Here is a 57,671-nt window from a genome sequence, read left to right on the forward strand (position 1 = left end):
CTGACTTCCAGACGGCGGGTGTCGATGAGGACGACCGCGCCGAGCGCTCCCTCGAACAGGCCGTTCCACAGGAACCAGAAGCGCTCCTGGCCCGGTGTGCCGAACAGATAGAGCACCAGCTGGTCCGTGATGGAGATCCGGCCGAAGTCCATGGCCACGGTGGTGGCCGTCTTCGTCTCGGACCCGTAGTTGTCGTCGACTCCGATGCCGGCCTGCGTCATGGTCTCCTCGGTCGTCAGCGGCTTGATCTCGCTGACGGAGCCCACCATGGTCGTCTTGCCGACTCCGAAGCCGCCCACGATCACGATCTTCACCGCCGCCTGTGCCGTGTGCGGCAGATGGTCCTCGGCGCGAGGGCCCGTGATGGTGTCAGAGCTTTTGAAGTCCATGCATCACCGCTTCGAGGAGGGAACGGTCGGGGAGCGCCTGACGGACGATCGGGGCGCGCGCCTGTACCAGTTCTGCCGCCAGCAGCTCGGTGAGCAGGACGGTCACCACGCTGTACGGCAGATTGAGATAGGCCGAGATCTCGGCCACGGAAAGGGGTGCCTTGCACAGCCGCAGCAGCGCCGACTGCTCCGGCTGGGCGGCGGGCGGCGGGGCGGCGCGGGCGACGACCAGCGTGACCAGGTCGAGCTCGGCCCGGTCGCCGCCCTCACCGCCACCCGTGAGCACGTACAGCCGCTCGGGGTTCTTCGGTTTGTCTTGCCCCTCCTCCCCCTCGGGGCCATCCGGGCCCGCGAGGGGGGAACCCGCTGCGGGGGGTTCGGGGGGCCGCTCCTTGGGTTGGCGCCGCCGGCGTTGCGGAGGAGTCATACGGTCTGCCCGTTGCGCCTCGGCGGACTTGTCAGATGGGCGCCGATCCGTACGACGAGGTCACGCATGCGGTTGCTCATCAGCCCGGGTTCCGCGGTCTGGTTGGCGAGCACCGCGAGGTAGGCGTTGGCTCCCGCCGACATCAGGTAGAAGTAGCCGCCGTTGATCTCGATGATGACCATGCGCATCCGGCCGTCGCTCTTGGGGATCTCGCCCGCGACGGCTCCGGCCAGGCTCTGCAGGCCCGCGCAGGCGGCGGCGACCCGGTCGGCGGCGTCCGGATCGCCGCCGTAGCGGGCGATGCGCAGTCCGTCGGCGGAGAGCACCACGATCTGCTGGATGCCCGGCACTCCGTCGGCGAGATCCTTGAGCATCCAGTCGAAGTTGGCTCGCTGCTGGATCACTTGAGGTCCCCCTCGTCGTCGGCCTCGGCAGGGGCCGGTTGGTTGTCCGTGCTGAGTGCGGTCGGGTCCGGGTCACCCTTGAGTCCGTTCATGAACGCCTCGACCCACAGCCCGGGTTCGGGTTCCTTCTCCTCGGACGTGGGTTCGGGCGTCCACGAGGACGAGAGGCCCGCGGCCTCGGCGGCCTCCTGCTCGGCCCTTGCCTCGGCGTACCGCTGGCTGAGCGGGACCGTGACGCGGCTGCGGCGCTGGGGCAGACCGCCCGGCGTCCACTCCGTGACCACCGGGACGTCGTCCTCGCGGGGGTCGCCGCTCGACGAGGGGATGCGGGGGCCCGTGGTCGGCCGGCGCTTCTTGGGCTTGCGCGCCGGGCCCTCGACCCCGCCGTTGTCGATGCCGGCGACGGAGTTGGCTCCGATGCCGTGCGCGAGACCGGGGGCGAAGTCGGTGGTGAGCATGGCGCGCGGGGCGACGAGGACGGCGCGGACACCGCCGTACGCCGACTGCCGCAGCGAGATCTGCATGCTGTACATCTGCGCGAGTCGTCCGACGACGGCCATGCCGAGCCGGGGTGCCTGGCCCATGACGTTCGGGTCGACGCCCGCCGCGGCCAGCCGGAGCAGTTCCTCGATCTTGCCGCGGGCCTCGTCGCTGAGGCTGACGCCGCCGTCCTCGATCTCGATGGCGACGCCGGTCTGCACCTCGATGGCGGTGACGTGCACCTTGGTGTGCGGAGGCGAGTACCGCGTGGCGTTGTCCAGGAGTTCGGCCAGGGCGTGGATGAGCGGTTCGACGGACACGCCGGTGACGGCGACGTCGACGATGTTGTGCAGCTCGATGCGCCGGTACTCCAGGATGCGGGACATCGCCCCGCGCAGCACGCTGAACAGCGGTACGGGCTCGGGCCATTGGCGTCCGGGGCGGCCGCCGCCGAGCACGGCGATGGAGTCGGCGAGCCGGCCGATCAGCGCGGTGCCGTGGTCGATGCGCAGCAGGTCGTCGAAGACCTCGGGGTTGCGCCCGTGGTCCTCCTCCATCTCGCGGAGTTCGTTGTTCTGCTGGTGGACGATGGCCTGGACGCGCCGGGCGATGTTGACGAAGGAGCGCTGCGCGGCGTCGCGCATCGACTCCTCGGTGTCGACGATCTTGAGCAGCTTCTTCAGCAGCTCCTGCTGCGACTTGGGAATTTCGCGGAGGTCCGGGTTGCCGCGGCCCAGGGTGCGCACCACCTCCGAGGGCGAATCTCCGTCGTGCAGTCGGTCGATCGCGTGCGGCAGGATCTCCCGGGTGAAATGCACGATCTCCTGATCGTGCGCGGCGATGCGCTGTTCCAGGGAGGCGGTGCGGCGCGCGAAGTCGGCCCGCAGCTCACGGGCGACGCGGCCGCGGCGGACTGCCTCACCACCGATGGCGATGACCAGCAGCGTGGCGAAGCCGCCGCACAGGGCGACCGCGGCCCGGGCCGGCTCCGTCACGGCGGCGACGGCCGTGCCGGTCGCCACGGCCATCAGTACGGCCGGCAGCAACAGCACGCGCGCGTAGGGAAGTTCACGGCCACCGGGAGGCGATTGAACACTCACCATGTATGCCCTCTGAGACAAGTCGGCTGGGGGGTGGAGGATGTTTGTGGGGGGAAACGGCATGGATCGGCACGGATCAAACGTGATCTTCGGAACTTTTGGGAACAAGCGCACGATTACATCCCAACTCGGTGCGCTGCGGGCGAGCTTAGTCCGACCGGATCATCGCTGTGTCATATTCAGCAAGCACCTGAAATCGCCCGAGTGACTGGAGTACCCTCGGCCCCATTTGCACGCTGAGCCTCCATTCGTACACGGTGCGTGACGGCGTGCGGGCATACGAAATCGACGCCCCCGCAGGGTGAAGCGGCGGTGAAGCCTCAGATCCCGGCGATGCGCAGCGCCGCGTCCGCCGTGGCCTCGGCGAAGGCCGACACCGGGCGCTGCGGATCGGAGCGGTGCACGAGGATGACTCCCTCGATCAGCCCGAACAGCAGATCCGTACGCAGATCCAGCTCGCTCTTGGCGAGTGCGCCGCCGGCCGGCGTGGCGGCGAGCAACTGACGGTAGGTGTCCTTGAGTTCGGCGCGTACGGCATGGAAGCCGGCGAAGCGTTCGGTGCGCACCTCGGGCAGCAGATAGAGGCCGCCGAGGTTGTGCGGGCCCCCGCAGAGCACCTCCACGTCGGCCCGGCACAGCTGCCACAGCCGGTCCCCCGCCGGCGCCGTGTCGTCGGCGAGGAGCTCGCGGGCGAACGCCAGCGAGGGCGTGACCGTGGACTCCAGGAGCTCGGCGAGCAGCTCCTCCTTGCCGGACACATAGTGGTACATGGACGCCTGGCGCATGCCCGCCCGCTCGGCGACGGCGCGCGTGGTGGTGGCGGCGTATCCCCGCGTCGTGAACAACTCGGCGGCTGCGTCGAGCAGTTCGGCGCGCGGCGTCAGCCCGCTCTCCGGCCGCTGCGCGGCCCGCGGCCTGCCGACCCGTCGCCCGCCACCCGTTCCCATGCGTTCGATCCTCGCACACACCCGCCACGCCGACGGGGTGCCGCGATCCGCGCGGCGGACACCGGGCGGCGGCGCGCGGACCCCGGCCGTCCCTGGCGGCGCACCGTCCGTGAGGGAGGGGTAACCGCGCGGCAACACACGGGACACGGCCGCGACCCACCCCGCCCCTAATTTCTGTCGGGCGACAGAAATAACCCAGGAGCCGGAGGACCCGCGATGGCGACAGCGACCACCTACGGAGCACGCGACCACGCCCGCGCACAGCAGGGAACCCGCGCCGAGGCCATGCCCGTGGTCCCCGCGGGCGACTGGCCCGCACCGCCCTGCGAGGCGGGCCATCTCGTGTGGGCGGAGACCGTGGCGGGCGGCAACTACACGCACAAGGTGCTGGCCCGGGGCACCGAGCTGCGCCTGAGCGACCTCACCGGCGACGCCTGCGCGCACGTCCTGCTGTACGTCGCGGACCGTCCGTGGGAGCGCCTGAACGTAGCCGACACGGTCAAGGTCCAGTGGAACGCCTACCTGGGCCAGGGGCAGTTGCTCCTCTCCGACCAGGGCCGGGTACTGGCCTCGGTGGTCGCCGACTCCGCCGGACGGCACGACGCCCTGTGCGGCACCTCCACGCTCGTACGCAACACGGAGCGGTACGGGGACGGCACTGCGCAGTCCGCGTCCCCGGCCGGACGCGAGCTGTTCAAACTGGCCGCCGCCAAGAACGGGCTCACGCCCCGCGATCTGCCGCCCTCGCTCTCCTTCTTCCAGGGAGCGGAGATACGCGAGGACGGCTCGGTGGACTTCACCGGCTCGGCCGGCGCGGGTGGCAGCGTCACCCTCCGCGCCGAGCAGGACGTCACCGTGCTGATCGCGAACGTGCCGCACCCGGCCGATCCGCGCCCGGACTACACGAGCACCCCCCTGGAGGTGCTGGCCTGGCGCGCGCGGGCCACCGCGGCGGGCGACCCGCTGTGGGAGGCCACGCCCGAGGGCCGCCGCGCCTTCCTCAACACCGCCGAATTCCTTGCCACGAGGGGGCTCGCATGACCCACGTCACCGTCCCGGCCAGGGCCGCCTGGTCAGCCGTCGTCCGCGCCGGCGAGACGCTCACCGTCACCGATCTGCACGGCAACCAGGCCGTCGACTTCCTGGTGTACGACGCCGGGGACACCGCCGTCCGCTACAGCGCGCCCGACACGATCCAGGCGCAGGGGAACATCTTCCTGACGACGGGCAGTGTGCTGATGTCGAACGAGCACACCCCGCTGATGACCGTCGTCGAGGACGAGGTCGGCCGGCACGACACGGTCGGCGGCGCCTGCTCCAAGGAGTCGAACACCCTGCGCTACGGGCACCACACCTGGTCCCAGCACGCCTGCGTGGACAACTTCCTCGCGGAGGGCGCCCGTTACGGCCTCGGCAAGCGCGACCTCGTCTCGAACATCAACTGGTACATGAACGTGCCGGTCGAGCGGGACGGCACCCTGGGCATCGTCGACGGCATCTCCGCGCCGGGGCTCCGGCTGACCCTGCGCGCCGAGCGCGATGTGATCGTGCTGGTCTCCAACTGCCCCCAGATCAACAACCCGTGCAACGGCTTCGAACCGACGGCGGTCGCCATGACGATCGGCGCGTCCGCATGACGTTCGACACCCTGCTGATCGCCAACCGCGGCGAGATCGCCGTCCGGATCATCCGGACCGCCCGCGAACTGGGCCTGCGCACAGTCGCCGTGTACTCCGACGCCGACCGTGCCGCGCCCCACGTCCGGCTCGCCGACGAGGCCGTCCGCCTCGGCCCGGCACCCGCGAAGGAGTCCTATCTCGACGCCGACCTGGTCCTGAAGGCGGCCAAGGACACCGGGGCCGGAGCCATCCACCCCGGCTACGGATTCCTGTCCGAGGACGCGGCGTTCGCACGGCGCTGCGAGGACGCCGGGATCGCTTTCGTCGGGCCGACGCCCGAGCAGCTGGAGCTGTTCGGCGCCAAGCACACGGCTCGGGCGGCGGCCGAGGCCGCGGGGGTGCCACTGGCGCCGGGCACGGGACTGCTCTCCGGCCTTCCCGAGGCGCTGGACGCGGCCGGCCGCATCGGCTACCCCGTCATGCTCAAGGCCACCGGCGGTGGCGGCGGCATCGGCATGTCGGCATGTCGATCCGCCGATGAACTGACCGAGGCCTGGGAGCGGGTGCAGCGCGTCGCGTCGGCCTCCTTCTCCTCGGCCGGGGTCTTCCTGGAACGCCTGGTCGAACACGCCCGCCATGTCGAGGTACAGGTCTTCGGCGACGGCCACGGCCGTGTCGTCACCTTCGGCGACCGCGACTGCTCGCTCCAGCGCCGCAACCAGAAGGTCCTGGAGGAGGCGCCCGCGCCGGACCTCCCCTCCCCCGTGCGCGACCGACTCGCCCTGGCCGCCCGCGAGTTGTGTGCCTCGGTCGGCTACCGCTCGGCCGGGACCGTCGAGTTCGTCTACGACGCCGCCCGCGAGGAGGCGTACTTCCTGGAGGTCAACACCCGCCTCCAGGTGGAACATCCGGTCACCGAGGAGATCTACGGCGTCGACCTGGTCGCCTGGATGCTGCGCCTGGCCAGGGGCGAGTCCGAGGTCGTACAGGACCCGGGAGCGCCCCGCGGTCACGCCGTCGAGGCCCGGGTGTACGCCGAGGACCCCTCGCGCGAACACCGGCCGAGCGCGGGCCTGTTGACGCGGGTGGACTTCCCCGGCGGCGTCCGCGTGGACGGCTGGGTCGAGACGGGCACCGAGGTCACCACGTCGTACGACCCGATGCTCGCGAAGATCATCGCGTACGGGCCGGACCGGGCGCACGCCCTGGAGCGGCTCGACGAGGCGCTGGCCAGGACCCGGGTGGACGGGATCGAGACCAACCTCGGTCTGGTGCGGGCCGCCCTCGCCGAACCGTCCTTCCGGCGGGCGCAGCACTCGACGGCCACCCTGGCGGGCGTCACCGATCCCACCCCGCGCGTCGAGGTCGTGTCCGGCGGCACGCTCACCACCGTGCAGGACTGGCCCGGCCGCACCGGCTACTGGCAGGTCGGGGTACCGCCGTGCGGCCCGATGGACGACCTCTCGTTCCGGCTCGGCAACCGGGCGCTCGGCAACCCCGAGGGCGCGCCGGGCCTCGAATGCACCCTGCAGGGACCGGCGTTGAGGTTCACGCACGCCACCACGGTGTGTGTCACCGGAGCTCCCGCGCCGGTCACCGTGGACGGGGCGGCCATCGCCCAGTGGGAGCCGGTGACCGTGCCGGCCGGGGCGGTGCTGGAGGTCGGCGCGCCCGCCGGGCACGGCCTGCGTAGCTACGTCCTGTTCGCGGGCGGCGGCCTGGACGTCCCCGCGTTCCTCGGCAGCGCCTCCACCTTCACGCTCGGCCGGTTCGGCGGCCACGGGGGCCGGACCCTGCGGACCGGAGACGTACTGCACGGCGGAGCGGTCACGGCACTCGGGGCTCCCGTGCCACCCGGCGACCGTCCCGGCTTCACGGCCGAGTGGCGGGTCGGCGCCCTCGAAGGACCGCACGCCGCACCGGAGTTCTTCACCGAGGACGACATCCACGACTTCTACGCCGCCGACTGGAAGGTCCACTTCAACTCGGCCCGCACCGGCGTACGGCTCATCGGCCCGAAGCCGCGCTGGGCCCGCACGGACGGCGGCGAGGCCGGACTGCACCCGTCCAACATCCACGACACGCCCTACTCGGTCGGCGCCGTCGACTACACCGGCGACATGCCCGTCCTGCTCGGCCCGGACGGCCCCTCGCTCGGCGGCTTCGTCTGCCCGGCGACCGTCGTCAGCACCGAGCGCTGGAAGCTCGGCCAGCTCCGCCCCGGCGACACGGTCCGCTTCGCGCCGCTCGCCGACGACGGTTCGGCGCGGCCCGCGATCGTCGACGGCGGGGTGCTCGCACGGGACGGCGATGTGACGTACCGCCGCAGCGGCGACGACAACCTGCTGGTCGAGTTCGGGCCCATGCAACTGGACCTGGCCCTGCGCATGCGCGTCCACGCGCTCATGGAGGCCGTGACCACGGCGGATCTGGACGGCGTCACGGATCTGACGCCGGGCATCCGCTCCCTCCAGATCCAGGCGGACCCCCGCCGTCTGCCCCAGCGCGAACTCCTGGAGGCCGTGCGGCGGACGGTTCGCGCCCTGCCCCCGAGCGACCAGCTCGTCGTCCCCTCCCGGACCGTCCACCTCCCCCTGTCCTGGGACGACCCGGCGACCCGCGAGGGGATCGCCCGCTACATGGCGGGCGTCCGCGACGACGCGCCCTGGTGCCCGTGGAACATCGAGTTCATCCGCCGGGTGAACGGCCTGGACTCGGTGGCGGACGTGTACCGCACGGTCTTCGACGCGGAGTACCTCGTCCTCGGCCTGGGCGACGTGTACCTGGGCGCCCCGGTCGCCACCCCGCTCGACCCCCGCCATCGACTGGTCACCACCAAGTACAACCCGGCCCGCACCTGGACCGCCGAGAACTCGGTCGGCATCGGAGGCGCCTACCTCTGCGTCTACGGCATGGAGGGCCCGGGCGGCTACCAGTTCGTCGGCCGTACGACCCAGGTGTGGTCGGGCTGGCAGCAGCGCGGCGCGTTCGAGCCGGGTTCGCCCTGGCTGCTGCGCTTCTTCGACCGCATCAAGTGGTACCCGGTGGAGGCGGACGAACTCCTGGAGCTGCGAGCCGACATCATCTCCGGCCGCTTCGTGCCGCGCGTCGAGGAGGGCACCTTCTCGCTCGCCGCGTACGAGGACTTCCTCGCCGAGAACGCCGAGTCCATCGCGGAGTTCCGGTCCCGGCAGGGCGGCGCGTTCTCCGCCGAGCGCGACGCCTGGGAGGCGGCGGGCGAGTTCACGCGCGCGCAGACGGCGGGCGCCCCGCCGGTTACGGCCGCCGAGGTGAGCGTCCCGGCGGGCGGCCGTCTGATCGAGGCCGAGTTCGCCGCGTCGGTGTGGCAGCTGAACGTGGAGCCGGGTGAGACGGTGACGGCGGGTCAACCGTTGCTCGCCCTGGAGGCGATGAAGATGGAGTCGCGCGTCCCCGCCCCGATCGACGGCGTGGTCCGGCAGATCCTCGCCAAACCCGGCGACCAGGTGGAGGCGGGCACGGCATTGCTGGTGCTGGCGCCCCTGGAACCGTCGACACCCTGATTCCCGTCCGGGATTCCCACCCGGGATTCCCCTCCGGCCACCCGCACTGTCCACACCCTCGCCCCGCACCCGACCGCACCGACCCCGCCGCCACCCGCACCGGTCCGCGCCCGTCCGCCCCGTGCCCGGCCGGTCCTCCGCCGGGTTCCCGTCCCGTCGGGTTCCGTTCCCCCGAATTCCCGTCCCGCTGGGTCCCCGTCCCACCGGAACAGGGGAACCCCCCTGGGGGGCGGACCGCGGCGCGGCGCGTCCGCCCGCCCTCAGTCGAGAGAAGCACCCCAGCTCAAGGAGTTCCGATGTCCGCCCTCACCCGAGTCCGCATGGCGTACGCCCGCATCGAGGCCGCAGACCGCCCGGAGATCTGGATCGACCTGCGCCCCCGGCCGGAGGCCGAGGCGGAGGCGCGGGCCGTGGACGCCCGCGTCGCCGCCGGCGAGCACCTCCCGCTCGCCGGAAAGGTCTTCGCCGCGAAGGGCAACATCGACGTGGCGGGCCTGCCGACCACCGCCGGCTGCCCGGCCTACGCCTACACCCCGGGGGCCGACGCCCCCGCGGTCGCCCGCCTCCGCGCGGCCGGAGCCGTCGTCCTCGGCACCACGAACCTCGACCAGTTCGCCACCGGCCTGGTCGGCACCCGCTCCCCCCACGGCGCCGTCCGGGGCGCCCTGGACCCGGAAAGGATCAGCGGCGGCTCCAGCTCGGGATCGGCCGTGGCGGTGGCCCTCGGCATCGTCGACCTCGCCCTCGGCACGGACACCGCCGGCTCCGGCCGCGTCCCCGCCGCGTTCAACGGCATCGTCGGCCTGAAGCCCACCCGCGGCCTGGTGCCGACCACCGGTGTCGTCCCTGCCTGCGCCTCCCTGGACTGTGTCACCGTGTTCGCCCGCACACTCCCGGAGGCCGAACAGGCCCTCGCGTACCTGGCGTCCCCCTCCGGGCGCGAACTCCCCGCACTCCCCCAGCGCACCCCCGGCCCCTGGCGCGTCGCCGTCCCGCCGACGGCACAGCTCGGCGAACTGGACGAGGGCTGGGCCGAGGCGTACGAGGCGGCCGTGCACCGGCTCGTCGCGGCCGGCGCCGAGGTACGCACCCTCGACCTCACCCCGTTCACCGAGGCCGCTGCGATGCTCTACGAGGGCGCGTTCGTCGCCGAGCGCTACACGGCGGTCGGGAGCTTTGTCGACAAACTGATCTCCGAGGGGGGTACCGGTCTCGACCCGACCGTCGCGGGGATCATCACCCGCGCCCGGGACATCCCGGCCCACCGGCTCTACGCCGACCAGGAACGACTGGCCTCTCTGCGCACCCGGGCGCTCTCCGAACTGGCCGACGCGGACGCGCTGCTCCTGCCCACCGCGCCCGGCCATCCCACGCTCGCCGAGGTCGCCGCCGATCCACTCGGCTCCAACGCCCGGCTGGGCCGCTTCACCAACTCCACGAACCTCTTCGACCTCGCCGCCGTCGCCGTCCCCGCCGGGCGGACACCCGCCGGACTCCCGTTCGGCGTGATGCTGATCGGACGTGCGTTCACCGACGAGCGTCTCGCACGGATCGCCCGCACGCTGGAGCACGAGACGCGCCTCGCCGTGGTGGGAGCGCATCTGTCCGGGCAGCCGCTCAACACGCAGCTGCTGTCCCTGGGCGCCCGCCTCGACCGCACGACCACGACGGCCGCCGTCTACCGCCTGCACGCCCTGGCCACCAGCCCGCCGAAGCCGGGCCTCGTCCATGTCGGCGCGGGCGGCGCCGCCGTCGAGGCCGAGGTGTGGAACCTCCCGGCGGAGGGCCTCGGACGCCTGCTGGCGGCCGTCCCCCGCCCGATGACGCTGGGCAGCGTCGAACTGGCCGACGGCAGCCACGTGCCCGGATTCCTGTGCGAACCCGGCGTGCTGGAGGGCGCGCCCGACATCACGGAGTACGGCGGCTGGCGCGCGTACGTGAGCCGCCACCCGAACCCCTGAGCCACGCGAACCCCTGAGCCGCCCGAGCCGCTGATCCGCCCGAGCCGCTGATCCGCCCGTGCCGCCGACGTCACCCGGCCGACACGGAAGCGGGGCCGCGCGACGCACCCGCCACGACGGAAGCGGGGCCACAGGACGCACCAAGCCGACACGGGAACGGAGCCCCGCGACGCACCCCGCCACGACGGAAGCGGAGCCGCCGGCTGCACCCCGCCACGACGGGAACGGAGCCGCCGGCCGCGAACCCGCCGAGAACGGCGCGGAGCCGCCGGCCGCGCCCCGCCGAAACAGGCGCGGCCGGTGGGCGCCGCCTCCCGGACAGGGAGGACGGCACGCCACCGGCCGCGTCGGCTCGGCTCACCGACGGCCGGGCCGCCGGTCGTCAGCCCACCGACGAGTAGGCCACCACTCCGCGCAGCAGGGCGTCGACCGCCTTGCGCGCGTTCTTCGCGACCGTCGACCTCTCGCCGCCCGAGACGGGCGCGGCGGCCGCGATCTGGCCGAGGACGTCGATGACCTGCTTGCACCAGCGCACAAAGTCACCGGCGGGCATCTCGGCCTCGCGCAGCACCTCGTCGAGGCCCTTGCCGGACGCCCACTCGTGGGCGGCCCAGGCGAAGCCGAGGTCCGGCTCGCGCTGGCCGACCCCCTCGGTCTGGCTGATCCCGAAGTCCTCCTCCAGCGCGTCGAGTCGGCCCCAGATGCGCACCATCTCACCGAGCGCGGCCTTGGCCTTGCCGGACGGCACCTTCGGCGCCATCGCGTCGTCGGCGGCCCGGGACTCGTACACCAACGCCGAGACGCAGGCGGCCAGTTCCGCGGGGGCGAGCCCGTCCCAGACGCCGGCGCGCAGGCATTCGCTGGCCAGCAGGTCGAGTTCGCCGTACAGCCGGGCGAGCCGCTTGCCGTGCTCGGTGACCTCGTCGCCGCGCAGATAGTCCAGGTCGGTGAGGAGGGCGACGATCCGGTCGAAGGTGCGGGCGATGGTGTTCGTCCGTCCTTCTATACGGCGCTCCAGCTGCGAGGTGTCACGCTGCAGGCGGTGGTAGCGCTCGGCCCAACGGGCATGGTCCTCGCGGTCGTTGCACCCGTGGCAGGGGTGCGCGCGGATCGCCGTGCGCAGCCGGGCGATCTCGCGGTCGTCGGCGGCGTCGGAGCGCTTCTTGCGGTGCCGGTCCGGGACGATGTGCCCGGCCTTGGTGCGCAGGGCGGACGCCAGGTCGCGCCGGGACTGCGGCGAGCGCGGGTTGAAGGACTTGGGGATCCTCATCCGGTCGAGCGCCTCGACCGGTACCGGGAAGTCCATCGAGGCCAGCCGCTTCACCTGGCGCTCGGCGGTGAGCACCAGCGGGCGCGGGCCGTCGTGCTGCTCGAAGCCCCGGTGGCCGTTCGACCGGCCCGCGGGCAGCCCGGGGTCCAGCACCAGCGCGAGCCCGGCGTACTTGCCGGTCGGTACATGGATCACATCGCCCGGCTTCAGCTTCTCCAGGGCGACGGCCGCTTCGGCACGGCGCTCCGACATGCCCCGCCGGGCCAGCTCGGTCTCGCGGTCCTTGAGTTCGCGGCGCAGCTCCATGTACGTGTCGAAGTCGCCGAGGTGGCAGGTCATGGACTCCTTGTAGCCCTCGAGACCCTCCTCGTTGCGCTGCACCTGCCGGGAGATCCCGACGACCGACTTGTCGGCCTGGAACTGCGCGAAGGACGTCTCCAGAAGCTCGCGTGAGCGGTGCCGCCCGAACTGCTCGACCAGGTTCACCGCCATGTTGTACGACGGCTTGAAGCTGGAGCGCAGCGGATAGGTGCGCGTGCCCGCGAGCCCCGCCAGGTGCTCGGGGCTGAAGCCGCGCTGCCACAGCACGACCGCGTGGCCCTCGATGTCGATGCCACGGCGGCCGGCGCGTCCGGTCAACTGGGTGTACTCGCCGGGGGTGATGTCGGCGTGCTGCTCGCCGTTCCACTTGACGAGCTTCTCCAACACCACCGAGCGGGCGGGCATGTTGATGCCCAGCGCGAGGGTCTCCGTCGCGAAGACGGCCTTGACGAGGCCGCGGACGAACAGCTCCTCGACAACCTCCTTGAAGGTGGGCAGCATGCCCGCGTGGTGGGCCGCGATACCGCGCTCCAGACCCTCCAGCCATTCGAAGTAGCCGAGGACGTGCAGGTCCTCGTCCGGGATGGAGGCGGTGCGCTCCTCGACGAGTTCACGCACTCGGGCGCGTGCCGCGTCGTCGTTCAGTCTCAGGCCGGCGTACAGGCACTGCTGCACGGCGGCCTCGCAGGCCGCACGGCTGAAGATGAACGTGATGGCGGGCAGCAGTCCTTCGTTGTCGAGCCGCTCGATGACCTCGGGACGGCCGGGCGTCCAGATGCGCGAGCGCTGTCTGCGCTCACGCTCCCGGTCGGCCTCGCGCATCGCGCGGCCCCGTTTGCGGTCCTGGTACGACGGGCGGCTGGCCTCCATGCGCGCCATGCGCGTGAGGTCGGGGTTGACGGCCTTCCGCTGGCCCTCGCCCTCCTCGAAGAGGTCGTACATCCGCCGCCCGGCCAGCACGTGCTGGAACAGCGGGACGGGCCGGTGTTCGGAGACGATCACCTGGGTGTCGCCGCGCACGGTGTCCAGCCAGTCGCCGAACTCCTCCGCGTTCGACACGGTCGCCGACAGCGACACCAGGGTCACCGACTCGGGGAGGTGGATGATCACTTCCTCCCAGACGGCGCCGCGGAAGCGGTCGGAGAGGTAGTGCACCTCGTCCATCACCACGTAGCCGAGTCCGAGGAGGGTCTGCGAGCCCGCGTACAGCATGTTGCGCAGGACCTCGGTGGTCATGACGACCACCGGGGCCTCGGAGTTGACGCTGTTGTCGCCGGTGAGCAGGCCGACCTTGTCCGCGCCGTAACGGCGGCACAGGTCGGCGTACTTCTGGTTGGAGAGCGCCTTGATCGGTGTCGTGTAGAAGCACTTCTTGCCCTGCTCGAGGGCGAGGTGGACGGCGAACTCGCCGACGATCGTCTTGCCCGAGCCGGTGGGCGCGGCCACCAGCACACCCTTGCCCGCTTCGAGCGCCTGGCAGGCCTCGATCTGGAAGGGGTCGAGGCCGAAGTCGTACATCTCGCGGAAGGAGGCGAGCGCGGTGGCCTGCTCGACAGCGCGCCTGCGTGCTGCCGCGTACCGCTCGGCCGGTGAGAGGTCCTCTGTCATCGTGCTTTCGAGCCTACCGGGACGCACTGACAACAGGACGATCATTATCCGGATCCGCGGCGGTGAGGCCCCGATCCCCGCAGCTCAGGGAAGTGCGACCCGCACGGCCGCCGGTATGCAGTCCGCTCTGAGCGGCAGCGGTCCGAGCGGCTCCCCGTCGGCGTACCCGGTGATGCCCTCGGCGACGATCTCGACGCGGGCCGCCCGGTGCACGGTCACCACGGGATGATCGACGTGGGTGCCCCGGTAGACCTTCGGGAACACCTTGAGCAGCGTCGTGCGGCTGCAGTCCCCGACGACCGTGATGTCGAACAGCCCGTCACCGAGGTCCGCGCCGGGGCAGATCCTCATGCCGCCGCCGTACGACGATCCGTTGCCGACGGCCACGAGCGTCGCCTCGATCTCCCGGGTCTCGCCGCCGTCCAGTGTGATCCGGTACGCGAAGGGCCGGAAGGCGGCCAGTTCGGCGAGCATGGCGACGTCGTACTTGAAGCGGCCGAGGGGCAACCGCATCCGGTTGCCGCGGTCGTTGACCCGGGAGTCGAACCCCGAGGCGAGGACGGTGCCGAACCACGTGCCGTTCACCCGGCCCAGGTCGACATCCCGCGTCCGGTCGTCCTTGAGTGCCTCGGCGATCAGGCGCCCCGAGGCCGCCGGGTCGCCCACGGGCAGGCCGAGGGCGCGCGCGAAGTCGTTGCCGGTGCCGACGGCGACCAGGCCGAGCGGGGTACGGGTACCGGCGACGGCCTGCAGGGCGAGGTTCGCCATGCCGTCGCCGCCAACCGCGACGAGGGCGCCGGTGCCGCCCGCGACCGCCTCTCGCGCCCGCGTGAGGCCGTCCGCCGCGTCCTCGCCGAGGACCGTCCGGACGGAGAATCCCGCGGCACGCAAAGCGGAAGCGGCCGGCTGCGCCGCGCGGGCGCCCCGGCCGCGGCCCGCGGTGGGGTTGACGAAGAGGGTGATCTCGCTGGTCACAGCCCTGACCCTACGAGGTCCCGGGCTTCGTCAGGTCACGTCGTCATAACCGTTGACCCGGTCCGTGGTGGCCTGCTCCGGGAGGGCCCCACGGGCCGTCACGGGCTCGGTCTCGCCGATGTCCTCGGGGGTGAGATCGAGGTCGGAGGCCTCGTCGTCGGCCGGTCCGGCCTCATCGCGCCGACGCTTGCGCCGGTCGTTGAGCAGCGAGAAGACGACCGCGCCGAAGTACAGGATCCAGATCGGCCCGGCGAGCGCCAGCATGGTCAGCGGGTCGGTGCTCGGGGTGGCGAGGGCGGCGAAGACCGTGATGCCCATGATCATCGCGCGCCACCAGCCCAGCATGCGCCGGCCGGTGAGGATGCCCGTGAGGTTGAGCATCACCAGGAGCAGCGGCAGCTCGAAGGAGAGTCCGAAGACGACCACCATGCGCGTGACCAGGTCGAGCAGGTCGTCCAACGGCAGCAGGTTGTCGACGCCGTTCGGCGTGAACTCGATCAGTACCTTCGCCGTGGTGGGCAGCACCTTGTAGGCGAAGAAGGCGCCGCCGAAGAACAGCGGCACACCCGAGGCGACGAACCCGTACGCGTACTTCTTCTCGCTCCGGTGCAGACCCGGGGCGACGAACGCCCAGAGCTGGTAGAGCCAGACCGGCGAGGCGAGCACGACGCCCGCCATCAGGGAGACCTTCAGTGCCAGGGTGAACGGGGCGAGCAGACCGTTGATGGTGATCTGTGCGCACCGGTGGTTCTTGGGTTGCTTCGCCAGCTCCGCGAAGGTCTCCGGACACCCGACGGAGTCCAGGACCGGCTTCGTGAAGAAGTCGATGATGTCGTTGTAGTAGAAGGCCGCGACGATCGTCACCAGGACGATGGCCAGCACCGCCTTCGCGAGCCGGTTGCGGAGCTCGCGAAGATGGTCCGCGAGGGGCATGCGCCCCTCGGGGTCCCTCTCCGTGTTGCGGGCAGACTTGAGCAACCCACATCCTCATCTCATGCGGGGGGCCGGAGATCACCGGCCCTGCGTCAGCGCTGGGTCGTGTCCGTCGGCTCGTTGACCGGGCGCGAGCTGGTCACGTCGCCGGGAGAGGCCTGGATGGTGCGCTGAGCCGGGGGCTGCTCGTCGGTGCTGGGCGGGCCGGCCGGGGCGGGGTTGCTGCCCTCGTCCTTCATCGCCTTGGCCTCGCTCTTGAGGATCCGGGCGGACTTGCCGAGGGAGCGCGCCATGTCCGGAAGCTTCTTCGCGCCGAACAGCAGGATGATGACGACGAGGATGAGAATGATCTCGGGAGCTCCGAGCCTTCCGAACATAAGTCTTTACCTTCTCACCGAGGCTGCATGGTCGGGGTGCTGTCCGATCGGTCGGACATGTGTCCGATCGTCGTGGTGACAGCGATCGTAACGCTCAGGGGTGAACGCGGGGCAATCCCTGTGCGTACTCCCAGTTCGCGGTCCGCGCCTCGTTATCCGGGCCGCGACCTTGAGCGTACCTGGCCCCGGCACGAAGTTGACAGGCTGCAGTGACTCATTGCTCATCCATGGAACGACTCATACCGCGTCCATAGCGCGAGCGGCCCCGACGGCGGCCCGTTCCAGGTCATCGGCGGCCTTGTTGATACGGCGCGCGGAGTCGGCCACCTGTCTGCCCAGACGCTCCGCTTCCAGGAAGACACGGACAGCGAGCACTCCGAGAACCGCGATTCCCAGGAACCCCACAGCGATCGCAAACATCGGCCAGAACATGACGACGACCCTAGAGGGTGGAGTGCAGTCGCAGCGTGCGGACCCCGCCGCCGGTGAGCAACTCGACGATGCGCTCTCCCGCGGGCTTGCGGACGGCGGAACCGCACTCGGGGCAGGTGAACGAGTAGAACGTGGTGCGGCTGCTGGCGCCGATGGCCAGCCGCAGAGCACCCGGCGTGAGCTCGAAACCGGCCCGGCAGTCGGGACAGGCGGCCTTGAACATCACCTCGACCGCCCTTCTCATCCCGGCGAAGGCCGTCACGACCGACATCTCCGGAGCACCCGAAGACACCCCGGTCCGGCCCGGCGTCCCCGTCCGCCGCGCGGCACCCGACTTCTCCGAGGTGCCCGGCCTCCCCGGCGCACCAGACATCGACGACGTGCTCAAAGCCCTTGCTCCCGCCTCTCGTACGGCCCGTCCTCCACCCCTTCGAGCCCGTCCGGCCCGTCATACGCGGCCAGCGCCTCGCGGGCCGCGCTCCGGGCACTGTCCGCCAGGTCCTGCGGCGAGACGATCCGGCCGTCACCGCCGAGACGCAGCGCCAGCCGCCGCAGCGACGTGGGATCGGGGGTCCGCAAGGTGATACGCAGCCCGCCGCCCGGCAGCTCATCCGCGCTGTCGTGCGGGTAGTACTCGGCGACCCAGCGCCCGCCCGGACCGACCTCGACCACCACCTCGGGGTCCTCGGCCGCGGGCTGGACCAGCCCCTCGGAGAGGTCCCGCAGCTCGACCTCGGGCGGCGCGGACGGCTCGTCCATGATGCGGATCTCGGCGACCCGGTCGAGCCGGAAGGTGCGGCGCGCCTCGGAGCGGCGGCACCAGGCCTCCACATAGGTGTGGCCGACGCTGACCAGGCGGATCGGGTCGATCTCGCGTTCGCTCAGCTCGTCCCGGGAGGGCGAGTAGTAGCGGATCCAGAGCCGGCGCCGCTCGGAGATCGCCCGGTCCACCTCGGCGAAGACGCCGCCCTCGGACTCGAAGGTCACCGACAGCCGGGAGCTGGCACCCGCCGCCTCCCCTGAGGCGGCCTCCACCTTGGCGGTGGCCCGCAGCAGCGCCTGCCGGTCGCCCTCGCGCAGCCCGGGCAGGGTGGACACCGCGCGGGCGGCCACCAGCAGCGCGGTCGCCTCGTCGGCGGCGATCCGCAGCGGCGCGGCGACGTCGTCGGGGTTGTGCCACCAGATCCGGTCACCGTCGGTGTCGATGTCGAGCAGATCGCCGCCGCGGAAACTGGTCCCGCACAGCGGCAGCACGTCGAGGTCGGAGATCAGCTCGTCCTCGGTGATCCCGAACGCCCGGGCGACATCGCCGACGCGGGCGCCGGGGCGCTCGCGCAGGTACGTCACCAGCGAGAGCATCCGCCGAGTCTGGTCGATCGCGTTCGTGGGCCTGGCCGGTTTTCCTGCCACTTTCCTACGTTTCCCCTCAGCCCTTGGCCACGGCGCGCAGCCGGTCGACCACATCGGCCCGCAGTTCGGCGGGCTCCACGACCACGACGTCCGGCCCGAACTCGACGAGCCAGGCGTCCAGGCCGTGCCCGTACGGAATCTCCAACTCGTCCCAGCCGTCTTCCAGTTCCCGTACGGAGACGGCCTTGGCCCGCAGCGGGTAGCCCGAGCCGGAACGCAGCCGGATCAGCGCGGAACGGTCGGCGATCTCCCCCGCCCAGCCGGCGACCGTCTCGCGCACGGTGACGACATCGGGCACCTCGGCCGTGTAGCGACCCGCACGCGCGCGGACCTTGCCGGTGATCCGGGAGAGCCGGAAGACCCGCTCGGCGCCCCGGTCGCGGTCCCAGCCCGCGAGGTACCAGTGGCCGCGCCAGCACTCCAGAGCCCACGGCTCGACATGCCGGGTCTCGGGGCGCGCGGCGGTGGCCTTGCGGTAGTCGAAGACGACCGGGCGGCGGTCGCGGCAGGCCAGCATCAGGGGTTCGAAGGCGGCCTCGTGGACGGGGATGTGCGGCTCCAGAGCGCCGTGGGACTCGTACGGGTCCACATCCTCGGGCAGACCCGCGGCGCGCAGCTTCTGGAGCGCGCCGCTCGCGGCACCGGCCAGCCGGGCCTGCTGCCAGACCTTGGCGGCCAGACCGAGGGCGGCGGCCTCCTCGGCGTCAAGCGTGATGGGCGGCAGGCGGTTGCTGTCGCGGCGGGCGAGATAGCCGACCTCGCCGTCGAGGTTCTCCACCGTCTCGATGACCAGGCCGAGTTCGCGCAGATCGTCCTTGTCGCGCTCGAACATCCGGTTGAAGCTGTCGTCCGACCCGGCTTCCAGATAGGCCTCGATGGACTCGCGGAGTTCGCGCTTGCTGAGCGGCCGCCGCGTCCCGAGCAGACACAGTGCGAGGTTCATCAGCCGCTCGGCCTTGGCAATGGCCATCGACGCCCTTCCTATGGTGCTTCCGACCGATGACCGTACCGCTCCGGAGTGTCGCGGCAAAAGCCGAGGGCCCATGCCCGGGCAGGCATGGGCCCCAGATGATCGGATCCGGTCAGACCGCGATCACACGGCATACGAAGATCGGACCGGCTTCCTTCTCCGTGATCCGCTCTCCATGATCCGTTCTCCACGACGATCGGACCGCATTACGGTCCGACGCCGGTCTCAGACCGCGACCAGGTCGCAGACGAAGATCAGCGTCTCGCCGGGAGCGATGGCACCGCCCGCGCCGCGGTCGCCGTACGCGAGGTGCGCCGGGATGACCAGCTGGCGGCGACCGCCGACCTTCATGCCCTGCACGCCCTTGTCCCAGCCACTGATGACCTGGCCGACGCCGAGCTTGAACTCCAGCGGGGTACCGCGGTTCCAGGAGGCGTCGAACTCCTCGCCGGTGGAGAAGGCCACACCCACGTAGTGGACCTTGACGCGGTCGCCCGCCTTGGCGACGGCGCCGTCGCCCTCCCAGATGTCCTTGATCTCGAGGTCCGCCGGGGGCTCGCCGCCCGGGAAGTCGATCTCGGGCTTCTCGATGCTCACGTCTTTGCTCCTGCTTGTGTACGTAAAGGCAACACGGACAGTCTTACATCCCCGAGGGGGTTACATCTTCGCCAGGATGTCGACCGAGAAGACGAGGGTGGAGTCCTTCTTGATGCCGCTGCCCTCCGGCGGGTTGTCGCCGTAGCCCAGCTTCGGCGGGATCACGATGAGGACCCGGCTGCCCACCTTCTTGCCGGTCAGACCCTGCGCCCAGCCCTTGACGACCTGCTGGAGCGAGAACGACGTCAGCTGACCCCGCTTGTAGGTGGAGTCGAACTCCTTGCCGGTGTCCCAGAGCACTCCCTGGTACTGCACGAGGACACTGCTGTCGGCCTTGACCTCCTCGCCGTCGCCCTCGATCACATAGGTCGCCACGAGCTTCGTGGGAGCGTCCGACTTCGGCACCGTGATCTTGGGGGCGTCGCCGTTCGTATTGGTGCCGACCTTCGGCAGGGCCGCGTCGCTCTGCGGGACGTCCTTGCCCTTGGCCGAGCTCTTGGAGTTGAACGTGTTCTCGATGTCGACGACGAACACGAGCGTGTCGGTGCCCTTGATGCCCGCCTGTGCGTTGCCTTGCGTGCCGTAGCCCCAGGTCGGGGGGACCGACATCTCGACACGGCTGCCGGCCTTCTTGCCGACCAGGCCGTAGCGCCAGCCGTCGATGATGCCGCCCTGCGCGAGCTGGATGACCAGCGGCGTCTTGCGGTCGTAGGAGTTGTCGAAGACCTTCGCCGTGGCCCAGATCTGGCCCAGGTAGTTGGCCTGGATGTAGTCGTTCTCCGCGACCGTCTGGCCATTGCCCGCGATGACCGTCCTGACCGCGAGATCCTTCGACGGCTCCCCGGTGCCCTTGGCGACCGTCGGCTTCTCCCCGAACTTCGTCCCCGCGGTGATCGCCGGCAGCGGGCCGTCGACGATCTTCGGCGGGGGCGGCGCGGAGGCCGCCGCGGACGCCGAGGGCGAGGGACTGTTGCTGGACTTCGCCGTGTCTGACTTGCCGTCGTCACCACATCCGGCGAGTGTGACCAGTCCAGCGGGTACGGCGAGAAGGAGTGAGCGTCGGCGCACGGTGAGGGCCTCGTATCGGTCGATCTTGGTTGATGGCGTGCGCGCAACTCTACGACGTGAGAAGGGCGCCGTACGGATAACGTACGGCGCCCCGCGTTGCGTTCCGCTTCACCCGCGGAACTCCCGGCTCACATTCCCGCGATGAGCTTCTCCACCCGGTCGTCCACCGAACGGAACGGGTCCTTGCACAACACCGTGCGCTGTGCCTGGTCGTTGAGCTTCAGGTGCACCCAGTCGACCGTGAAGTCGCGGCGCTGCTCCTGAGCCCGCCGGATGAAGTCGCCGCGCAGCCTCGCCCGAGTGGTCTGCGGCGGCACCGACTTGCCCTCGAAGATCTTCAAGTCGTTGCAGATCCGAGCGGCTTGTCCCTTCCTCTCCAGCAAGTAGTAGAGGCCACGACGGCGGTGGATGTCGTGGTAGGCGAGGTCTATCTGCGCGACCCGCGGGTGCGACATGGTCATGTTGTGCTTGGCCCGGTACCGCTCGATGAGCTGGTACTTCATTACCCAGTCGATCTCGGTGCCGATCCGGTCGAGGTCCTCGGCCTCGATCGAGTCGAGCACACGACCCCACAGTTCGAGGACCTGTTCGACGGTTCCGGTCCGGATGCCGCGGCGCTCGCAGAAGTCCACGGCCTTCTCGTAGTACTCGCGCTGCACCTCGAGCGCGGAGGCCTCACGGCCACTGGCGAGGCGCACCTTGCGCCGGCCCGTGATGTCGTGGCTGACCTCACGGATCGCCCGGATGGGGTTCTCCAGCGTGAGGTCGCGCATCACGGTGCCCGCCTCGATCATGCGCAGCACGAGGTCGGTGGCACCGACCTTGAGGAGCATGGTCGTCTCGGACATGTTCGAGTCGCCGACGATGACGTGCAGCCGACGGTAGCGCTCGGCGTCCGCGTGCGGCTCGTCACGCGTGTTGATGATGGGCCGGGAGCGGGTCGTCGCGGAACTGACACCCTCCCAGATGTGCTCGGCTCGCTGGCTGACGCAGTACACGGCACCGCGCGGGGTCTGCAGCACCTTGCCGGCACCGCACAGCAGCTGCCTCGTGACGAGGAACGGAATGAGGATGTCCGCGAGTCGGGAGAACTCCCCGTGCCGGGCCACCAGATAGTTCTCATGGCACCCGTACGAGTTGCCCGCCGAGTCGGTGTTGTTCTTGAACAGGTAGACGTCGCCCGCGATTCCTTCCTCGTGCAGGCGTCGTTCGGCGTCCACCAGGAGTCCTTCGAGAATGCGCTCGCCGGCCTTGTCGTGGGTGACGAGTTCCGTCACGTTGTCACATTCGGGTGTCGCGTATTCCGGATGTGATCCCACGTCGAGATAAAGGCGGGCACCGTTCCGCAGAAAGACATTGCTGCTGCGGCCCCATGACACGACACGGCGGAAGAGGTACCGCGCCACCTCGTCGGGAGACAGGCGGCGCTGTCCCCTGAACGTACACGTGACGCCGTACTCGTTCTCCAGCCCGAAAATGCGGCGGTCCATGACTGAACATTACGCCCGATCCCCTGAGCTGAAACGGGGTTCGACGGCACGGTTTGGATCATTTTCCGATGAGACCGCAACGACCGCACCCCTGCCGGTAGCTGCGAGGACCCGCCCCGTGGCCAGCAGAACCACCAGCGCGGCGGCACCCGCGACCCCCGGCACGGCGAAGCCCCGCCCCGCCCCGCCCCACTCGACGACGGGCCCGGCGAGGCCCGTCCCGACCGACGCGCCCACGGTGAACGTCGTCACAAGCCACGAGAACGCCTCGGTGACCGTACCGGTCGGAGCGTGCCGGTCCACGAGGACGAACGCGCAGGCGATACAGGGCGCCAGGAACACTCCGGCGAGCGTCGTCAGGGCGGTCATGGCGACCGGACCGGGCACCAGCACCAACGGGACGTAACACACCGCCAGAAGGGCTACGAGCACCCGCAGTCGCCGCTCCGGAGCCCCGCCCCACCGGCGCGCCCCGTAGACCGCGCCGCCCAGCAGCGCACCGAGGCCGATGCCCGCCATCAGCCAGCCGTACACCACGTCCCCACCGTGCGCGTCGGCGTACGACACCGCGGCGACCGTGATCGAGCCGAGCGCGATCCCGACGAACAGGAAGGCCCCGAGCAGGGCCAGCAGTCCCGGTGAGCGCAGGGCGCCGAGCCAGTGCGCCTCGCGCGGAGCCGAACGCCACGCGCGCGAGGGCGGCGAGAGGACCACCGAGAGGGCGCCCAGGACGCCGATGACACTCAGGATCAGCAGCGCGGCCTGCGCGGACCAGAGCGAGACGCACAGCGTCACGAGCAACGGCCCGACCGTGAACATGACTTCCTGCGCCACGGCGTCCATCGCGTACGCGGTGTGCACCTGCTCCTCCTTGCGCAGGACGGAGGGCCACAGCGCCCGCAGGCCCCCCTCCAGGGGAGGCGTGAAGAGCCCGGCCACGGCCATCGCGGCACACGCGAGCACCGGCCGGCCGGTCCCGACGAAGGCGAAGACGCCCATTCCGAGGGCCGAGACGAGCGCCGCGGGCAGCTGCACCCGCGGTTGCCCGTAGAGGTCCACGAGCCGTCCGAGCAAGGGCTGTCCCACCGCGTTGGCCACGCCGTACACGGCGGCGAGCGCGCCCGCCAGGCTGTACGTGCCGCCCTCGGCCCGGACGAACAGCACGACGGCGATGGCCGCGGTGGCGTTCGGCAGCCGCCCCACGAGCGTGCCGACGAGCAGCCGGGTGGCGTGCCTCGCCCGGAGGATCTCCAGGTATCCCGCGGCCATGGCATGCCCTTCTCGTAGCGTGCGACGATCAAGTGTTACGTATAACGTCGTCCTCCATACGTACCATGTGCGCTGTCCGGGAGTCCAGGCGAAGGAGCAAGCCGACGGTGGCAAGAGGTAGCACGCGCCCCACGAGCCGGGACGTCGCCCAGGCCGCCGGGGTCTCCCAGGCAGCGGTCTCCCTGGTACTGGGCGACAAATGGCGCGGCCGGGTCTCCGAGGCGACGGCCGAGCGCGTCCGGGACGCGGCCCAGGAGCTCGGCTACCGCCCGAACCTGGCCGCCCGCAACCTCCGCCTCGGCCGCACCCGCACCGTCCTCCTGGTGGTCCCCGCCCTCACCACGGAGTTCTTCGCGGGCGTCTACACCGGCGCGGCCCGCGTGGCCGCCGAACACGGCTTCGGCGTGGTCCTCTACCCCTCCCCCGAGGGCATCGGCCCCGCCCGCGACCCCTTCGGCTCCGCCCCGGCCGCCCTCGACGGCGTGATCGCCTCCTCCATGGCCGCCGACGCCCTCACAGCGATCCGCGGCGACCAGCTCCCCCTGGTGATGCTCGACAGCGACCCCCTGGGCAGCCAGGGCGCGGCGACCGTCAACCTCGACATCAGGGACGGCGTACGCCAGGTCACCGGCCACCTCCTGGAACTGGGCCACCGCCGCTTCCTGCACCTCGCGGCCGACATCCCGTCCTGGACCTTCGAGGTCCGCGCCCAGGAACTGGCCGCCCGTCTCTCCGAGGTCCCCGGGACCGACCTGCGGACCGCCAGGGCACCCATCTCCTTCGAGGACGCCCTGGCGGCGGCCCAGACGGCCCTCTCCGCCCCCGGCCCGCGCCCCACGGCCGTGATCTGCGACGACGACAAACTCGCCGCGGGCGCCTACAAGGCGGCCCGCCGCCTCGGCCTGCGCATCCCCGACGACATCTCCATCACCGGCCTGGACGACCTCGCCCTGGCACGGGCCCTCGACCCGGAACTCACGACGGTCCGCCTGGACGCGGAACGGTTCGGCGAACAGGGCATGAAGGCCCTCCTGGCCGTCCTGGACGGCCGCACACCCCCTCAGGGGGACATCCCGGTCGAACTGGTCGTACGCGGCTCCACGGCCCCGCCGGGCGCCTAGACACCACCCTGCTCACCCGGGGGCCCACCGGACGTCGGCCCGCATACGGAAGGGGCCGCGCCGGTGTGCACCGGGGCGGCCCCTTCCGTATGAGCACCCGACGGACGGGCGCCAGGTCGAACCGAGACCTCACTCGTCGTCGGCGTCCTCGGCCTCCGTCGCGGTCTCCGCTCCTCCGGCCTCCAGCAGCCGGCCGAGCTGACGGCCGACGATCCGCTTGAACTTCCGCTTCTGCGGCCGCGTCCGGTCCAGCACGGCGACCTCCAGCCGCTCCGCCGGAATCTCCCGCTCGCCGCCGTTGGGCTCCCGGGACAGCGACTGGACGGCCAGCTTCAGAGCCTCCGCCAGCGACATCCCGTCCCGGTGCTGGGTGTCCAGATAGGTACTGATCTGCTCGGCATTGCCGCCGACCGCGACAGAACCGTGCTCGTCCACGATCGAACCGTCGTGCGGCAGCCGGTAGATCTGGTCGCCGTCGGGCGTCTCGCCGACCTCGGCGACCACCAGCTCCACCTCGTACGGCTTCTCCGCCGCCGACGAGAAGATCGTGCCCAGCGTCTGGGCGTACACGTTGGCGAGACCACGGGCGGTCACGTCGTCACGGTCGTACGTGTAGCCCCGCAGGTCGGCGTAGCGCACGCCGCCGATCCGCAGGTTCTCGTACTCGTTGTACTTGCCGGCGGCCGCGAAGCCGATCCGGTCATAGATCTCGCTGAACTTGTGCAGCGCGCGGGACGGGTTCTCGCCGACGAACACGATGCCGTCGGCGTACTGCAGCACGACCAGGCTGCGGCCACGGGCGATGCCCTTGCGGGCGTACTCCGCCCGGTCGGCCATGGCCTGCTGGGGTGAGACATAGAACGGCGTCGACACCGGTTATCCGTCCCTTTCTGTCGAAGTCACTGGATCACCTGGAAAAGCGGCCGGTCTCAGAGCAGCGCGGCGCGCGGGCCGTCGGGCTGCTCGAGTCGCCGCTCGAGGATCGCGCGGGCGATCTCGGAGGACTCCTCGTCGGTGAGCCGGCGGAAGCCGCTCTCGGTGATCACGGTGACGATCGGGTAGATCCGGCGCGCGACATCGGGACCACCGGTCGCCGAGTCGTCGTCTGCCGCGTCGTACAGGGCCTGGATGACCAGCGTGGCGGTCTGGTCCTCGGTCAGGTCCTTGGCGTAGAGCTTCTTCATGGCGCCGCGCGCGAAGATCGAGCCGGAGCCCGTGGCCGCGTAGCCGTGCTCCTCGGAGCGGCCGCCGGTGACGTCGTAGGAGAAGATACGGCCCTTGCCGCGGTCCACGTCGAAGCCCGCGAAGAGGGGGACCACGGCGAGGCCCTGCATGGCCATGCCGAGGTTGGAACGGATCATCGTGGACAGGCGGTTCGCCTTGCCCTCCAGGGAGAGCTGGGCGCCCTCCACCTTCTCGAAGTGCTCCAGCTCCAGCTGGAACAGCTTCACCATCTCGACCGCCAGACCCGCCGTACCGGCGATGCCCACCGCCGAGTACTCGTCGGCCGGGAACACCTTCTCGATGTCGCGCTGGGCGATCATGTTGCCCATGGTGGCCCGCCGGTCACCGGCGAGGACCACCCCGCCGGGGAACGTGGCCGCGACGATGGTCGTGCCGTGCGGGGCCTCGATCACACCCTGGACGGGCGGCAGTTGCCGCTTGCCGGGCAGCATCTCCGGCTGGTGCTCGGACAGGAAGTCCATGAACGACGCCGACCCGGGCGTCAGGAAGGCAGCCGGTAGACGCCCGGTGCTACGAGTGTTGGCTTCCACGCGTTTCCCTCCAGGTAGGCGGCAGCCCGACGAACAGCGTCGGGATCGTCTCCCAACTTGCCGATGGCCGAATTGCAGTTGAAGCACAGTACGCCACGGACACTACCCGTCTTGTGGCAGTGATCCACATGAATGGCAGGAGCTTTCAGGCAGATCACGCAGAGCCCCTTTTGAGAGGCGACCATCGCGTCACGGTCGGCTTCGGTGAGGCCGTAGTTGCGTTTCAGATGATCCTCGCGCGCCCTGACGGCCCTGCACGCCTTGCACCGGGTGTTCAGACCGTCCGACGCCGACGCGTTTCGATGCCAATCACTGTGCGGCTTCACAATCCCGCAGGTTCGGCACAGCTTGTGTCCCGCAGGGACGTCCGCCTTCTCGCGCACCATCTTGCCAAGGGCTTCCCGGCGCCGCCGGTAGTGCGCCGCTGAGTATTCAGCCACGCACTCCCGGCAGTGCGCCTGGAGACCGTCAGGCGTCGACTTGTTGTTCGCGAACGCCGCTCTCGGCAAGCCTCGCTTGCACCGAGAGCAGCGCCGCAACTCCAGCTCTTCATTCACTCAGGGAGCCCCCGATCCCGCCTTCAAATCGAAGGCGAAATCACTCTCCACCCTTCTGAACGAAGCTACGGACAAAGTCCTCGGCGTTCTCCTCGAGTACATCGTCAATTTCGTCAAGAACCGAGTCGACATCGTCGCTCAGCTTCTCCTGGCGTTCCTTGAGGTCGTCGGTCGCCTGTGCGTCCTGCGCCTGCTCCTCGGCCTCCTCGGTGGAACGCGTCGCCTTCTGCTGTCCGCCGCCGGTGTCCTTGGTCGCCATAACCCTCACCCCGCTCGGTTCGACGTTCTTGATCAGACCCTACAAGCAGGGTCCGACATCGGCCCCGCAGTTGCCACAACGTACGGGGACCACCTCGATGATTCCCTCACGCCGCGTATTCCACCCTGTCCGGCCGGTGCCGTCCGGGCGGAAGCTCAGTTGCCCGACAGGACCCTGACCAGGTCCTCGGCCGTACGGCAGCGGTCCAGGAGCTCCTTGACGTGATTACGCGTTCCGCGAAGCGGCTCCAGGGTTGGAACGCGCTGGAGCGAGTCCCGGCCCGGCAGATCGAAGATCACCGAGTCCCAGGAGGCCGCCGCCACGTCGTCCGCGTACTGCTCCAGGCAGCGTCCGCGGAAGTACGCGCGGGTGTCCTCCGGCGGCTTGGTGCGGGCCCGCTCGACCTCGCTCTCGTCCAGCAGGCGCTTGATCTTGCCCCGGGCCGCGAGACGGTTGTAGAGCCCCTTCTCGGCGCGTACGTCCGCGTACTGGAGGTCGACCAGGTGCAGCCGGGCGGCATCCCAGTCGAGGCCGTCGCGGCGCCGGTAGCCCTCCATGAGTTCCCGCTTGGCGACCCAGTCGAGCTCTCCGGAGAGGCTCATCGGGTCGTTCTCCAGGCGGTTGAGGGTGTCCTCCCAGCGCAGCAGGACGTCCTTGGTCTGCTCGTCGGCGTCCGCCCCGAACCGCTCCTCGACGTACTTGCGTGACAGCTCGAAGTACTCCATCTGCAGTTGCACCGCGGTGAGTGTGCGTCCGCTGCGGAGCGTGACCAGTCGCTTGAGGGTCGGGTCGTGGGAGACCTGGTGGAGGGTGCGTACGGGCTGGTCGACGGCCAGGTCGACGGCGATGAAGCCGTCCTCGATCATGGAGAGGACCAGCGCCGTCGTGCCGAGCTTCAGATAGGTCGAGATCTCGGAGAGGTTCGCGTCCCCGATGATCACGTGCAGCCGGCGGTACTTCTCCGCGTCCGCGTGCGGTTCGTCGCGGGTGTTGATGATGGGGCGCTTGAGCGTGGTCTCGAGGCCCACCTCGACCTCGAAGTAGTCGGCGCGCTGGCTGAGCTGAAAGCCGTGCTCGTGCCCGTCCTGGCCGACCCCGACGCGGCCCGCTCCGGTGACGACCTGGCGTGAGACGAAGAACGGTGTCAGGTGCCGCACGATGTCCGAGAAGGGGGTCTCCCGCTTCATCAGGTAGTTCTCGTGCGTGCCGTACGAGGCGCCCTTGTTGTCGGTGTTGTTCTTGTACAGGTGGATCGGCTGGGCGCCCGGGAGCTGGGCCGCTCGCTCCGCGGCCTCCGCCATGATGCGCTCGCCGGCCTTGTCCCACAGGACGGCGTCCCGCGGATTGGTGACTTCGGGGGAGCTGTACTCCGGGTGTGCGTGGTCGACGTACAGCCGTGCCCCGTTGGTGAGGATGACATTGGCCAGGCCGATGTCCTCGTCGGTGAGCTGGCTGGAGTCGGCGGCCTCCCGGGCGAGGTCGAAGCCTCGCGCGTCCCGCAGCGGGTTCTCCTCCTCGAAGTCCCAGCGGGCGCGGCGCGCCCGGTGCATCGCCGCCGCGTAGGCGTTGACGATCTGGGACGAGGTGAGCATGGCATTGGCGTTGGGGTGACCGGGGACGGAGATCCCGTACTCCGTCTCGATGCCCATTACTCGCCGTACGGTCATGCGGCCCTCCTTGCCCGGCGGCGCCCTCGGTCGGGGGCGCTGCTCAAGTACCGCTGGCGCTCCGGTGCGTGTGCGGTGCCCGTCCCCGCACTGGCGCACTCGGCGGTACGAAGAGCCTAGAACGCCTTTGCGCTGGTGGGGAGATCATTTGCGTCATTGCTGTAGTCCGGCCGTGGCCTGAAAAACAGTCGGCTGCGGATACCCGCGAAGGGCACCCGCAGCCGCCCTGTCTTTTACAGGTACTGACCGGTGTTGGCCACCGTGTCGATGGAGCGTCCGGTGTCTGCGCCCTGCTTTCCGGTGATGAGCGTACGGATGTACACGATCCGTTCGCCCTTCTTTCCGGAGATCCGGGCCCAGTCGTCCGGGTTGGTGGTGTTGGGCAGGTCCTCGTTCTCCTTGAACTCGTCCACGCAGGCCTGGAGGAGGTGGGAGACCCGGAGGCCCTTCTGGCTGTGCTCCAAGAAGTCCTTGATGGCCATCTTCTTGGCGCGGCCCACGATGTTCTCGATCATGGCGCCGGAATTGAAGTCCTTGAAGTAGAGGACTTCCTTGTCACCGTTGGCGTAGGTGACCTCCAGGAAGCGGTTCTCCTCCGATTCGGCGTACATCTGCTCCACGGCTGTCTGGATCATGCCGTGGACGGTGGCCGCCCTGTCGCCGCTGTGCTCTCCCACGTCCTCGGGGTGCAGCGGGAGACGCTCGGTGAGGTACTTCTGGAAGATGTCCTTCGCCGCCTCGGCGTCCGGGCGCTCGATCTTGATCTTCACGTCGAGCCGGCCGGGGCGCAGGATGGCGGGGTCGATCATGTCCTCGCGGTTCGAGGCGCCGATGACCACGACGTTCTGCAGGCCCTCCACGCCGTCGATCTCGGCGAGCAGCTGCGGGACGATGGTGTTCTCCACGTCCGAGCTGACGCCCGACCCACGGGTGCGGAAGAGGGACTCCATCTCGTCGAAGAAGACGATGACAGGGGTGCCCTCGCTGGCCTTCTCCCGTGCGCGCTGGAAGATGAGCCGGATCTGCCGCTCGGTCTCACCGACGTACTTGTTCAGGAGCTCGGGGCCCTTGATGTTGAGGAAGAAGCTCTTGCCGGTGGCCTGTCCGGTCACCTCGGCGACCTTCTTGGCCAGTGAGTTGGCCACGGCCTTGGCGATGAGCGTCTTTCCGCATCCGGGGGGCCCGTACAGCAGGACGCCCTTGGGCGGCCGCAGTTCGTGCTCCTTGAAGAGGTCGGGGTAGAGGTAGGGGAGCTCGACGGCGTCGCGGATCATCTCGATCTGGCCGCCCAGACCGCCGATCTGCTCGTAGCCGATGTCCGGGACCTCTTCGAGGACGAGTTCCTCGACCTCGCTCTTGGGAACGATCTCGTAGACGTAGCCGGAACGAGGTTCGAGGAGCAGGGCGTCTCCGGGACGGATGTTGACGTCCAGGAGTGGCTCGGCGAGCCGGACCACCCGTTCCTCGTCGGTGTGCCCCTGCACGAGGGCGCGCTCGCCGTCCTCCAGGATCTCCTTGAGGGTGACGATCTCGCCGACGCTCTCGTACTCCATGGCCTCGACCACGTTGAGAGCTTCGTTGAGCATCACTTCCTGGCCGCGCCTGAGCTCGTCGAGCTCCACGCTGGGGCTGACGTTCACCCGGAGCTTGCGGCCCCCGGTGAAGATGTCCGCCGTGCCGTCCTCGTTCGCCGTGAGGAAGACACCGAAGCCGGCCGGCGGCTGTGCGAGCCGGTCGACTTCTTCCTTGAGGGCCACGATCTGGTCGCGGGCCTCACGGAGCGTGTTCGCGAGCCGCTCGTTCTGTGCGGACACGCCGGCCAGGTTGGTCTGCAACTCGACGATCCGCTCTTCGAGAATCCTCGTGTGCCGCGGAGAGTCGGCGAGCTTGCGTCGCAGGACGGCGATCTCCTGCTCAAGGTAGGCAATCTGTCCGGCGGGGTCATCGGACCCTCGTCCCGGGCGGATGCCGCGGTTCATGTCGTCGTCGTGGGCTGCCACGGTCCTCACCTCCTCCAAGGGGAGCTGGACGCTTCCAGACCCTACCTGGGTGGGTGTCGATTGAAACCCCTAGATCACAAAGACTCTAGGGGTGTGTCCGATCTTCACCCTTGCGCTCTCCCTCACGCCAGGGGAATACCCACCGAACATGATTGGGAAGCGGGCGGAGGTAGGGTCGAAGTGTTCAACACCCGTCAGAGCTGGCCCGATTCCCCAGTCTCAGGTTCGCTCGACGCAGAAAACGGCAGGAGAAATGACCGTGCAGCAGGAGGCCGCAGTCGACGGCGAGGCGCTCGAGGTCTGGATCGACCAGGATCTCTGTACCGGCGACGGGATCTGCGTCCAGTACGCGCCCGAGGTCTTTGAGCTGGACATCGACGGTCTGGCCTACGTGAAGAGCCCCGACGACGAGCTGCTGCAGGCCGTGGGCGCCACAACGCCCGTACCGCTGCCGCTTCTGCGTGATGTGACCGACTCGGCCAAGGAGTGCCCGGGCGACTGCATCCACGTGCGTCGGGTTTCGGACAAGGTCGAGGTCTTCGGTCCCGACGCGGAGTGACCGTTGGGCCACTCCGTGTCACCTGGTGTCTCGTTTCTCACACCCTCCGCCGGGCGGAGGGTGTTCTGTTTTGTTCGGTCTTCGCCCGAGGGGGCGCTCACTGACTCCGTGCTTCGGGCGGCGTCGAGCGGAGGAACGCGCCGTTCTTCCACTGCCACTTGGCGCTGTCCTTGATGTCCGGGCAGCAACTCGGCACGTCGGGCGAGGAGTAGCCGAGGAGCGTGGCTGTGACGGCTCCGTCGCGCACGGCGAAGTCCATGACGCTCAGACGGTCCTTGGGGTCGACCAGGGTCGCGACGACCCGGGGCTTCTTCGTTCCCTCGGCCTGGGTGAGGACGTAGACGCCGCTGGGCGGGGTGCCCGAGCCGGCGTCGCAGCGGACGACGGCCACGGTCTCCGGGCGGCCGTCGCCGTCCAGGTCTCCGGATGCCTTCTTCGCGACGAGTACGGCGGCGGGCCCGCAGGTGATCGGGAAGTCCACGCCGGTCGGGTCCGGGGCGGCCGCCGGGGCTGCTGCCGCCGGTTTGGTACCGGCGCCTGGCTGGGCCGCCGTCGCCGGGTCGGGCTGGAGGACGGACGACAGTGCCACGACTCCGGCGATGGCGGTGGCCGTGGCGACCCACTGGATGGGGCTGGCCTGTGTGTGTGCCAGTTCCGGGACAACGGATTGCTGCACTAGGGGTGTCTCCCGCGAGGGCTGTGCCGGTGGGGGTGGGGGTGTCCCGCATGGTGCCACACGTCACAGCCTGGCGGAACGGCGGGGTCCGGACTTCTGAAGAGTTCCGGCGGAGTTTCCGGCACGGTTCCGGCGAAGCCCGGGCGCAGCGCCGGCGGGCGCGGGGAGGGAGTCCTGAGGGAGGTGCGGCCCGGCTCCTCGGTCGTCGAGCGGGCCGTCTTCCGTGCGGTCTGCGGGTGGGCTCGGCGGTGCGTTCTGCCGGGCTTCGGGCGGCCCCGTCGGCCGGCCGCTCGGGTCACCTGCCGACGCGCGCCGCGGGCCCGTGGGTCCGGCTCTCGCTGGGCCCGTCGGCGGCCTTCCGCGCCGTCTGCTCGGACGGGTGGAAGGCTCGTGCCTGCCTTGCGGACGGCCTGTCGGGCACGGGGCCGAGCCGTTCGCCAGGGTTCTGGCGTTCCGTCAGCAGCCTTGTGTGCGGCGGCTCGTCGGCGGGCTCGGGGGCCTGTCGCGGGGTTCCCACTGATTCCGTGGACCGGTTTTCTGATGGTTCGTCAACGGTAAAGCGCTGTGGCCGAGTTCCCGGAAACCTCCGGTAACTCGGCCACAGTCGTGGTGCGTTGGGTACGTCAGCGGGCGGCTCCGCCGTCGGCGTTCGGACCGGTGTAGTCGTCGCCGTACGCGCCCTTGGCGGGGCGGCGGCGGCGCATGGGCGGCTCGACGCCGTCCGCGAGGCGGCGGGCGGTGAGCAGGAAGCCGGTGTGGCCGATCATCCGGTGGTCCGGGCGGACGGCCAGGCCCTCGACGTGCCAGTTGCGGATCATCGACTCCCACGCGGTCGGCTCGTTGAAGGAACCGATCTCGCGGATGGACTCGACGGTCCGCGCGAGCTGGGTGGTGGTCGCCACGTAGCAGCAGAGGATGCCGCCGGGGACGAGCGCCTTGGAGACGGCTTCCAGGCACTCCCAGGGGGCGAGCATGTCGAGGATGACGCGGTCGACGTCGGTGTCGCTCAGGTTGTCCTGGAGGTCGCCGACGGTGAGCTGCCAGGCGGGGTGCGGGCCGCCGAAGTAGCGCTCCACGTTCTGCTGGGCGATCTCGGCGAAGTCCTCGCGGCGCTCGTAGGAGTGCAGCATGCCCTGGTCGCCGATGGCGCGGAGCAGGAAGCTGCTGAGCGAGCCGGAGCCGACCCCCGCTTCCACGACGCGGGCGCCGGGGAAGATGTCGGCGAAGGCCAGGATCTGCCCCGCGTCCTTGGGGTAGACCACGGCGGCGCCGCGGGGCATGGACAGGACGTAGTCGGGGAGCAGGGGGCGCAGCGCGAGATAGGCGACGTTCCCCGTGGTGCGGACAACGCTGCCCTCGGGAGCGCCGATCAGCTCGTCGTGGGGGAAGGAACCCTTGTGGGTGTGGAAATTCTTCCCGGCCTCGAGCGTGAACGTGTAGTGGCGGCCCTTGGGGTCGGTCAGCTGAACCTGGTCCCCGACCTTGAAGGGCCCGCGCCTGCGGGCGGCACCGGTCGGTTCGGACATGTGAACAGCCTACCGGTCCCGGACGGGGCCGCCGACCATCGTCAGGAGGGCCTGGCCATGGCCTTGACGAAGGCGCGCTCGACGTCCGCGGCGGACAGGACGCCGTAGATCTCGCCGGAGTCCTCCACGACCAGGTACTCGGTGGCGGGGCTGGCGCGCAGGGCGTCGAGGAGGTCCTCGCCGGCGAGCTCGGCGGAGACCCGCATGCCGTCGGTGAGGTCCTGGGCGAGGCCGCTGACCGCGACCCAGGGGCGACGGTGCTCGGGTACGCCGACGATGGCGGCCTCGCGGACCAGGGAGAGTGGTTCGCCGTCGGCGTCGACGACGACCAGGGCGCGGGCGCCGACGTCGTTGGCGCGGCGCAGTGCCTCGGAGAGCGGGGTGCCGGTCTCGACGGGGACCGCGCGCCGGGTGAGTGAGCGGGCGCGCAGTTCCGGCAGGTGTTCGCGCAGCCGGGCCATGCGGAGGCTGTTGCCCGCGCCGGTCCAGATGATCGCCGCGAGGATGGCGGCGAGCAGGGCGTCGGTGACGGTGTCCATGCCGCCGAGGTCCTCGGGGGCGGCGCCGAGTGCCTCGGACTGGGTGAGCAGGGGCAGTCCGATCAGTACGGAGACGGCGAGGGCGCGGCCGACCCAGGCGGCGGCGACGGTGCCGCTCATGGGCCTGCCGGTGATCTTCCAGACGACGGCCCTGAGCATGCGGCCGCCGTCGAGGGGCAGGCCGGGCAGCAGGTTGAAGGCGGCCACGATGAGGTTGGAGATCATCAGGCCGCCCAGCAGGACGCCGGGGACCGTGCCGGGCTCGACGGGCAGCATGGCCAGGTAGAAGACGCCGGACAGGACGAGGGAGAGCAGCGGGCCGACGAAGGCCAGCACGAACTCGCGGCCCGGGGTCTCGGCCTCTTTCTCGATCTCCGAGACGCCGCCGAAGAACTGGAGCTGGATCCGGCGCACCGGCAGTTTGAAGCGCAGGGCGGCGATGGTGTGGGCGAGTTCGTGGACGAGTACGGAGGCGTAGAAGGCGACCGCGAAGAAGAGGGACACGAGGTAGCGGGCGGCGCCGAGTTCGGGCAGGACGCGGTCGAGTTGGCCGCCGAACACCCAGGTGATCAGGGCGGCGACGAGGAACCAGCTGGGTGCTACGTACACGGGCACGCCGAACGGCCGGCCCATCAGCAGCCCGCCGCCGGGTTCCTTTCCGCGGCGCGGTGCGCGCCCTTTGCCGTTGCCCGAGCGGGCGAGGGTCCGGTGGGCGTCGGCGAGCTCGTCGCGGGCCGGGACGGGCACTGGCTCGCTCTGGGGCTCGGCGCGGTCGTCGGACGGCCGGTGGGGGGCGCCGTGCGCTCCGGTCTCCTCGGTGTGCTCCGTGGAGGCGGGGACCTTCACCAGGGGTTCGCGGGGCGGTCCGGTGGGGGACTCGGGCTCCGGAACGGGCGCGGGGTGCGGCTCGGAGTCGGTCCGGGCCGGGGCGGGGGTGGCGTCGTCGGTCCCGGCGTCGGCGTCGGGGTGCGGATCGGTCTCGGCCAGGGCGGGGGTGTGGGTCTCGGCCGGGGCGGTCGGTTCCCCGTCGGTGTCCGCCTCGGTCCGGGAGTCGTGATCGGAGGCCGTTGGCGCCGGCCCGGTGGGGGTCTCGGGCCTGGCCGGTCCGGGGCGTGCGGCGTCGGCGGCCGGACCGGCGGAGGCCCGGGGCCTCTCGTGGTGCTCGGTCGCCTCGCCGGTACCGGACCGCGGCTGCCCGCTCCCGCCGCTCTCGTCCACGATGTCCCCTCGTTCGAAGCGTCTCCCGCCCCCGGTCGTGCGGAGCAGGAGGGTCTGTGGTCGATGGTATGCGGCCGTCGCGGCGCGTTCCGCCCCGGCACCCCCTCTGTTTTCCGCGTCGTCGACCCTGCCGGGGGTGGGTCACTGTCAGTGGTGGGCCGTAAGGTCTGTCGTCATGGAAACCAGCACCGAGGGCGCCGTCCCCGAAGACGCGGCAACGGCCACCGACGCCGGCGCGCCCGCTGTCGACGGACCGGCCCCGGCGGTCGCGCGCGCGCCCGCCTCGCTGTCGCCCTCGCGTGCCAGTGACTTCATGCAGTGTCCGCTGCTCTACCGCTTCCGGGTGATCGACAAGCTGCCCGAGAAGCCGAGCGAGGCGGCGACCCGGGGGACCCTGGTGCACGCGGTCCTGGAGCGGCTCTTCGATTCCCCGGCCGCGGACCGGACCGCGCCGCGCGCCAAGTCGCTGATCCCGGGCCAGTGGGACCGGCTGCGGGAGTCCCGGCCGGAGGTCGTGGAGCTGTTCGCGGACGACCCGGAGGGCGAGCGGCTCGCGCGCTGGCTCACCGAGGCCGAGCAGTTGGTGGAGCGCTGGTTCACGCTGGAGGATCCGACGCGGCTGGAACCGGCCGAGCGGGAGCTGTTCGTCGAGGCGCGGCTCGATTCGGGGCTCACGCTGCGCGGCATCATCGACCGGGTCGATGTGGCCCCGTCGGGCGAGGTCCGGATCGTCGACTACAAGACGGGGAAGGCGCCGCGGCCCGAGTACGCCGAGGGTGCCCTGTTCCAGATGAAGTTCTACGCGCTGGTGGTGTGGCGGCTGAAGCAGGTGGTGCCGCGGCGGCTTCAGCTCGTGTATCTGGGCAGCGGTGACGTGCTGACGTACGACCCGGTGATCGCGGACCTGGAGCGTGTCGAGCGCAAGCTGCTGGCTCTGTGGGACGCGATCCGGCTGGCGACGGAGACGGGTGAGTGGCGGCCGCGTCCCACCAAGCTCTGCGGCTGGTGCGATCACCAGGCGGTATGCCCGGAATTCGGTGGTACTCCCCCGGCGTATCCGCTCCCGGTCAGGGCGCCCGAGTCGGGGACCTTGGAGCAGGGCAGAATGGGGCCGGACTAGCGAAGGAGACTTACGTGGCCATCCGCGTCCTACTGGTCGACGACCAGCCGCTGCTGCGCACCGGCTTCCGGATGATTCTGGAAGCGGAGCAGGACCTTGCGGTCGTCGGCGAGGCCGGCGACGGTCTCCAGGCGCTCGATCAGGTTCGTGCGCTGCAACCCGATGTGGTTCTGATGGACATCCGTATGCCGCGGATGGACGGTGTCGAGGCGACCCGGCAGATCACCGGTCCCGGCCGGGACGGTCCGGCGAAGGTGCTCGTCCTCACGACGTTCGACCTCGACGAGTACGTGGTGGAGGCGCTGCGCGCGGGCGCCAGCGGCTTCCTCCTCAAGGACGCGCCCGCCAATGAGCTGGTGCAGGCGATCCGGGTGGTCGCGGCGGGCGAGGCGATGCTCGCACCGAGCATCACGCGTCGGCTGCTCGACAAGTACGCGAGCCATCTGCCCTCGGGCGACGAGCCGGTTCCGGACACGTTGCACACGCTGACCGACCGCGAGGTCGAGGTGTTGAAGCTGGTGGCTCGCGGGCTGTCGAACGCGGAGATCGCGGCCGACCTGTTCGTCAGCGAGACCACGGTCAAGACGCATGTGGGGCACGTCCTGACGAAGCTGGGCCTGCGTGACCGGGTGCAGGCCGCGGTGTACGCGTACGAGAGCGGGCTGGTGCGTCCCGGGGCGCAGTAGAGCCGGTTCGCCGGGCCGGTTCCGGTCCGCCGGAGGCAGCGCGTAGGGCGCCCGTTCCAGTCCGGAACGGGCGCCCTTCGCGTACGTCGGCCGGGGCGCGGCTCGGGATCAGTCCTTGTTGATCTCCCAGAAACGGAACACGGTCGAGGCGTCGAGGCAGTTCTCGACGCCGTAGACGTTGTCGCGCACGACGGCGTACTGCTTGGCCTGCCAGATCGGGATGACCGGTACGTCCTCGGCGACCAGGGTCTGGAGCTTGCCGTATTCGGCCTCGGTCGAGGCGCGGTCGCTCTCGGCGGCCGTCTTCGGGATGAGGCTGCCGGTGATCGTGTTGTTGGTGTAGTTGTTGTTCAGCACGTTGCCCTTGCCGAAGAACGGGGCCGTGAAGTTGTCCGGGTCCGGGTAGTCGGGCACCCAGCCCTTCACGTACACGCCGTATTTGCCGGCGGCGACGTCCTTCTCGTACTGGCTGTAGGCGACGGACTTCACGGTCGCGTCGAACAGTCCGCTGGCGTTGAGCTGCTTGGCGATCGCCTTGAACTCCTGGTCCGTGGAGGGACCGTAGCGCGAGGGGGTCGACCAGAGGGTGAGCTTCACCTTGCCGGTGACGCCCTCGGTGCGCAGCGCGGCCTCGGCCTTGGAGCGCGAGGGGTGGGCGCCGTAGGTGTCGAAGAAGGACGTGCTGTGGCCGTTGATGCCGGCCGGGACGATCGAGTACAGCGGCGTCGCCGTGTTCTGGTAGACGTCGTCGACGAGGGCGTCGCGGTCCAGGAGGTAGGCGATGGCCTTGCGGACGCCGGGCTTGCCCGCGACCGGGTCGGCCATGTTGAAGACCAGGTGCTGGACTTCGGCGCTGGTTCCCTCGACGACGTTGATACCGCTGCTGGTCGCGGTCTGGTTCTCGATCTCCGCGATGTCGTCGGCGGCGAGGCCTCGGTAGGCGACGTCGACCTGGTTGTCCAGGAGGGCCTTCTTCAGGCCGGTCTGGTCGCCGTGGAAGAACTTCAGCGTGACGCCCTTGTTCTTGACCTCGGCGGTGCCCTTGTAGTTCGGGTTGACCGAGAAGACGGCGTGGTCGTCGCTGAGGGAGTCGAGCTTGTACGGGCCCGAGCCGACGGCCTCGTTGTCCTTGCGGAGCGCGTTGGTGGCGTACTCCTGGTGGTCCACGATCGAGCCGGCGCCGGAGGCGATCTTGCTCGGGAAGGTGGCGTCGGCGTACTTGAGGTGGAAGACGACGGTCTTGGCGTCCGGCGTCGTGACCTTGTCGAGCATGGGGAACATGATCGCCGGACCGGAACCGTCGTTGATCTTCAGCATGCGGTCGAAGGAGTACTTCACGTCCGCCGAGGTGAGCGCGTCACCGTTGCTGAACTTCAGCCCGTCCTGCAGCGTGCACGTGTACACCTTGGTGCCCGTGTCCGTGAACGCGCACTCCTTGGCCGCTTCCGGCTCGGGCTCGGTTCCGCCCTTGGGGAAGCTCAACAGCGACTGGAAGACGTTGTTGAACAGAAGCCACGATCCTGGGTCGTAGCCGGAGGCGGGGTCGGTGGCGAGGACGTCGTCGGACATCCCCATCACCACGGAGGAGCCACTGCTCCCGGTGTCGCCCGTCTCCGAGCCGCAACCGGTCAACAGGCCGGAGGCCAGCCCCGCCACGATCGGCAGGACTGGCCACTGGTTACGCATATTCACTTGCACGTGCCTTGTCGTTGGATCTACTGAACCCGGGGCCGATCGGGCCCCGGGTCGGACCCGGGGCCGTGGGGCCCCGGGTCAGAGGTCACTCACTCACACCGCGGCCGAGCTCCCACAGCTGGAGCGTGGAGGAGGAGTTGAGCGCCCACTCCGAGCCGGTGATGTCGTCGCGCGCCGCGATGTACTGCTTGCCCTGCCACAGCGGGATCAGCGGGACCTCGTTCGCGACGATGTCCTGGATCTGCGTGAGGCTCTTGGACGCGGTGAGGCGGTCCGCCTCGCGCCGCGACTCGGGGATCAGGTTGTTGATGATGGTGCCGTTCGCGTACGGCGACTTGAGGAAGTTGTTCTTGTCGAGGAACGGCGCCAGGAAGTTGTCGGCGTCCGGGAAGTCGGGGAACCAGCCCATGCCCCAGACGTCGTACTTGCCGGCCCGCTCGGCCGGGACGAACTTGTCCCAGCTCGTGCCCTGGACGGTGACGTCGAAGAGGCCGCTCTTGTTGAGCTGCTTCTTCAGGATCTCGAACTCCTGCGCGGTGGCCGTGCCGTAGTGGTCGGTCGTGTAGTGCAGGGTCATCTTGACCGGGGTGGTGATGGCGGCCTTGGTCAGCAGGGACCGGGCCTTGCTGACGCTCGGGTCCCCGTATTCGTTGAAGAACGCGTTGGAGTGACCCGTGATGGTCGCCGGGACCAGCGAGTAGAGCGGCTGGGCCTGCGTTCCGTACACCTTGGCGATGAGCTCACCGCGGTCGATGACCTGCGCCATGGCCTGGCGGACGGCCTGCGTCTTCACCGACGGGGAGTTGGTGTTGAAGGCCAGGTAGCGGATTTCCAGGCCGGGCATCTCGTTCAGGTCGACGTTGCCGCCCGAAGCGTTGTCCAGCTTGGTGATCTGCGCCGGCGTCATCGAGCGGGTCATCAGGTCGATGTCGCCCTTTTCGAGGGCCGAGCCCATGGCCGCGGCGTCCTCGAAGGAGCGCATCTCGACCTTGGAGTTGTTCACCTTCAACTGGCCCTTGTAATGGGAGTTCTTGGTGAACACGGCCTTGACGACGGCGTCGTCCTTGACCTCGGTCTCCAGGGTGTACGGGCCGGAGCCGTCGACGGAGAAGCCGTCGCGCAGCTTGCCCTTCTCGTAGTCCTTCGGGTTCACGATGCCGGCGACCGGGGTCGACAGCTTGTACGGGAAGGTCGCGTCGGCGCTGTTGAGGTGGAAGATCACCTCGCGGTCGCCCTGCGTCTCGACGGTGTCGATGGTGGACAGCAGGGCGTACACCTCACTGTCCGCCTTGATGCCCCGCGCGCGGTCGATCGAGAACTTGACGTCCTCCGCGGTGATCGCGTCACCGTTGGAGAACTCCAGGCCCTTGCGCAGCGTGCACGAGTAGCGCTCGTTGCCGCTGTCGCTGAACCCGCACTTCTCGGCGGCGTCGGGCTGCGGGTCACCGTCACCGCGCGGCTGCACCATCAGCGTCTGCACGGTCTGGCGAAGGACGTTCCAGGTGCCGACGTCGTACGCGTACGCCGGGTCGAGCGGAGCCGGGGCTTCCTTCGACGCGGTGAACCGGTCCGTGGTGCCGACAACGATGGCATCGCCGCTGTTGCTCCCGCTGTCGGACCCACCACACGCGGCGAGCACCGGGGCGAGCAGGCCAACCACGGCCGACAGCACCAAAGTCTTGCGGTTCATGCTCGAGTTTCTCCAGAGCTGTAGTTTCCGCGAACCGGCATGCAGGGGTGGCGCGGCGGGTCACGGGGTCACGGCGATGTTCTGGCGCTGACATTAGTCCGCACCAGGGCGAAGGCTCACAGGTACCGGAACCGTCCCCCGCTCACGCTGCGATACCGGGCGTGGACGCACCGATAACCCGACACGGGAAGGAATGAGTGCAGCCTTCCATCAATCGGGACACAAGGGCGCGTCAGGCCTTCACGAATGGGGGGTGGGGGCACAAGTCGGTCCCACTGTCGACCCCCCTTCAAGTGGCGAACATCACACCTTCAACTCGATTGGCGAGTACCGGAATTCAGCCATCCGCCCCGATATCAATTCCCACGGAGCCTCGCCCGCGGTTACCACAAGGAAGTGGCCGGACCTTTCCCCGTATTCAGCACCGCACGCTGAGTGATTCGGCGGCGCACACTCGGTGAACTACTAGCGCAATTCCGTCATCAGACGGTGCAGAAAGGGCAGGTCGACCTCTTCCAGGGAGGTCACCACGGTGCGGCGGGCGGCGGGGGCGATGGGCGCGACCGAGGGGACGACGACGACCTGGCAGCCGGCGGCCTCGGCGGCGGCGACACCGGTCGTGGTGTCCTCGATGACGGCGCATCTCGCCGGTTCGGCACCGAGCCCCGAGGCCGCGAGCAGATACGGGTCGGGGAACGGCTTGGTCCGCTCCACCTCGTCGCCTGCGACGGTCAGCGCGAAGAAGTGGGAGCCGATCGTGCCGAGGACACGGTCGATGATCCGGCGGTGCGAGGCGGAGACCAGCGCGGTGGGGATCTCGTGCGCCGCGAGTTCGGCGAGGAGCCTGGCCGCGCCCGGCATCAGCGGCAGGGAGTGGCCGATTCGCTCCTCGAACCCGTCGTTGAGCAGCACGGCCAGCTCGGGGAGGGTGATGTCGGCCCCGGTGGCCTCGATGAGGAAGCCGGCGCTGCGGGTCATCGGACCGCCGACGACCACATGGCGCCAGGAGTCGTCCAGCGTGTGCCCGAGGGCGCTGAAGACCTCGACCTCCACGTCCCACCAGAACCCCTCGGTGTCCACCAGGGTTCCGTCCATGTCGAGGAGCACGGCCTGCAGGGCTGAGCCTTCGGCCGTACGAGTTCCGAGCGCGGGGACCGTACTGGTCATCCTGGCGCACCTCCTTGAGGGACGATCAGGCCGGTTGCCCCTTTTTCGCCAAGGGGCAACCGGCCTGCGGTGGACCGACCAGTGTACGACTTATCCGATCAATGTGCGCGGTCGTACGCGCCCCAGCGCGTCGGGGCACTCACCGGGCGTTGAAGTACGTCGCCTCCGGGTGGTGGATCACGATCGCGTCGGTCGACTGCTCCGGGTGGAGCTGGAACTCCTCGGAGAGGTGGACGCCGATGCGCTCGGGCTCGAGGAGCCGCGCGATCTTGGCGCGGTCCTCCAGGTTGGGGCAGGCGCCGTAGCCGAGCGAGAAGCGGGCGCCGCGGTACTTCAGGGCGAACATGTCCTCGATCTGGGACGGGTCCTCCCCCGCGAATCCCAGCTCCGAGCGCACTCGGGCGTGCCAGTACTCGGCGAGTGCCTCGGCCAGCTGCACGGACAGGCCGTGCAGTTCGAGGTAGTCGCGGTAGGCGTTGGACTCGAAGAGCTTGGCGGTCTCCTCGCCGATCCGGGAGCCGACGGTGACGACCTGGAGGCCGACGACGTCGGTCTCCCCCGACTCCTCCGGGCGGAAGAAGTCGGCCAGACACAGCCGGCGGCCCCGGCGCTGGCGGGGGAACGTGAAGCGGGTCCGCTCGTTGCCCTGCTCGTCCAGGATGATCAGGTCGTCGTCCTTGGAGACGCACGGGAAGTAGCCGTAGACCACGGCCGCTTCCAGCAGGTTGTCGGTCTGGACCTTGTCCAGGAGCCCGCGCAGCCGGGGCCGGCCCTCGGTCTCGACCAGTTCCTCGTACGTCGGACCGTCGCCGGCGCGGGCCTGCTTGAGACCCCACTGGCCCTTGAACAGGGCGCCTTCGTCCAGCCAGGAGGCGTACTCCTTGAGCTGGATGCCCTTGATCACGCGGGTGCCCGAGAAGGGCGGCTTCGGAACGGGGTTGTCGACGGAGACGTCGGAGCGGACATGGCCCTCTTCCGGGCGGTCCTCGACGACCGTGTCCGCGGCGGCCCGCACCCGGCGCTGCTTGAGTTCGGGCAGCACCGCGCCCGGCACTCCGCGCTTGACGCCGATCAGCGCGTCCATCAGGCGCAGGCCCTCGAAGGCGTCGCGGGCGTAGCGGACCTCGCCCTGGTAGATCTCGTACAGGTCCTGTTCGACATAGGCCCGGGTCAGGGCCGCGCCGCCGAGGATGACGGGGTAGTCGGCCGACAGCCCGCGCTGGTTCAGCTCCTCCAGGTTCTCCTTCATGATCACCGTGGACTTGACCAGGAGCCCGGACATGCCGATGACGTCGGCCCGGTGCTCCGCGGCGGCGTCCAGGATCGCGGAGACCGGCTGCTTGATGCCGAGGTTGACGACGTTGTAGCCGTTGTTGGACAGGATGATGTCGACGAGGTTCTTGCCGATGTCGTGGACGTCGCCGCGCACGGTGGCCAGCACGATGGTGCCCTTGCCCTCCGCGTCCGACTTCTCCATGTGCGGTTCGAGGTAGGCGACGGCCTTCTTCATGACCTCGGCGGACTGGAGCACGAACGGCAGCTGCATCTGGCCGGAACCGAACAGTTCGCCGACCACCTTCATGCCGTCCAGGAGCGTCTCGTTGACGATGTCGAGGGCGGGGCGGTCCTGGAGGGCCTCGGCGAGGTCGGTCTCCAGGCCGTTCTTCTCGCCGTCGATGATCCGCCGCTTGAGGCGCTCGTCCAGCGGCAGCGCGGCCAGTTCCTCGGCCTTGCCCGCCTTCAGCGACTTGGTGGTGGCGCCCTCGAACAGCGCCATCAGCTTCTGCAGCGGGTCGTAGCCCTCGGCGCGGCGGTCGTGGATGAGGTCGAGGGCGGTGGTGACCTCCTCCTCGCTGAACCGGGCGATCGGAAGGATCTTGGACGCGTGCACGATCGCCGAGTCCAGACCCGCCTTGACGCACTCGTCGAGGAAGACCGAGTTGAGCAGGATGCGGGCGGCCGGGTTGAGGCCGAAGGAGATGTTGGACAGGCCGAGCGTGGTCTGGACGTCCGGACGGCGGCGCTTGAGCTCGCGGATCGCCTCGATCGTCGCGATGCCGTCCTTGCGGGACTCCTCCTGACCGGTGCAGATCGTGAAGGTCAGGGTGTCGATGAGGATGTCGGACTCGTGGATGCCCCAGTTGCCCGTCAGGTCCTCGATGAGCCGTTCGGCAATGGCGACCTTGGTCTCGACGGTTCGGGCCTGGCCCTCCTCGTCGATGGTCAGCGCGATCAGCGCGGCACCGTGCTCCTGCGCCAGCCGGGTGACCTTCGCGAACCGGGACTCGGGCCCGTCGCCGTCCTCGTAGTTGACGGAGTTGATGACCGCGCGGCCGCCGAGGCGCTCCAGGCCCGCGCGGATCACCGGGACCTCGGTGGAGTCCAGCACGATCGGCAGGGTGGAGGCGGTGGCGAAGCGGCCGGCCAGCTCGTCCATGTCGGCGACCCCGTCCCGGCCGACATAGTCGACGCACAGGTCGAGCATGTGCGCGCCCTCGCGGATCTGGTCGCGGGCCATCTCCACGCAGTCGTCCCAGCGGGCCTCCAGCATGGCCTCGCGGAACTTCTTCGAGCCGTTGGCGTTCGTGCGCTCGCCGATCGCCATGTACGCGGTGTCCTGGCGGAACGAGACGGTCTGGTAGAGGGAGGCGGCACCGGGCTCGGGCCGCGGGCTGCGCTCGGTGGGCTCGACCCCGCGCACCCGTTCCACCAACTGGCGCAGGTGCTCCGGCGTTGTACCGCAGCAGCCCCCGACCAGGGAGAGGCCGTAGTCCCGTACGAAGTTCTCCTGGGCGTCGGCCAGTCCCTCGGCGTCGAGCGGGAAGTGGGCGCCGTCCTTGGTCAGGACCGGCAGGCCGGCGTTCGGCATGCACAGCAGGGGGATGCGGGAGTGCCGGGTGAGATAGCGCAGGTGCTCGCTCATCTCGGCGGGGCCGGTCGAGCAGTTCAGACCGATCATGTCGATGCCGAGCGGCTCCAGCGCGGTCAGCGCGGCGCCGATCTCGGAGCCCAGCAGCATGGTGCCGGTCGTCTCGAAGGCCATCGAGACCAGCAGGGGCACCCGGACGCCGGTCGCCTCCATCGCGCGGTGCGCGCCGAGCACGGAGGACTTCGTCTGCAGCAGGTCCTGGGTGGTCTCGACGATCAGGGCGTCGGCGCCGCCGGCGAGCAGGCCCTCGGCGTTGGCCTGGAAGCCGTCACGCAGTGTGCCGTACGTGACGTGGCCGAGGGTCGGCAGCTTCGTGCCGGGGCCGATGGAGCCGAGAACCCAGCGCTGACGGCCGTCGCGGGCACCGAACCCGTCGGCGACCTCGCGGGCGAGCCGGGCGCCGGCCTCGGAGAGCTCATGGACGCGGTCCGCGATGTCGTACTCGGCCATCGCCGAGTGGTTCGCCCCGAAGGTGTTCGTCTCGACGCAGTCGACTCCGACCTCGAAGTACGCCTCGTGGACTGCGCGGACGATGTCGGGGCGGGTGATGTTCAGGATCTCGTTGCAGCCTTCGAGGTTCTCGAAGTCCTCCAGCGTGGGGTCCTGCGCCTGAAGCATCGTGCCCATCGCGCCGTCGGCCACCACGACACGGGTGGCGAGTGCTTCTCGGAGTGCGTCGATTCGTTTCCGGCCCTCGGAGAGACCGGACGAAAGGGACGGGTTCGGCAACGAGGCCATGAAGGTGCTCCCTGGAGTGCGACGGCTGTCGGCTTTGCGCTTCCCATGGAAGGCGCACGCCGTCAGGGTAGCCCGGAGCACCGCCGATCAGTCGTGGGCGTCCACGAACCGGACGGGCGTGGCGCGGGTGACGGCGTTGCGGAGAGAGACGAAACGTGGGGCGACCACCCATTGGCGGGAGCTCGGCAACCAACGGTAGTGTTCGACATTGCCGAACGGCAGCGGGAAGCCGCGCGCCGGCGGTCGAGGGGACGGAGGCAGCACGGCGATGGCACGGAACATCCAGTCGCTCGAACGGGCGGCGGCGATGCTGCGGCTGCTCGCGGGCGGCGAGCGGCAGCTCGGCCTGTCGGACATCGCCTCCTCGCTGGGCCTGGCCAAGGGTACGGCCCATGGCATCCTGCGCACCCTCCAGCACGAGGGGTTCGTCGAGCAGGACACGGCTTCCGGGCGCTATCAGCTGGGCGCCGAGCTGCTGCGCCTGGGCACCACCTATCTCGACGTGCACGAACTACGGGCGCGCGCGCTGGTGTGGACCGACGACCTGGCCCGCTCCAGCGGCGAGAGCGTCTATCTGGGTGTGCTGCACCAGCAGGGTGTCCTGATCGTGCACCACGTGTTCCGGCCCGACGACAGCCGCCAGGTCCTGGAGGTCGGGGCGATGCAGCCCCTGCACTCCACGGCGCTGGGCAAGGTGCTGTCGGCGTACGACCCGGTGGCGCACAGCGAGGTCCTGGAGGTCGACCGCAAGGTGTTCACCCCGCGGACCGTCAGCGAACTGGACCAGTTCGAGGGCGTCCTCGACGTGACCCGCGCGCGCGGGTACGCGGAAGACGTCGAGGAGACCTGGACGGGTGTCGCCTCGGTCGCCGCTCCGATCTACAACCGGCGGCGGATGCCGGTGGGCGCGGTGGGCATCACCGGAGCCGTGGAGCGGGTCTGCAAGGACGGGGAGCTGCGCCCGGACCTGATCGCGGCCGTACGGGACTGCGCCCGAGCCGTGTCGCGGGATCTGGGCGCGGGGCGCTTCTGACGCGCGCGCCTCCGCGAGGTCCGCACCGAACCAGGCCGGGAAGCCGTTGCTTCCCGGCCTTCGTCATGCCCTCTGACGAGCGACGACGCATCGATAGCACATAGCGATCAATAACGATCGTGCTTTCGATAACAGAGCTCTTGACGAGCTGGTAACGCGGGAGCAAGACTCCCGTCCATCGGTCGACATTGTCGAACACCTACCGGCAATACGCGTTAGAGTGTGGCAATGCCAGGGCCGAGATCGCTCTCACTCCCCGAGAGCACGAACCACCGGTGGGACCCGGGGTTCGGCTTCCCCTGGACGAAGGACAAAGGAGTCGCGGGTGTCCAGCTCCGACATCTTCATCGGCGAGACCATCGGTACCGCCGTACTCATCCTGCTGGGCGGTGGCGTGTGCGCCGCCGTCACGCTGAAGGCCTCCAAGGCGCGCGGCGCCGGCTGGCTCGCCATCGCCTTCGGGTGGGGCTTCGCGGTCATGACCGCGGTCTACATCTCGGCGCCGCTCTCCGGCGCTCACCTCAACCCGGCCGTGACGCTCGCTCTCGCGATCAAGGACGACGACTACAGCAACCTCGCCACCTACTGGGGCGGGCAGATGCTCGGCGCCATGATCGGTGCGGCGCTGGTCTGGGTCGCCTACTACGGCCAGTTCCTCGCCCACCTCACCGACCGCGAGATCGTCGGCGGTCCGGGTGCGCAGGCCACCAAGACCAAGGCCGTCGAGGCCCAGGAGACCGGCGCTGGCCCTGTGCTCGGCGTCTTCTCCACCGGCCCCGAGATCCGGAACGTCGTACAGAACCTCGCCACCGAGATCATCGGCACCGTCGTCCTGATCCTCGCGATCCTCACGCAGGGCCTGAACGACAACGGCAACGGCCTGGGCACCCTGGGCGCCCTGATCACCTCCTTCGTGGTGGTGAGCATCGGCCTCTCCCTCGGCGGCCCCACCGGCTACGCGATCAACCCGGCCCGTGACCTCGGTCCGCGCATCGTGCACGCCCTGCTCCCCCTGCCCAACAAGGGTGGTTCCGACTGGAGCTACGCCTGGATACCGGTCGTCGGTCCGCTCATCGGCGGCGCGATCGCAGCAGGCATATACAACGTCGCCTTCGCTTAGGAGCCCCCGCTCCAGCACGCTTGGAAGCCGCGCCCCACTGAGCCGCGAGCCGCACAGCACCGCTTTGAAGCACCGCGCCGTATACAGCCCCTTTCCCACGGATCCCAGGAGCACACCGTGACCGACGCACACACCGCCGGCCCCTTCATCGCCGCGATCGACCAGGGCACCACCTCGTCCCGCTGCATCGTCTTCGACCGCGACGGACGCATCGTCTCCGTCGACCAGAAGGAGCACGAGCAGATCTTCCCGAAGCCGGGCTGGGTCGAGCACGACGCCACCGAGATCTGGACCAACGTCCAGGAGGTCGTCGCCGGAGCCATCTCGAAGGCCGGCATCACCCGCGACGACATCAAGGCCATCGGCATCACCAACCAGCGTGAGACCACGCTGCTGTGGGACAAGAACACCGGCGAGCCCGTCCACAACGCCCTCGTCTGGCAGGACACCCGCACCGACGCCCTCTGCCGGGAACTCGGCCGCAACGTCGGCCAGGACCGCTTCCGCCGCGAGACCGGCCTGCCGCTCGCGTCGTACTTCGCCGGCCCCAAGGCCCGCTGGCTGCTCGACAACGTCGAGGGTCTGCGCGAGCGCGCCGAGGCGGGCGACATCCTCTTCGGCACCATGGACACCTGGGTCATCTGGAACCTGACCGGCGGTGTCGACGGCGGCAAGCACGTCACCGACGTCACCAACGCCTCCCGCACCATGCTGATGAACCTGCACACCCTGGCGTGGGACGACAAGATCGCCGAGTCCATCGGCGTCCCGCTGGCGATGCTGCCCGAGATCCGCTCCTCCGCCGAGGTCTACGGCGAGGTCACCGGCGGCCCGCTCGGCGACCTGCTCGGCGGCATCCCTGTCGCCTCCGCGCTCGGCGACCAGCAGGCGGCCCTGTTCGGCCAGACCTGTTTCTCCGAGGGCGAGGCCAAGTCCACGTACGGCACCGGCACGTTCATGCTGATGAACACCGGTGACAAGATCATCAACTCGTACTCGGGCCTGCTGACCACGGTCGGCTACCGGATCGGCGACCAGGAGCCGGTCTACGCCCTGGAAGGCTCCATCGCCGTCACCGGCTCGCTGGTGCAGTGGATGCGCGACCAGATGGGCCTGATCAAGTCCGCCGCCGAGATCGAGACCCTCGCGTCCTCGGTCGAGGACAACGGCGGCGCCTACTTCGTGCCGGCCTTCTCCGGTCTGTTCGCCCCGTACTGGCGTCCCGACGCCCGCGGTGTGATCGCCGGCCTGACCCGGTACGTCACCAAGGCGCACATCGCGCGCGCCGTCCTGGAGGCCACCGCCTGGCAGACCCGTGAGATCAGCGACGCCATGACCAAGGACTCCGGCGTCGAGCTCACGGCGCTCAAGGTCGACGGCGGCATGACCTCCAACAACCTGCTGATGCAGACCCTGGCCGACGTCCTGGACGCCCCCGTGGTGCGCCCGATGGTCGCCGAGACCACCTGCCTCGGCGCCGCCTACGCCGCCGGTCTCGCCGTCGGCTTCTGGACCAACACCGAGGACCTGCGCGCCAACTGGCGCCGGGCCGCGGAATGGACCCCCAACATGGACGCGGACGTCCGCGACCGTGAGTACAAGAGCTGGCTCAAGGCCGTCGAGCGGACCATGGGCTGGATCGAAGACGAGAACTGACGAGGAGTAAGAACCCGCAATGACCAGCCAGCCCACCCTGCAGTCCGTGCCTGCCCTCGGCACGCACCCGGCCTCCGGCTCCAACCCGAGCCGCGCCGAGGCCCGGGAGCAGCTTTCCAAGGCAACGTACGACCTCCTCGTCATCGGCGGCGGCATCCTGGGCATCTCCACCGCCTGGCACGCCGCGCAGTCCGGACTGCGGGTGGCGCTGGTCGACGCCGGCGACTTCGCCGGCGCCACCTCCTCCGCCTCCTCCAAGCTTCTCCACGGCGGTCTGCGCTACCTGCAGACCGGCGCGGTGAAGCTGGTGGCGGAGAACCACTTCGAGCGCCGTGCGGTCTCCCGCCAGGTGGCCCCCCATCTGGCGAACCCGCTCACGTTCTACCTCCCCGTCTACAAGGGCGGGCCGCACGGCGCGGCGAAGCTCGGAGCGGGCGTCTTCGCCTACTCCGCCCTGTCGGCCTTCGGTGACGGTGTCGGACACCTGCTGAGCCCTTCGAAGGCGGCGCAGGACGTGCCCGAGCTGCGCACCGACAACCTCAAGGCCGTGGCCGTGTACGGCGACGACCAGATGAACGACTCCCGCATGGCCCTCATGACGGTCCGCGCGGCCGTCGAGTCGGGCGCCGCGGTCCTGAACCACGCCGAGGTCACGGGCCTGCGCTTCACCCGGGGCCGGGTGACCGGCGCGGAGCTGCGGGACCGGCTGTCAGGCGACGAGTTCGGCGTGAACGCCCGTCTCGTGCTGAACGCGACCGGCCCGTGGGTCGACCACCTGCGCAAACTGGAGGACCCGAATGCAGCGCCGTCGATCCGTCTCTCGAAGGGCGCGCATCTGGTCCTGAAGCGGACCTCTCCGTGGAAGGCAGCGCTGGCCACCCCGATCGACAAGTACCGCATCACCTTCGCCCTCCCGTGGGAGGACATGCTCCTGCTCGGCACCACCGACGAGGAGTACGAGGGCGACCCGGCGGATGTCTCGGTCACCGAGAAGGACACGGCCCAGATCCTCGACGAGGCCGCGTTCTCCATCCGCGACCAGCAGCTCTCGCGTGACCTGATCACGTACTCCTTCGCCGGTCTGCGGGTGCTGCCGGGCGGCCCCGGCGACACGTCGAAGGCCAAGCGCGAGACGGTCGTCACGGAAGGCCGCGGCGGGATGCTGTCCGTCGCGGGCGGCAAGTGGACCACCTTCCGGCACATCGGCCGTACGGTCATGAAGAAGCTGGAGGCGCTGCCGGGCCGGCCGCTGGGCGAGGACTTCGAGCCGATCTCCGAGCTGCCGAAGAAGCTGCCGCTGCCCGGTGTCGCCAACCCGCGCGCGGTCGCGCACCGCCTCCTGGTGGACGGTCCGGCGCCCGGCCCGCGCATGGCCGCCGACACCGCCAGGCACCTGGCCACCCACTACGGCTCACTGGCCTTCGACATAGCCCGCCTGGCGAACGAGAACCCGGCGCTCGGCGAGCGCGTCCACCCGGACGCCCCGGAGATCTGGGCGCAGGTCGTCTACGCCCGGGACAACGAGTGGGCCGAGACGGCGGACGACGTGCTGCGCCGCCGTACGACGCTGACGATCCGCGGTCTCGCCACGGACGATGTCCGCGGCAAGGTGCAGGACCTGCTCGACGGCAAGTAGGCGTCCGCGGTCAGGTGAGGGGCGGCTCCCACGGGGGGTGCCGTCCCTCACGCATGGGTCGGCTCGGCTCACGCATGGGTCGGCTCGGCCCGGTCGGGCGCGCTCTCCGGGTTCGGGCACCTGTGCGGGGGCCCGATGGGGCCGCGGCCCCCTGGACGCTCACCGTTCAGCCCACTGAAGCTCCATACTGTCCCGTGAGAGATCGGATGTCTGAGGGGGCATCCCGAGTGACAGGGAGGCCCCGCCATGGCAGTCACCGACGAGGCGATCGAGAAGATCAAGGCGATGATCGTCTCCGGCGCGCTGCGTCCCGGCGACCGGCTCCCCAAGGAAAGCGAACTGGCGGCCGAACTCGGGCTGTCCCGCAACTCCCTGCGGGAGGCCGTTCGCGCCCTGTCCCTCATCCGCATCCTGGACGTGCGCCAGGGCGACGGCACCTACGTCACGAGCCTCGACCCGCAACTCCTCCTGGAGGCCTTGAGCTTCGTCGTCGACTTCCACCGCGACGACGCGGTCCTGGAGTTCCTCGCGGTGCGGCGCATCCTGGAACCCGCGGCCACGGCGATGGCGGCCACCCGCATCAGCGAGCAGCAACTGGATGCGCTCTCCTCCCAGTTGGACAAGCTGGGTCCCGATCCGTCCGTGGAGGAACTCGTCGCCCGCGACCTGGACTTCCACCGGGGCATCGCTTCGGCCTCGGGCAACTCGGTGCTGTGCTCCCTGCTGGAGAGCCTGTCCGGACCCACCACCCGGGCCCGCGTCCGGCGGGGCCTGACCCAGGAGGACGCGGTCGCCCGCACCCTGCGCGAGCATCGCGCGATCCTGTCCGCCCTGCGCGACCGGGACGCGGAGGCGGCCCGGTCCTGGGCGACGGTGCACATCGCGAGTGTGGAGCAGTGGCTCAGATCCACGCTCTAGCACCCGGGACATCGGATCTCTTCCGGTCGTCCGACCTGTGGTGCGGGCCCACGGCAACGTCCCCGGTCCCCGGGCAGGTTGGCCAGGGACAGCTCGGACGACCGCGCGGCGGCCCGGGGTGGTGGTCCCGCGTGTTTCCCGGCCCGCGACGGGGCAGTGATCCGTTCACTCCCCCGTGCAAGGGGGCTGCGGAGGCCCCCTCGGCACGCCGTAAGGTTGAGGCGTACGCGAGGGCACATCGGAAGGAGGCGCTGGGTGATCGAGCTGGAGGGGGTTCCCGAGCTGATCGACCCAGTCATGGTGGCCGCGTTCGAAGGCTGGAACGACGCCGGCGACGCCGCCTCCGCCGCGGTCACGCATCTGGACAGGGAATGGAAGGGCGAGGTGTTCGCGGCGCTGGACGCCGAGGACTACTACGACTTCCAGGTGAACCGCCCCACCGTGTGGCTGGACGGGGGCGTGCGCAAGATCACCTGGCCGACCACACGGCTGTCGGTGGTCCGGGTCGGCGGCGAGAAGCCGCGCGATCTCGTGCTGGTCCGGGGCATCGAGCCGTCGATGCGCTGGCGCTCGTTCTGCAACGAGCTGCTCGGCTTCGCGCACGAACTGGGCGTGGAGCTGGTGGTGATCCTGGGCGCCCTGCTCGGCGACACCCCGCACACCCGTCCGGTGCCGGTCAGCGGCGTCACCTCCGACTCCGACCTGGCCCGCACGATGGACCTGGAGGAGACCAAGTACGAAGGCCCCACGGGCATCGTCGGCGTTCTCCAGGAGGCGTGCACGCACGCGGGCGTACCGGCCGTGTCGCTGTGGGCCGCCGTACCGCACTACGTGTCGCAGCCACCCAATCCGAAGGCGAGCCTGGCTCTGCTCAACCGCCTGGAGGACCTCATCGACCTGCGCATTCCCCTGGGCGAGCTGCCCGAGGACGCGCGGGCCTGGCAGCTGGGTGTCGACCAGCTGGCCGCCGAGGACAGCGAAGTCGCCGAGTATGTGCAGACGCTCGAGGAGGCCCGGGACACCGCCGAACTGCCGGAGGCGTCCGGCGAGGCGATCGCCCGCGAGTTCGAGCGCTATCTGCGCCGCAGGGACGGCGGTGGTCCGACGGCGGGGGCCGGGAGCCACGCGACGGAGGGCGGCGAGCCTGCCTCGTACCTCCGTGACACTCCCGGAGGCCGCACCCGGCCGCCGATGGCGCAGCGCCCCGAGTCCGACACCGGGCAGGACACCGGTTCGGACGGGGAGTCACCGAAGGAACCGGAGCCGGGCGAGGCCGCCGACACCACCGAGACGGATGCCCAGGACCGCGAGTCCGGCCCCAAGGACTCCAAAAAGCCCAAGGGGTCCAAGGGGCCGAGGGGGTCGAAGGGGTCGAAGGGCTCCTCAGGTTCTTCGAAGACGCCGGGCGCTTCAGGTTCGCCGGACTCCACGGATACATCGGACGGCTCGGGTCCGTCGAACCCCTCGGACGCGGCGGATTCCTCCGGTCCCTCCGACACGTCGGGCTCCTCCGAGGACTGAGTTCCCGAGGATCGAGTTCCCGAGGTCTGGGCTGGTGAGGTCTGGGCTCGTGAGGTCTGGGCTCCGAGGGCCGAACGCCCCGTACGGAACCGAAAGGGGCGGCACGCGCGACGCGTGCCGCCCCTTTCGGCTGTCCGGGGCCGACGCGGGACCCCATCCGTCACGCCCGCGGCGGCGCCACCCGGCCGTGCCGTCCAGCGGTCAACAGCCGCTGGCGCCCCACCACATGACATCCACCTCGATGGCCTTTGGCCTGATTCCGGCGTGACATCTGTTTCAGGGCGGATTGCACAGGTTTCCCTTTTCAACTTGTTTTCAAACCAAGTTGGCCAAGACGGGGTGGACGAGGCGCCGTGGGCGTGCCAGGTTGTGCCCCGAAGGCGCCGCCCGGCAACGGGACATGGCACTCGGAGCGACACCGGAGGACAGCGCGCGGCACGGCGGAACGACCCACGCATCGACCGGCACACGCAGGGACCGGCACCCGCAGGGATCGAAGGGAGCGGTACGCGATGACCGACCAGGTACAGCCGGCCCAGGGCCCGGGAACGTCCGGGCCGGGACCCGACGGAGCGGGATTCACCTACCGAGGAACCGAACAGGAGCTGATCGTCGTCGCCCGTCCGGAGGCCCGGCTGCGTGCCCGGGCCGAGGGCGTCCGCTCGGCGGCGGGAGCCGACGTCTCGGCCCTCAACATGTTCCTCAGCGACGAACAGCTCGCCCTGGAGCCGCTGTTCGGCAGCGAGGAACGGCTTCAGCAGTCAGCGGCGGTGGGCACCGACAGCGGGCCCGACCTCGCGCTCTTCTACCGGGTACGCGGCGTTGAGAGCCGTGCCCAGGAACTGCGCGCACGGATCGCCGCACTGCCGGAGATCGACACGGCGTATGTGAAACCAGGTGCCGTTCCCGCCTCGCCGGGTTCGGCCCCCTGGACCGGCCAGAGCGCCGACGACAGCCAGCGGCTGAAGGAAGGGGCGCCCGTCACCCCCGACTTCACCAGCCGTCAGGGCTACCTGCGTCCGGCGCCCGAGGGCATCGACGCGTACTGGGCCTGGCAGCGGCCGGGCGGTTCGGGCCAGAGCGTCACGGTGATCGACGTGGAGGGCGCCTGGCAGCTCGGGCACGAGGACCTGGCCTCGAAGCTCGCCGGCGTCGTCGTCGGCACCCCTCACACGGACCTCGCCTGGCGCAACCACGGCACCGCCGTCATCGGGGTGATCGGCGGCGACCGCAACGAGCACGGGATCACCGGAATCACACCGGACGCCGTGACCGCGGCCGCGTCCTTCCAGGGCATCGGAACAGCCGCCGCGATCCACGCCGCGGCGGAACGGCTGAGCCCAGGCGACATCATCCTGGTCGAACTGCACGCCCCGGGGCCCCGGTTCGACTTCGAGGAGCGCGACACCCAGGAGGGCTACATAGCGCTCGAATGGTGGCCCGACAACTTCGCGGCCGTCCAGTACGCGACCGCCCGGGGCGTCCTCGTGGTCGCGGCCGCCGGCAACGGTGCCGAGTCGCTCGACGACGCGGTGTACGAACGCCGCCCCGCGGAGTTCCCCGAGTGGTGGCGGAACCCGTTCAACCCCTCCAACCAGTCCTCCGGGGCGATCCTGGTCGGCGCGGGCGCACCGCCGCCCGGCACACACGGCCGCGATCACGGCCCGGACCGTTCACGGCTCGCGTTCTCCAACTACGGGGCACGCGTGGACGCGCAGGGCTGGGGACGCGAGGTCACGACCACCGGCGGCTCCTGGGACCGGCCCGGCGATCTGCAGGGCGGCGCCGAGGAAATCGCCTGGTACACGGACACGTTCTCCGGGACCTCTTCCGCCTCCCCGGTGGTGGTCGGTGCCCTGGCCGCGCTGCAGGGCATGCTCAAGGCGGCCGGCCAGGCACCGATGTCCTCGGAGCGTGCGCGCGAGGTGCTGCGGGCCACGGGTTCCGCGCAGCAGGACGCGCCGGGCCGGCCCGCCTCCCAGCGGATCGGCAACCGGCCGGACATCAAGGCGGCGGTCACCCGACTGCTGCCGGAGGCGGTCGGCTCGGGCCAGGCCGAGCGGTACTGGGACGAGCTGCTGCCGTATCCGCGCGAACTCCCGCCGAGGCTCCGGCTGTACGTGTCCGGTGCCTGGCGCAACCTCACCAATCCGTCCCCCGAGATCCGGCAGGCGGTGCACTCCGCCTTCGCCGGGGGACGGCCCGACGTACGGGTCTGGTTCTCCGACGACGAGATCGTCGGCCTGGTCGTCGCGGGTTGACGACCTGGCCCTCCCGGACGGCGGGGGACCGAATCGGAAGGCAACGGAACGCAACGGAACGCAACCAACCATTGATGGAAGGTGGCACCCGCATGAGCACGATCCCGCAGATGAGCCAGCAGGGGCAGCAGCAGTACCCGAGCACGTCGCCCTACCAGGCGCAGGGCATCGGCCAACAGCAGCCGTTCGGGCAGCAGATGCCCCTGGCGCAGCAGATGCCGATCGGGCAGCAGACGCAGCAGCCCTTCGGCCGGCACGAGATCGGCGGTCAGCAGGTTCCGCAGCACCTGCAGCAGCAGATCCAGCAGCTCGGCCAGCAGCAGCCGTTCCAGCAACTGCTCCAGCAGCTCGGCGGTCAGCAGCAGCACCAGCAGATCCAGCAGGGCGAGCCGCTGATCCTGCAGAGCGCCGTCGAGACCCGGGCCATGACCATCGGTGTGGCCCAGCACTTCCAGGACGTCGTCACACCGCTTCCCGGCCAGCCGCAGGCCCTCTATCTGTTCATCGACAACGGCTGGCGCCGGCTGGTCAACCCCAACCAGGTGACCCACGACCTGGTCCAGAAGGCCTTCGCCTACGGGCAGCAGGTCTACGCGATCTACGACACCGGCACCGGTGCCGTCCAGTCCGTCATCGTGACCAAGTAGCGGCGGGAGTTCCAGCAACGTAGAGAGTGCCGGGCGGAGAATCTCCGCCCGGCACTCGTGTGTCCCGCCGCTCCCGGAGGAGTACGGCGGGACGACGTGCTCATGTGCTCACGTGCTGACGTGCTGACGTGCTGACGTGCTACAGGGCGACGCCGAGGAGCGCGTCGACGGCCCGCGAGACGATGCCCGGGGCACCCTCGTCCGTACCGCCCGTCTCGTGCTGGAGCGCGGCCCAGCGGTCGACCGCGGCAAGCGCGGCCGGTGCGTCGAGGTCGGCGGCGAGCGCGGCGCGGATCTCCTCGACGAGCGCGTCGGCGGACGGCCCGTCGGGCCGGGACACCGCGGCCCGCCAGTTCGCCAGACGCGCGACGGCCTCTTCGAGGACGGCGTCGGTCCACTCCCAGTCGGCCCGGTAGTGGTGCGAGAGCAGCGCGAGACGGATGGCGGCCGGGTCGACGCCGTCACGTCGCAGCTGGGACACGAAGACGAGGTTGCCCTTGGACTTCGACATCTTCTCGCCGTGCAGCGCGACCATGCCCGCGTGCACGTACGCCTTGGCCATCGGGAACTCGCCGGTCAGCACCTGGGCGTGCGAGGCGCCCATCTCGTGGTGCGGGAAGGCGAGGTCGGAACCGCCGCCCTGGACGTCGAAGCCCATGCCCAGGTGGTCGAGGGCGATGGCGACGCACTCGATGTGCCAACCGGGCCGGCCGCGGCCCAGTGAGCCGCCGTCCCAGCTCGGCTCGCCCGCACGGGCGGCCATCCACAGCATCGGGTCGAGGGGGTTCTTCTTGCCGGCCCGGTCCGGGTCGCCGCCGCGCTCCGCGGAGAGCAGGCGCATCGTCGCGGCGTCCAGGCGGGACACCTTGCCGAAGTCGGGGTCGGACTCGACGGAGAAGTACACGTCGCCTTCGAGCTCGTACGCGGCTCCGGCGTCCCGCAGCCGCTCGACGAGCGGCACGATGCCGGGTATCGCCTCGACGGCGCCTATGTAGTGACGCGGCGGCAGCATCCGCAGGGCGGTCATGTCCTCGCGGAAGAGAGCGGTCTCCTTCTCGGCGAGTCCCACCCAGTCGACGCCGTCGCGCTCGGCCCGCTCCAGCAGCGGGTCGTCGACGTCCGTGACGTTCTGGACGTAGTGAACCTGCCGCTTGGTGTCGAGCCACACGCGCTGCACGAGGTCGAACGCGTTGTAGGTCGCCGCATGACCCAGATGGGTCGCGTCGTACGGCGTGATGCCGCAGACGTAGATACGGGCGACGGGACCGGGGTCGAGGGTGACGAGCCCACCGGTCGCGGTGTCGTGGATCCGGAGGTCGCGGCCCTCGCCAGGCAGGGCGGGGACCTCAGAAGCGGGCCAGGCATACA

Annotated in this window: 47 protein-coding genes (2 of these 47 cut by a window edge); 16 read left to right on the forward strand and 31 right to left on the reverse strand. The window is 70.1% G+C overall.

Going from position 1 to position 57,671, the window contains the following annotated elements; genetic code table 11:
- The 5 genes from ABZX90_RS18715 to ABZX90_RS18735 all read right to left on the reverse strand — a co-directional run.
- Nucleotides 1–389: the 5' portion of an ATP/GTP-binding protein gene (locus ABZX90_RS18715; protein WP_351127286.1), read on the reverse strand. It extends 232 nt beyond the left edge of the window; the window shows 389 of its 621 coding nt (coding positions 1–389); the start codon lies at nucleotides 387–389; its stop codon lies off the left edge, out of view.
- Complete coding sequence (locus tag ABZX90_RS18720; protein ID WP_355206123.1) at nucleotides 370–816, reverse strand: DUF742 domain-containing protein; 447 nt, start codon at nucleotides 814–816, stop codon at nucleotides 370–372. The genes ABZX90_RS18715 and ABZX90_RS18720 overlap by 20 nt, the downstream gene beginning before the upstream one ends.
- Nucleotides 813–1,220, reverse strand: a complete 408-nt coding sequence (locus tag ABZX90_RS18725; RefSeq protein ID WP_266756789.1) for a roadblock/LC7 domain-containing protein — start codon at nucleotides 1,218–1,220, stop codon at nucleotides 813–815. The genes ABZX90_RS18720 and ABZX90_RS18725 overlap by 4 nt, the downstream gene beginning before the upstream one ends.
- On the reverse strand, nucleotides 1,217–2,803 hold the full coding sequence (locus ABZX90_RS18730; RefSeq protein WP_351127291.1) for an ATP-binding protein: 1,587 nt from the start codon (nucleotides 2,801–2,803) through the stop codon (nucleotides 1,217–1,219). Before ABZX90_RS18730 ends, ABZX90_RS18725 begins: the two co-directional genes overlap by 4 nt.
- Before the next feature lie 317 nt (nucleotides 2,804–3,120).
- The gene (locus ABZX90_RS18735) at nucleotides 3,121–3,747 is read right to left on the reverse strand and encodes a helix-turn-helix domain-containing protein (protein ID WP_351127293.1); all 627 of its coding nucleotides are present in this window, start codon (nucleotides 3,745–3,747) and stop codon (nucleotides 3,121–3,123) included.
- Between the two features lie 216 nt (nucleotides 3,748–3,963).
- Here ABZX90_RS18735 and ABZX90_RS18740 point away from each other — a divergent pair, with 216 nt between their 5' ends.
- The 4 genes from ABZX90_RS18740 to atzF all read left to right on the forward strand — a co-directional run bounded on the left by ABZX90_RS18740 (nucleotide 3,964) and on the right by atzF (nucleotide 10,869).
- A complete protein-coding gene (locus tag ABZX90_RS18740) occupies nucleotides 3,964–4,788 on the forward strand; it encodes an urea amidolyase associated protein UAAP1 (RefSeq protein WP_351127295.1) in 825 nt (274 codons plus the stop codon).
- Nucleotides 4,785–5,384: an urea amidolyase associated protein UAAP2 gene (locus ABZX90_RS18745; protein ID WP_351127297.1), complete on the forward strand. Its 600-nt coding sequence runs from the start codon at nucleotides 4,785–4,787 to the stop codon at nucleotides 5,382–5,384. Before ABZX90_RS18740 ends, ABZX90_RS18745 begins: the two co-directional genes overlap by 4 nt.
- Nucleotides 5,381–8,908, forward strand: coding sequence for a 5-oxoprolinase/urea amidolyase family protein (locus ABZX90_RS18750; RefSeq protein ID WP_355206128.1), 3,528 nt, complete (start codon nucleotides 5,381–5,383; stop codon nucleotides 8,906–8,908). The genes ABZX90_RS18745 and ABZX90_RS18750 overlap by 4 nt, the downstream gene beginning before the upstream one ends.
- Before the next feature lie 296 nt (nucleotides 8,909–9,204).
- Complete coding sequence (gene atzF, locus ABZX90_RS18755) at nucleotides 9,205–10,869, forward strand: allophanate hydrolase (protein WP_355206131.1); 1,665 nt, start codon at nucleotides 9,205–9,207, stop codon at nucleotides 10,867–10,869.
- Between the two features lie 382 nt (nucleotides 10,870–11,251).
- Here the strand turns inward: atzF and ABZX90_RS18760 are convergent, their stop codons facing one another.
- From ABZX90_RS18760 to ABZX90_RS18815, 12 genes are all read right to left on the reverse strand, one after another.
- The gene (locus tag ABZX90_RS18760; protein WP_355206134.1) at nucleotides 11,252–14,113 is read right to left on the reverse strand and encodes a DEAD/DEAH box helicase; all 2,862 of its coding nucleotides are present in this window, start codon (nucleotides 14,111–14,113) and stop codon (nucleotides 11,252–11,254) included.
- 39 nt (nucleotides 14,114–14,152) lie between these two features.
- Nucleotides 14,153–15,043: a diacylglycerol kinase gene (locus ABZX90_RS18765; protein ID WP_351127305.1), complete on the reverse strand. Its 891-nt coding sequence runs from the start codon at nucleotides 15,041–15,043 to the stop codon at nucleotides 14,153–14,155.
- Between the two features lie 30 nt (nucleotides 15,044–15,073).
- A complete protein-coding gene (gene tatC / locus ABZX90_RS18770; RefSeq protein WP_351127307.1) occupies nucleotides 15,074–16,021 on the reverse strand; it encodes a twin-arginine translocase subunit TatC in 948 nt (315 codons plus the stop codon).
- 47 nt (nucleotides 16,022–16,068) lie between these two features.
- On the reverse strand, nucleotides 16,069–16,353 hold the full coding sequence (gene tatA / locus ABZX90_RS18775) for a Sec-independent protein translocase subunit TatA (RefSeq protein WP_351127309.1): 285 nt from the start codon (nucleotides 16,351–16,353) through the stop codon (nucleotides 16,069–16,071).
- A 237-nt stretch (nucleotides 16,354–16,590) separates the two neighbouring features.
- Nucleotides 16,591–16,785, reverse strand: a complete 195-nt coding sequence (locus tag ABZX90_RS18780; protein ID WP_351127311.1) for a hypothetical protein — start codon at nucleotides 16,783–16,785, stop codon at nucleotides 16,591–16,593.
- Between the two features lie 10 nt (nucleotides 16,786–16,795).
- Nucleotides 16,796–17,056 (reverse strand): hypothetical protein, encoded by a 261-nt coding sequence (locus ABZX90_RS18785; RefSeq protein ID WP_351127313.1) that lies wholly within the window; start codon nucleotides 17,054–17,056, stop codon nucleotides 16,796–16,798.
- A gap of 113 nt (nucleotides 17,057–17,169) precedes the next feature.
- On the reverse strand, nucleotides 17,170–18,195 hold the full coding sequence (locus ABZX90_RS18790; protein ID WP_351127315.1) for a WYL domain-containing protein: 1,026 nt from the start codon (nucleotides 18,193–18,195) through the stop codon (nucleotides 17,170–17,172).
- Between the two features lie 16 nt (nucleotides 18,196–18,211).
- Nucleotides 18,212–19,165 carry a WYL domain-containing protein gene (locus ABZX90_RS18795; RefSeq protein WP_355206141.1) on the reverse strand — a complete coding sequence of 318 codons (954 nt, stop codon included), beginning with the start codon at nucleotides 19,163–19,165 and terminating at the stop codon, nucleotides 18,212–18,214.
- Between the two features lie 225 nt (nucleotides 19,166–19,390).
- On the reverse strand, nucleotides 19,391–19,762 hold the full coding sequence (locus tag ABZX90_RS18800; RefSeq protein WP_351127319.1) for an FKBP-type peptidyl-prolyl cis-trans isomerase: 372 nt from the start codon (nucleotides 19,760–19,762) through the stop codon (nucleotides 19,391–19,393).
- Nucleotides 19,763–19,822: 60 nt separating this feature from the next.
- Complete coding sequence (locus ABZX90_RS18805) at nucleotides 19,823–20,830, reverse strand: FKBP-type peptidyl-prolyl cis-trans isomerase (protein ID WP_351127321.1); 1,008 nt, start codon at nucleotides 20,828–20,830, stop codon at nucleotides 19,823–19,825.
- A gap of 128 nt (nucleotides 20,831–20,958) precedes the next feature.
- Nucleotides 20,959–22,320 carry a Pup--protein ligase gene (gene pafA, locus ABZX90_RS18810; RefSeq protein WP_019066118.1) on the reverse strand — a complete coding sequence of 454 codons (1,362 nt, stop codon included), beginning with the start codon at nucleotides 22,318–22,320 and terminating at the stop codon, nucleotides 20,959–20,961.
- Between the two features lie 9 nt (nucleotides 22,321–22,329).
- A complete protein-coding gene (locus ABZX90_RS18815; protein ID WP_355206145.1) occupies nucleotides 22,330–23,589 on the reverse strand; it encodes an MFS transporter in 1,260 nt (419 codons plus the stop codon).
- A gap of 107 nt (nucleotides 23,590–23,696) precedes the next feature.
- Between ABZX90_RS18815 and ABZX90_RS18820 the strand changes: the two genes are divergently transcribed.
- Nucleotides 23,697–24,710 carry a LacI family DNA-binding transcriptional regulator gene (locus tag ABZX90_RS18820; protein WP_351127325.1) on the forward strand — a complete coding sequence of 338 codons (1,014 nt, stop codon included), beginning with the start codon at nucleotides 23,697–23,699 and terminating at the stop codon, nucleotides 24,708–24,710.
- Nucleotides 24,711–24,839: 129 nt separating this feature from the next.
- Here ABZX90_RS18820 and prcA read toward each other — a convergent pair whose 3' ends face one another.
- From prcA to arc, 6 genes are all read right to left on the reverse strand, one after another.
- A complete protein-coding gene (prcA, locus tag ABZX90_RS18825) occupies nucleotides 24,840–25,583 on the reverse strand; it encodes a proteasome subunit alpha (protein ID WP_355206149.1) in 744 nt (247 codons plus the stop codon).
- A 56-nt stretch (nucleotides 25,584–25,639) separates the two neighbouring features.
- The gene (gene prcB / locus ABZX90_RS18830; protein ID WP_351127329.1) at nucleotides 25,640–26,485 is read right to left on the reverse strand and encodes a proteasome subunit beta; all 846 of its coding nucleotides are present in this window, start codon (nucleotides 26,483–26,485) and stop codon (nucleotides 25,640–25,642) included.
- Nucleotides 26,437–26,925 (reverse strand): endonuclease VII domain-containing protein, encoded by a 489-nt coding sequence (locus ABZX90_RS18835; protein ID WP_355206153.1) that lies wholly within the window; start codon nucleotides 26,923–26,925, stop codon nucleotides 26,437–26,439. Before ABZX90_RS18835 ends, prcB begins: the two co-directional genes overlap by 49 nt.
- Nucleotides 26,926–27,082: 157 nt before the next feature.
- Nucleotides 27,083–27,301 (reverse strand): ubiquitin-like protein Pup, encoded by a 219-nt coding sequence (locus ABZX90_RS18840; protein WP_351127333.1) that lies wholly within the window; start codon nucleotides 27,299–27,301, stop codon nucleotides 27,083–27,085.
- A 155-nt stretch (nucleotides 27,302–27,456) separates the two neighbouring features.
- Nucleotides 27,457–28,968: a depupylase/deamidase Dop gene (gene dop / locus ABZX90_RS18845; RefSeq protein WP_351127335.1), complete on the reverse strand. Its 1,512-nt coding sequence runs from the start codon at nucleotides 28,966–28,968 to the stop codon at nucleotides 27,457–27,459.
- Between the two features lie 233 nt (nucleotides 28,969–29,201).
- Nucleotides 29,202–30,968 (reverse strand): proteasome ATPase, encoded by a 1,767-nt coding sequence (gene arc, locus ABZX90_RS18850; RefSeq protein ID WP_355206156.1) that lies wholly within the window; start codon nucleotides 30,966–30,968, stop codon nucleotides 29,202–29,204.
- A 253-nt stretch (nucleotides 30,969–31,221) separates the two neighbouring features.
- Here arc and ABZX90_RS18855 point away from each other — a divergent pair, with 253 nt between their 5' ends.
- Entirely contained in the window at nucleotides 31,222–31,527 is a 306-nt protein-coding gene (locus tag ABZX90_RS18855; RefSeq protein WP_351127337.1) for a ferredoxin, read from the forward strand.
- Nucleotides 31,528–31,624: 97 nt separating this feature from the next.
- Here the strand turns inward: ABZX90_RS18855 and ABZX90_RS18860 are convergent, their stop codons facing one another.
- The 3 genes from ABZX90_RS18860 to ABZX90_RS18870 form a co-directional block, all read right to left on the reverse strand.
- Nucleotides 31,625–32,203: a hypothetical protein gene (locus ABZX90_RS18860; protein ID WP_355206159.1), complete on the reverse strand. Its 579-nt coding sequence runs from the start codon at nucleotides 32,201–32,203 to the stop codon at nucleotides 31,625–31,627.
- A 623-nt stretch (nucleotides 32,204–32,826) separates the two neighbouring features.
- Nucleotides 32,827–33,729, reverse strand: coding sequence for a tRNA (adenine-N1)-methyltransferase (locus ABZX90_RS18865; protein ID WP_355206162.1), 903 nt, complete (start codon nucleotides 33,727–33,729; stop codon nucleotides 32,827–32,829).
- A 41-nt stretch (nucleotides 33,730–33,770) separates the two neighbouring features.
- Complete coding sequence (locus ABZX90_RS18870; protein WP_355206165.1) at nucleotides 33,771–35,486, reverse strand: site-2 protease family protein; 1,716 nt, start codon at nucleotides 35,484–35,486, stop codon at nucleotides 33,771–33,773.
- Nucleotides 35,487–35,661: 175 nt separating this feature from the next.
- Here ABZX90_RS18870 and ABZX90_RS18875 point away from each other — a divergent pair, with 175 nt between their 5' ends.
- Nucleotides 35,662–36,606: a RecB family exonuclease gene (locus ABZX90_RS18875; protein ID WP_355206168.1), complete on the forward strand. Its 945-nt coding sequence runs from the start codon at nucleotides 35,662–35,664 to the stop codon at nucleotides 36,604–36,606.
- Nucleotides 36,607–36,620: 14 nt separating this feature from the next.
- Nucleotides 36,621–37,292, forward strand: coding sequence for a response regulator transcription factor (locus ABZX90_RS18880; RefSeq protein ID WP_351127346.1), 672 nt, complete (start codon nucleotides 36,621–36,623; stop codon nucleotides 37,290–37,292).
- Nucleotides 37,293–37,400: 108 nt separating this feature from the next.
- Here the strand turns inward: ABZX90_RS18880 and ABZX90_RS18885 are convergent, their stop codons facing one another.
- The 4 genes from ABZX90_RS18885 to metH all read right to left on the reverse strand — a co-directional run bounded on the left by ABZX90_RS18885 (nucleotide 37,401) and on the right by metH (nucleotide 45,511).
- Nucleotides 37,401–38,984 (reverse strand): ABC transporter substrate-binding protein, encoded by a 1,584-nt coding sequence (locus tag ABZX90_RS18885; protein WP_355206171.1) that lies wholly within the window; start codon nucleotides 38,982–38,984, stop codon nucleotides 37,401–37,403.
- Between the two features lie 88 nt (nucleotides 38,985–39,072).
- Nucleotides 39,073–40,677, reverse strand: coding sequence for an ABC transporter substrate-binding protein (locus ABZX90_RS18890; protein WP_355206174.1), 1,605 nt, complete (start codon nucleotides 40,675–40,677; stop codon nucleotides 39,073–39,075).
- 465 nt (nucleotides 40,678–41,142) lie between these two features.
- Nucleotides 41,143–41,844: an HAD family phosphatase gene (locus tag ABZX90_RS18895; RefSeq protein WP_351127352.1), complete on the reverse strand. Its 702-nt coding sequence runs from the start codon at nucleotides 41,842–41,844 to the stop codon at nucleotides 41,143–41,145.
- Between the two features lie 139 nt (nucleotides 41,845–41,983).
- Complete coding sequence (gene metH, locus ABZX90_RS18900; protein WP_355206177.1) at nucleotides 41,984–45,511, reverse strand: methionine synthase; 3,528 nt, start codon at nucleotides 45,509–45,511, stop codon at nucleotides 41,984–41,986.
- Nucleotides 45,512–45,779: 268 nt separating this feature from the next.
- Between metH and ABZX90_RS18905 the strand changes: the two genes are divergently transcribed.
- The 8 genes from ABZX90_RS18905 to ABZX90_RS18940 all read left to right on the forward strand — a co-directional run bounded on the left by ABZX90_RS18905 (nucleotide 45,780) and on the right by ABZX90_RS18940 (nucleotide 56,303).
- Nucleotides 45,780–46,544 carry an IclR family transcriptional regulator gene (locus tag ABZX90_RS18905; RefSeq protein WP_351127356.1) on the forward strand — a complete coding sequence of 255 codons (765 nt, stop codon included), beginning with the start codon at nucleotides 45,780–45,782 and terminating at the stop codon, nucleotides 46,542–46,544.
- Between the two features lie 325 nt (nucleotides 46,545–46,869).
- Nucleotides 46,870–47,664, forward strand: coding sequence for an MIP/aquaporin family protein (locus ABZX90_RS18910; protein WP_351127358.1), 795 nt, complete (start codon nucleotides 46,870–46,872; stop codon nucleotides 47,662–47,664).
- A 117-nt stretch (nucleotides 47,665–47,781) separates the two neighbouring features.
- Nucleotides 47,782–49,320, forward strand: a complete 1,539-nt coding sequence (gene glpK, locus ABZX90_RS18915; RefSeq protein ID WP_351127360.1) for a glycerol kinase GlpK — start codon at nucleotides 47,782–47,784, stop codon at nucleotides 49,318–49,320.
- Nucleotides 49,321–49,339: 19 nt separating this feature from the next.
- Nucleotides 49,340–50,956 (forward strand): glycerol-3-phosphate dehydrogenase/oxidase, encoded by a 1,617-nt coding sequence (locus tag ABZX90_RS18920; RefSeq protein WP_351127362.1) that lies wholly within the window; start codon nucleotides 49,340–49,342, stop codon nucleotides 50,954–50,956.
- A gap of 246 nt (nucleotides 50,957–51,202) precedes the next feature.
- Nucleotides 51,203–51,874, forward strand: coding sequence for a FadR/GntR family transcriptional regulator (locus ABZX90_RS18925; protein ID WP_355206182.1), 672 nt, complete (start codon nucleotides 51,203–51,205; stop codon nucleotides 51,872–51,874).
- 255 nt (nucleotides 51,875–52,129) lie between these two features.
- Nucleotides 52,130–53,395 carry a PAC2 family protein gene (locus ABZX90_RS18930; RefSeq protein WP_355206185.1) on the forward strand — a complete coding sequence of 422 codons (1,266 nt, stop codon included), beginning with the start codon at nucleotides 52,130–52,132 and terminating at the stop codon, nucleotides 53,393–53,395.
- Between the two features lie 512 nt (nucleotides 53,396–53,907).
- Entirely contained in the window at nucleotides 53,908–55,656 is a 1,749-nt protein-coding gene (locus ABZX90_RS18935) for a S8 family peptidase (protein WP_355206187.1), read from the forward strand.
- A gap of 92 nt (nucleotides 55,657–55,748) precedes the next feature.
- Nucleotides 55,749–56,303 (forward strand): hypothetical protein, encoded by a 555-nt coding sequence (locus tag ABZX90_RS18940; protein WP_355206190.1) that lies wholly within the window; start codon nucleotides 55,749–55,751, stop codon nucleotides 56,301–56,303.
- A 139-nt stretch (nucleotides 56,304–56,442) separates the two neighbouring features.
- On the opposite strand, the gene mshC is transcribed toward ABZX90_RS18940, so the two are convergent.
- Nucleotides 56,443–57,671, reverse strand: the 3' portion of a protein-coding gene (mshC, locus tag ABZX90_RS18945; protein WP_355206193.1) for a cysteine--1-D-myo-inosityl 2-amino-2-deoxy-alpha-D-glucopyranoside ligase. 1 nt of this gene lie beyond the right edge of the window; only the last 1,229 of its 1,230 coding nucleotides appear in the window; its start codon straddles the right edge of the window (only 2 of its three bases are visible, at nucleotides 57,670–57,671); its stop codon occupies nucleotides 56,443–56,445.

The organism is Streptomyces sp. NPDC002935 (assembly GCF_040611295.1).
GTDB lineage: Bacteria > Actinomycetota > Actinomycetes > Streptomycetales > Streptomycetaceae > Streptomyces.

Coding starts and splice junctions, on each gene's coding strand:
- ABZX90_RS18905 (WP_351127356.1), top strand. CDS start 45,780: ATGGCACGGAACATCCAGTCGCTCGAACGGGCGGCGGCGATGCTGCGG.
- dop (WP_351127335.1), bottom strand. CDS start 28,968: ATGACCGTACGGCGAGTAATGGGCATCGAGACGGAGTACGGGATCTCC.
- ABZX90_RS18740 (WP_351127295.1), top strand. CDS start 3,964: ATGGCGACAGCGACCACCTACGGAGCACGCGACCACGCCCGCGCACAG.
- ABZX90_RS18925 (WP_355206182.1), top strand. CDS start 51,203: ATGGCAGTCACCGACGAGGCGATCGAGAAGATCAAGGCGATGATCGTC.
- ABZX90_RS18935 (WP_355206187.1), top strand. CDS start 53,908: ATGACCGACCAGGTACAGCCGGCCCAGGGCCCGGGAACGTCCGGGCCG.
- ABZX90_RS18865 (WP_355206162.1), bottom strand. CDS start 33,729: ATGTCCGAACCGACCGGTGCCGCCCGCAGGCGCGGGCCCTTCAAGGTC.
- ABZX90_RS18720 (WP_355206123.1), bottom strand. CDS start 816: ATGACTCCTCCGCAACGCCGGCGGCGCCAACCCAAGGAGCGGCCCCCC.
- metH (WP_355206177.1), bottom strand. CDS start 45,511: ATGGCCTCGTTGCCGAACCCGTCCCTTTCGTCCGGTCTCTCCGAGGGC.
- ABZX90_RS18795 (WP_355206141.1), bottom strand. CDS start 19,165: ATGGCCATTGCCAAGGCCGAGCGGCTGATGAACCTCGCACTGTGTCTG.
- ABZX90_RS18890 (WP_355206174.1), bottom strand. CDS start 40,677: ATGAACCGCAAGACTTTGGTGCTGTCGGCCGTGGTTGGCCTGCTCGCC.
- ABZX90_RS18840 (WP_351127333.1), bottom strand. CDS start 27,301: ATGGCGACCAAGGACACCGGCGGCGGACAGCAGAAGGCGACGCGTTCC.
- pafA (WP_019066118.1), bottom strand. CDS start 22,320: ATGGACCGCCGCATTTTCGGGCTGGAGAACGAGTACGGCGTCACGTGT.
- ABZX90_RS18730 (WP_351127291.1), bottom strand. CDS start 2,803: ATGGTGAGTGTTCAATCGCCTCCCGGTGGCCGTGAACTTCCCTACGCG.
- ABZX90_RS18735 (WP_351127293.1), bottom strand. CDS start 3,747: ATGGGAACGGGTGGCGGGCGACGGGTCGGCAGGCCGCGGGCCGCGCAG.
- ABZX90_RS18750 (WP_355206128.1), top strand. CDS start 5,381: ATGACGTTCGACACCCTGCTGATCGCCAACCGCGGCGAGATCGCCGTC.
- ABZX90_RS18855 (WP_351127337.1), top strand. CDS start 31,222: ATGACCGTGCAGCAGGAGGCCGCAGTCGACGGCGAGGCGCTCGAGGTC.
- ABZX90_RS18920 (WP_351127362.1), top strand. CDS start 49,340: ATGACCAGCCAGCCCACCCTGCAGTCCGTGCCTGCCCTCGGCACGCAC.
- ABZX90_RS18875 (WP_355206168.1), top strand. CDS start 35,662: ATGGAAACCAGCACCGAGGGCGCCGTCCCCGAAGACGCGGCAACGGCC.
- tatA (WP_351127309.1), bottom strand. CDS start 16,353: ATGTTCGGAAGGCTCGGAGCTCCCGAGATCATTCTCATCCTCGTCGTC.
- ABZX90_RS18745 (WP_351127297.1), top strand. CDS start 4,785: ATGACCCACGTCACCGTCCCGGCCAGGGCCGCCTGGTCAGCCGTCGTC.
- ABZX90_RS18940 (WP_355206190.1), top strand. CDS start 55,749: ATGAGCACGATCCCGCAGATGAGCCAGCAGGGGCAGCAGCAGTACCCG.
- ABZX90_RS18785 (WP_351127313.1), bottom strand. CDS start 17,056: ATGTCGGTCGTGACGGCCTTCGCCGGGATGAGAAGGGCGGTCGAGGTG.
- ABZX90_RS18780 (WP_351127311.1), bottom strand. CDS start 16,785: ATGTTCTGGCCGATGTTTGCGATCGCTGTGGGGTTCCTGGGAATCGCG.
- ABZX90_RS18815 (WP_355206145.1), bottom strand. CDS start 23,589: ATGGCCGCGGGATACCTGGAGATCCTCCGGGCGAGGCACGCCACCCGG.
- ABZX90_RS18760 (WP_355206134.1), bottom strand. CDS start 14,113: ATGATCGTCCTGTTGTCAGTGCGTCCCGGTAGGCTCGAAAGCACGATG.
- atzF (WP_355206131.1), top strand. CDS start 9,205: ATGTCCGCCCTCACCCGAGTCCGCATGGCGTACGCCCGCATCGAGGCC.
- ABZX90_RS18895 (WP_351127352.1), bottom strand. CDS start 41,844: ATGACCAGTACGGTCCCCGCGCTCGGAACTCGTACGGCCGAAGGCTCA.